Below are 56,438 nucleotides of genomic sequence, written 5' to 3' on the forward strand. Positions count from 1 at the left end.
GCGCGTTCGCAACCTCACCCCGGGTGAGGGCCTGAACGCCGCTTCCGGCGAGTACGTCAACATGTTCGAGGCGGGCATCCTCGACCCGGCCAAGGTGACGCGCTCGGCGCTGCAGAACGCCGCTTCCATCGCGGCGCTCTTCCTCACCACCGAGGCCGTCATCGCCGAGAAGCCCGAGAAGAACGCTGCTGCTCCGGCCATGCCGGGTGGCGGCGACATGGACTTCTAGGTCTTTTCTTCGCCGTTCATAACAAGAGCGGCCCGGTTTTCCGGGCCGCTCTTGTTTTCGTTTATCAGCCATTACGTTTCATAATTGATCCGCTACTCCGAGTGAGGAAAGGTGGTGATCACACACCTCAACGAAGGAGTAGAGGATGCTTTCGCGCTGCAAGCGTATTTTCGGCATCGCCATTTTGGGCGTGGCCGCCGCGACCGCCGTCGCCGTCCCTGCCCATGCGTACGTGTCCAACACCCCGACCATCGCCAGTCAGATTCCCTACCAGCTCCTGAGCGTGGTGCGGGCGCCACTCTGCATGACCACGGGGACGCTGGCCGGCGACACCAAGCTGGGAATCCCGCTCGTAGAGCAGCTGCTGCCGCAGCTCGCGGACTCTTGCGCCGCGATGAGCTGACGCCTGGCGCGCTCTCGGTCTCTCGGACGCCCCGCCCTCCGCGGCGGGGCGTCTCCCTTTTCCGGCCCGCCGCGACGGGTGGGTCGTCCTTCTTTCCGGCCCGCCGCAACGGGCTTGGGCTGCCTTTCCGGCCCGCCGCACCGCCCCCTGGAGGGCGGTGCGGCGGCGGGCGCGGTCAGGTGCTGTAGGTCGGGACGATGTGGCCGCGGGCCAGGGTGTTGGCGGTGATGTTGAAGCCCACCACCGCCGGGCTGGCGTCGCTGTCCACGCCCAGCTTGTCGACCCCCAGAGCATGCACCGTGAAGACGTAGCGGTGCGGGGTGCCGGGGGGCGGGGCCGCGCCGCCGTACTCCTTGGTGCCGTAGTCGTTGCGGGCGTGGACCGCCTCCGCGGGCAGGCCCTTGAACTCCGGGCCGGTGCCCGCGCCCGCCGGCAGCTCCGTCACCGAGGCCGGGAGGTCGAACAGCACCCAGTGCCAGAAGCCGCTGCCCGTGGGGGCGTCGGGGTCGTAGCAGGTGACGGCGTAGCTGCGGGTCTCGGCGGGCGCGCCTGACCAGCGGAGGCGAGGCGACTGGTTACCGCCCTTCATGCCCCAGTCGTTGAAGACGTGGAGGTCGTTCAGCCGCTCGCCGTCCTGGATGTCGTCGCTCTCGACCACGAGTGCGGGAACCGACGGCAGGTGTTCATGTGGAAGCGGTGCTGGCACGGCATCCTCCTAGGTTGAGAGCTCCTTGCTCAGCCATCCTAGAAGCGGCCGCGCCCGCCGACGATCAGCCGCCGGGTCCCGCCGTTCAGGTCGTGAGCTCGGCCGGCAGCGGCTTGTCGTGCAGGACCGTCAGGGACGTCACCGCGCGGGTCAGCACCACGTACAGCCTGGCCAGGCCCCTGGGTTCGGCCGCGACGATGTCCGCGGGCTCCACGACGATGACGTGGTCGTACTCCAGACCCTTGGCCAGGGTCGCGGGCACGATCAGGAGGCGGTGCTCCTCGTCCGAGTCGGGGCCGAGCACGGCGTGGGGGAAGTCGGCCAGTGCGCGGGAGACGTCGGCGACCAGGGCGTCCGGGGCAATGACGCCGATGGAGCCCTCCCTGGTGAGGACCTCCGCGGCGGCCTGGGCGATCGAGCCGCCGGGGCGTACCGCGAGTGAGCCGAGGCCGGCGCGCAGCGACCGCGGCGCGGCCAGCTCGGGGGCGATGGAGGGGAGCAGCCGGGCGGCGTAGTCGAGGACCTCCCGCGGCACGCGGAAGCCGAGCGTCAGCTCCGTCACCTCGCCCTCGCGCTGGCCCAGGTGCTGGAGCACCGACTCCCACGAGCTGGTCGACCACGGTGTCGTGCCCTGGGCCAGGTCGCCCAGGACGGTGGCCGAGCCGTTGCGGCAGCGGCGGCCGAGCGCTCGCAGCTGCATCTCGGAGAGGTCCTGGGCCTCGTCCACCACGAGGTGGCCCAGGGAAGGGGTGCGCTCCATGAGGTCGCGGAGCTCGTCCAGGAGCGCGGCGTCCGCGGCGGACCATTTCGCGGACTTCCAGCTCCGGTACGGCTTCCGCCAGATGAGCATTTCTTGCTCATCAGGCGACAAATCGGATTTAGCGGCCTTTGCAAGGAATTCCGGGTCGGAGAGGAGGCGATAAAGGACTTGCTCCGGCGTTAGTTTGGGCCAGACCGTATCGACGAGCTGTTTCACCGGTTTCGACCTGGCCACGGCGTCCTGCACCCGGTCGTCGGGCGATTCGCCGCGCTGCTCCATTCGCACCAGCACCATGTGGGCCAGCCGCTGCGCGAGCGCCGCCCGGCCCGGGTTGTATCGCGTGGTACCGCGCAAGGAGGCCACGATCTCGCGTACCTCGTAGTCCGCCACCCGGTAGCGGTAGGCGCCCTTGGAGAACACCACGCCGTCCTCGGGCTTGACGATGTGCAGCCAGAGCGCGCGTTCGAGCACCGCCGCCATCCTGGCATCGCCCTTCACCGCCGACACCATCGGGTCCTCGTCGGCGGCGTGCTCGCCGAGCAGCCCGGCCACCGTGGTCTGGTCGACCTTGACCTCGCCGAGCGCGGGGAGCACCGAGGAGATGTACGACAGGAAGGCCCGGTTCGGGCCGACGATCATCACGCCCGCCCTGGCGAGCCGCTCGCGGTGGGTGTACAGGAGGTAGGCGGCCCGGTGCAGGCCCACGGCGGTCTTCCCGGTGCCGGGGGCACCCTGGACGCACACCGTCTGGGCCAGGGTGGAGCGGACGATCTCGTCCTGGTCCGGCTGGATGGTGGCGACGATGTCACGCATGGGGCCGGTGCGCGGGCGCTCGATCTCCTCGGTGAGGATCTTCGACGGGCCGATCTCGCCGCCCTCGCCCAGCGGCTCGTCCTCGAACGCGGTCAGCGCGCCGCCGTGGTATCCGAAGCGGCGCCTCCGTACGACTCCCATGGGGTTGGCGGGGCTGGCCTGGTAGAACGCCTGGGACACCGGCGCGCGCCAGTCGATGACCAGCGGCTTGCTGCCGCCGTCGTGCACGTGGCGGCGGCCGACGTAGATGGTGCCGGGGAGGTCGTCGCCCGCCATCCGGTCGAGGCGGCCGAAGAACAGCGGGGTGTCGGGGTGGTCGGCCAGCGCGGCCACGCGCTGGTCGAGGAGGGACTGGAGGATCTGCTGCGACACCCAGTCGCCCGCCGCGTCCGCGGACAGCGACTGGGCGTGGGCGCGCATCGCCTTGAGCGCGGCCCTGGACCCGGCCAGGTGCGCCTGCTCGGAGGACAGCACGTCAGAGGGTATGTCGGGGGCCAACTGGTGTCCGGGCATGCGAAAGCGCCTCCCTGGGTCGGGAACGATGGTGGTAAAGGCAGCGAATCGGCCAGTCTAGCGGCGACGTCGGGCGGCCTCCAAAGCATTTACCCACCGACCACCCACGCGCCGCGGCGCCCTCCCGCCGTCGTCGGCGCGGCTCCCCGGGGGTCGGCACCGCGGCGAGTCGGGCGAGCGTTCCGCAGGGGAGAGGGGTGGGGTGTTGATCGGCGCGGCTGCTCGCCCGGCTCCTCAGCGACTCCCCGGGCCGGTAGCGCGGCGAGCCGGGCGAGCGATGCTCGATCGGACGGGGCGGCGTTGCCGGGCGGGTGAGCGCTTCGGTGGGTGACGGGTGGGGCCGGTGATCGCCGAGCCGTGCCGGTGGGTCCGAGCGCGGTGTGGGGTTGCTGATCGGTGCGCGAGGGTGGCGGTGAGTAGCGGTCTTCGGGGAGGGGTAAGGACAGGTGATGGCGCGGATTCAGCTGCGTTTTTCGCCGATCATTCCCACGATCGCAAGCTTCCTGCTCGCCGCCCTCTGGGCGTTGTCCGTCTTCGCGGACTGGGGCCTGGAGGCGTTCTGCCAAGGCGGCGAGTCCGCTTCGACCTGCTCGCAGCATCTTGGTACGGTCTCCACCGTGTCGGGGCTGTTCGCCGCGCTCGCCGCCTGCTGCACGGCGGCCGCCTGGCTCATCCCGTGGTCCAGGCATGACCCGCGCACGTTCGGGCGGGTCATGGGCGCGGGAGTGGCCGCCTGGATCGTCGCGGAGGGGGTGCTGTTCCTCGGCGGTCTGATGGCGCGTTAGGGCGCCCCCGCCGGCTCGAAGCTTCCCTTCGGTAACAACCTGGAAATACCGAAAAATTCGGGCATATCAGGTGCGTTTGTCGGATCATGGGGGTATGTCGCAGGCGGCGTGATAGTACGCAGGTGAGGGGGGTGGTTCGATTGTCTTCGGCCCGCGGAGTCTCGTGGACGTGACACCACGCTGAACATGCCTGGCCGCTCACGACGAGCGGCCGGGCATCACACTCCGCCGAGCACGTCGTCGGCGTCGATGATCTGGTACGCGTACCCCTGCTCGGCCAGGAACCGCTGCCGGTGCGCGGCGAACTCCTGGTCCACCGTGTCCCTGCTGACCACCGTGTAGAACCGGGCGCCCCCGCCGTCGGCCTTGGGCCGCAGCACCCGGCCGAGCCGCTGGGCCTCCTCCTGGCGTGAGCCGAACGTGCCCGACACCTGGATCGCGATCGCGGCCTCCGGCAGGTCGATGGAGAAGTTGGCCACCTTCGACACCACCAGCACCTGGATCTCCTTGTCGCGGAAGGCCTGGTAGAGCCGCTCCCGCTCCTTGATCCTGGTCTCGCCCTTGATGACCGGCGCGTTGAGGTGCTCGCCGAGCTCGTCGAGCTGGTCGATGTACTGGCCGATGACCAGCACCTGCTCGCCCAGGTGGCGGCGGACCAGCGCCTCGGTGACGTGGGTCTTGGACGGCGTGGTGGCGCAGAAGCGGTAGCGCTCCTCGGACTCGGCCATCGCGTACGCCAGCCGCTCCTCGTCCGTCAGCGTGACCCGCACCTCCACGCAGTCGGCGGGCGCGATCCAGCCCTGGTTCTCCATCTCCTTCCAGGGCGCGTCGTAGCGCTTGGGGCCGATCAGCGAGAACACGTCGCCCTCGCGCCCGTCCTCGCGCACCAGCGTCGCGGTCAGCCCCACGCGCCTGCGGGCCTGCAGGTCGGCGGTCATCCGGAAGATCGGCGCGGGCAGCAGGTGCACCTCGTCGTAGACGATCAGGCCCCAGTCGCGGGCGTCGAACAGCTCCAGGTGCGAGTAGACGCCCTTCCGCCTGGTGGTCATCACCTGGTACGTGGCGATGGTGACCGGGCGGATCTCCTTCTTCGAGCCGGAGTATTCGCCGATCTCGTCCTCGGTCAGCGAGGTGCGCTTGATCAGCTCGGTCTTCCACTGGTGGGCCGAGACCGTGTTCGTCACCAGGATGAGCGTGGTCGCCTGCGCGTGCGCCATGGCGGCCGCGCCGACGATGGTCTTGCCCGCGCCACAGGGCAGCACGACCACTCCGGAGCCGCCGTGCCAGAACGAGTCCGCCGCCTCCTGCTGGTACGGCCGCAGCGACCAGCCCTCCTGCTGCAGCTCGATCGGGTGGTGCTCGCCGTCCACGTAGCCGGCCAGGTCCTCAGCCGGCCAGCCGAGCTTGAGCAGGGCCTGCTTGACGTTGCCGCGGTCGCTCGGGTGGACGATGACGGAGTCGGCGCCGAGCCGCTCGCCCAGCATCGGCTGGATCTTCTTGGAGCGCAGCACCTCCTCCAGCACCGCCCGGTCGGTGGAGGTCAGGACCAGGCCGTTGACCGGGTCCTTCTCCAGCCGCAGCCGGCCGTACCTGGCCATGGTCTCGGCGATGTCCACGAGCAGGGCGTGCGGCACGGGGTAGCGGCTGAAACTGATCAGCGCGTCGATGACCTGCTCGGCGTCGTGTCCGGCGGCGCGGGCGTTCCACAGGGCCAGGGGGGTGACGCGGTAGGTGTGCACGTGTTCGGGAGCTCGCTCGAGCTCGGCGAACGGCGCGATCGCCTTACGGCAGTCGTCGGCTCGTTCGTGGTCGACCTCGAGCAGCAGTGTCTTGTCCGACTGGACGATCAGCGGTCCATCGCTCACTGGCTTTTCTCCGTGGGGTTCCGTACGGGGCCTCGCGCAACAGGACCATCGTCTCCCGATCCTGGCTCTCCCGCTCCGAGACTCCAACAACCCGCGGGCCCGGATTAGTCCTCAGGCGGGCCAAGAGCCGCGGCCGTCAGTCCTCGAGATAGCCGGCGAGGCCCAGGAAGAGGAAGAGGCCGAGGCCGAGCACGAAGCCGAGCCCGAACATGATCCAGCTCCAGATCAGCATCGTACGGGCGGTCCGCGGCTCCGTGCGGGCCTTGCTGAGCGCCAGGCCGGCCAGGATCGCGCCGGGCAGGCCCAGGACGTTGCAGCACGACAGGAGCGCGAGGAGGTTGAGCACCAGGGAGACGATCGCGTTGGCGCTGGGCCCGTCGTCGCGCCGCGGCGGGGGATAGCCGTAACCGTAGCCGTACTGCGGCGGCGGCTGCTGCTCGCCGTAGGGGGCGCCGTAGGGCTGGTACGGGTAGCCCGACGGATCTTCCTGGTTCATGTTCACCTCCAGACACGTCAACACTTATCACGGAAAGGAAGCGCGCCTGACCGCGCTGTGAGATCTCACCACGGATCGCCGGCTCAGGGCGGTCAGTCGAGCCGGGCCCGCAGCGCCTTGCGGTCGAGTTTGAGCACGCTCGTCACCGGCACCGAGTCCACGAACCTCACCTCGCGCGGATACTTCACCCGCCCCACCCGCTCGCGAGCCCACTCGATCAGCTCCTCGGCCGTCACCGTCGCGTCCTGCCTGAGCTGGACGAACGCCACGACCTCCTCGCCGATCCGCGGCTCCGGGCGGCCCACGACGCCCGAGACCACCACGTCGGGGTGGCGGTTGAGGGCGTCCTCGACGTCGCGGGGGAACACGTTGAAGCCGCCCCGGATGATCAGGTCCTTCTTCCGGTCCACCACATAGAGGTAACCGTCGTCGTCCACGCAGCCGATGTCGCCGGTGCGCAGCTCGCCTCCGATCAGCGCGGTGCCCTCGGGGTCGGGGTCGTGCTCGCCCCAGTAGCCGAGCATCAGCGCGTCGCCCGAGACGCAGATCTCGCCGACGTCCCCGGTCTCCAGCTCCTCGCCCTCGCCGTCGCGGATGGTGATCGTGTAGCCGGGCAGCGGGAGCCCGACGCTGCCGGCCTTGCGCCTGCCCGGCGGGTTGAACGTGGTGACCGCGCTGGTCTCGGTCAGGCCGTACCCCTCGAGGACCTGCACGCCCGGCACCCTGCGCTCGAACTCCTCCAGCACGTCCCTGCCGAGCGGTGCCGCGCCGCAGGTGAGGAAGGACAGGTCGGGCAGCGGGTGGGATTCGAGGGGCTCGGCGAGGAGCAGCCGGATCATGGAGGGTACGACGGTGCCGTACTGGACGTGCTGCTCGGCGGCCAGCGCGAGGAACGCCTTCGGCTCGAACCGGCGCATCAGCACCGTCTGCTGCGGCTCCGTGGCGTGCATCCAGGCGACCGAGATGATCAGCCCGTACGCGTGCGAGAGCGGCACGGGCACCAAAGCACGATTTTTCCCTTCTTGGTGGGACGTGTCCCAGACGTCCTTCGCCACCTGCCATAGGCCACCGTGGCTCAGCATGACGCCCTTGGCCCGGCCCGTGGTGCCGCCGGTGTACATGAGCGCCGCCAGGTCGCCGGGGTCCCTGGTCACCGGGCCGCGTTCGGGTGCCCGTTCCAGGTCGGCCGTGTCAACATAAATCGGGATATCGACGGCGGTGGCCCGTACCGTCTCCACCAGCTCGGGCGAGGTGACGACCGCGGACGCGCCGCTGTCGAGCAGGATGTGCCGCAGCTCATCGGCGCCCACCAGGAACACCACCGGAGTGACCACCGCACCCGCCGCCCACAGTGCCTGGTAGATCAGCGGCACCTCGGGCGAGTTCGCCATCATCACGACGACACGGTCGCCGGGCCCGATCCCGCCCTCGGCGAACCCGCCGCACATCCGGCGCGCCCGCTCGGCGAGCGCGTGGCTGCGGTGCCAGACGCCCTCGTAGAACGTCGCGTCGTGATCGTCGAAGCGGCCCCAGGACTCCTCGGCCAACAGGCCCAGCGTTTGCTCCGTCACATGCCCAACCTGATGCGATCGTGGTCACGCCGTCAACCCTTGACTAGTCCTGATGGATGGGGCCCGGTTGACTGGTAAATGACAACATATCTCCCTATATGGTCGTTCGTGTTTTCTTGTTGGCCTAGATCGTGTAATGGTGGAAGATCTAGGGGCCATGGGGCCTGCCGAGGCAAGGGAAGTCATGATCGACATGTCCGCGTCAAGCGGCCCCGAACGCGAACGTCACGCGAAAGACCAGGTCAGGGTGGCTTTGGTGACGCTCCGCAAGCTCTTCGTAGTAAAAGAAGAAACTTGTTAGGCGTGGTTATTTTCTGTAGAAAACTTTCCAGTCAACCCTGAGGTGAATTCGTGACCGAAACGCCTGAATCGGGCGAGATCGACCTCGATGACATAACGCTCGGCCAGAGCTTCTTAACGGTGTACGAGTACCTGCGGCCGTTCGCCGCGCCGGTCACCAGGGACCTGAAGAGACGGGACGCCGACGCGCTCCTGCGCTCCTACCTGGAGCCCGGCTGCTTCCCCGAGGCCGTGCGCCGGCTCAGCGTCCGCCATCTGCTCGTCCTCGTGGGCGAGGAGGAGACCGGCAAACGACTGGGCGCCATCGCCCTGCTCTCCCGGATGTCCCTGGCCGAGAGCACGATCACCGTGCTGTCGCCCGCCGGCAGCGCCGCCGACCTGCTGTCCAGGACCGAGTACGAGCCGGGGCGGGCGTACCTGCTGCACGACTGGATCGCCGAGAGCACCGACCGGATCGAGCTGGTCAACCTGGCGCGCAAGCTGGCCGAGCTGGGCTCGTACCTGGTCATCACCAGGAACGGCACCCCCTCCCAGGCGGTCGAGGTGGAGCAGCCGTGGAGCGCGCCGGAGCCGGGGGAGCTGTTCGACCTGTGCCTCAGGGCGTACGGCCTGCGCCCGGGTCACAGTCCCGAGGAGCTCACCCGGGCCAGGGACCTGGCGCTGACCCTGCCGACGCCGGCCGAGGTCGTGCGCCTGGCCGGACGGCTGGTGGGCGACGACGAGCCCTCGGGGGAGGAGGTGGCGGCCTGGTTCGACACCAAGCCGCTGCTGCACGAGGTGCGGGAGGTGGCCGCGCTCGCGTTCCTGGACGGGGTGGACGGGCCGGTGTTCGAGCGGCAGTTCGCCAGGCTTGAGCGGATCTGCCAGGCGCAGGAGCGGCGGGTGCCGCGCGTGTCCCATCCGCTGGTCGCCCATGAGGAGGGCCGCGTCGCGTTCCGGGTGCCGCGGCATCGCGGGCAAGTGCTGGCGGAGCTGGCCGGGCGGTACGGGTTCTGGCTGTGGCAGCCGCTGCGCGAATGGGTCCGGTCGCTGGCCTTCGAGGGGGCCGACGTCCGGACGCGAGCCGCGGAGGGGGTGGCGTTGCTGGCGGCGTACTCGCTGAAGGACGCCCAGCTGGAGTTCCTGGACGTGTGGGCGCGGGGCGGTAACGCGGAGCGGCTGGCGGCGGGGGACGCGCTGTCGTACATGTGCGCCGACGACACGCTCGCCCCCGAAGCGCTCAGGGTCGCGCTGGCCTGGGCGGCCGATCCTCTGGACCCGCGCGCCGCGGCGGCGGCCGTGGCGCTGGGCTGCGGGCTGTCCGTCCGGTATCCGGCCGACGCGGTGTGGCACTTGCGGCGGCTGGGATCCGGCGACGGGCCCTCGGCGGGTGTGGCGGGGCGGGTGTTGGCGCTGCTGGCCGAGCACACGCGCCGGTGCCACGACGGCCGGGCGCGCACGGTCGCCGCGCCGGCCGCGACCCTCGCCTCGGACGCCTGACCCGGCCCCGATGACGCTCGCCGGGGCCGCGGGACCCCGGCGAGCCCCCAACACAGCGGGACCCCGCGCACCGAGCCCCGCGCGCCGAGGCCCCGCGCGCCGAGGCCCCGCGCGCCGAGGCCCCGCGCGCCGAGGCCCGCAACGGGGACTCAGTGCGGCGGTGCCGGGGGTTCAGAGGCCGGCGACGCCCGTGATGCGGTGGAGGGCGAAGCGGTGGACGGCGGCCCGGGTCTCGTCGTAGGCGGTCAGGTAGCCGCCCTCCATCCGAGCCGGCTCAAGGATGCGCGAGGTCGCGTTGCCCTGCGAGTCGAGGTACCCGATCCACACGCGTACCCCCTGCTTGATCGCCTCCTGCAGGGCCGAGATCGTGGCCGTCGCGGGCCCGCGCGGCACCTGCCCGCCCGGGGCGTCGACGGGCTCGCGCCGCGCCAGGTGCGCCGCGTCACCGGCCCGCAGCGCGCGCACGGCCGCCACCGCCACCTCCGGGTCCAGGCCGTTGGGCGACGCCACGGCGCGGACCGGGGCCAGCCCTTCGGTACGGCGGCTGTCGAGCTGCGAGATGATCACATCGCCGTCGAGCGACTCGGCGACGGGCGCGTACCCCATGGCACGCAGCGAGTCGACCAGCGCCGCCCTGGACGAGCGGGAGGCGATCACGGTGGGGGCCAGCCTGCGCAGCCGCAGCGCGGCGGAGCGCCGGTCGGCGGTGATCTGATCGAGCAGCGCCGGATCGTCGCAGCGGATGTACGCGCTGGCGGTGCCCACCCGGATGCGGCCGTGGCGCCTGGCCACGTCGGTCACCAGGTACGACAGCGCCTGCGGCACCGGCGTGGCCGAGTGGCGGGACAGCATCGACACCAGCTCCTCGCCCCCGTGCCCCGCGTCGAGCGCCCGCCGGATCGAGCTCTCGCTGAACCGGTAGACGGTGGCCCCGCCCTTCGACTCCACGTCGGCGGTGAGCGTCATCCAGCGGTTGAGCTCGCTCGTCAGCGGCCCCGGCGCGACGGCGGTGAGATCGGCCTGGAGCAGTACGTGGTCGACGGGCTCCGGCAGCAGCGGCGCGAGCACCTCCGCGGGATTGCCGCCTTCCAGCAGCGCCCGCCCGTGCGCCGACAGCGCGCCCAGCCCCGTCACGCCGACCTGCTCGGCCTCCCGCAACGCGAACTCGGTGAGCTGCTCGCGCAGCGGCCCGCGGCGGCGCGGCTGCTCCCACGCCAGCCGTTCGAGCACCGAGTCGCGCGCCGGCGCGAGGCCGGGCGCGGCGGCGAGCACGCCCATCGTGGCCGCCCTGACCCCGGGAGCGGAGGAGCGGCGCAGGTCGGTGTGCAGGGCGTTGAGCGGCCTGTCACGATCGTCACTGCGTTTGATGGTCGCGCCCGCTTCGCCACTCGTTGGCATCGCTCCGCCCGCTCTCTCCTGGCGAGCTCCTGCGCTCCGGTCACCCACCAGGCCCGGCACTCGGTCCATGTGCAGCCACGTGAGCGCGAGGGTGACCCACCGGTCGGCGGTCGCCCTGACCCGCCAGAGGTCATAGCCGGAGGTCGGCAGCCACTCGCCGTCCACGCCGCCGCCCGCCGCGATCAGCCCGGCCGCGTGCGCCACCTCGATGACCAGGGCCGCCGCCCACTCGGGCAGGTCCAGCTCGCCCGCCGTGCGCTTCAGGTCGCGCACGCCCAGGCCGCCGGTACGCAGCACGCCGGGCGGCTCGACGCTCCACCGCTCGCACAGCTCCTCCACCGACCTGACGAACGTGAACGCCTGCCCGGCCGCCGTACGGTCGGCCAGCTTCCGGTCGCGCGCCGTCCCCTCGAGCGGCGGCGGGAGGGCCAGCAGGCCGCGGTGCACCCGGCCGCCACGCAGGTAGAGGCCGACCTCGCGCGGCAGAGTCACGCTCTCCTCGCCGATGGCCGCCAGCAGCCCTCTGGCCAGCAGCTCCTCGATGGGCGAACGGGCGGAGGCCAGGCTCACCTCGCGCCTGGCGTTGGGCACGCGCCCGGTCGGCGGCCCCCAGGCGAGCTGGTCGAGCGCGCCCCTGGCCTCGGGCGAGACGGACTCGACCAGGGCGGCGGGCTGCGCCAGCGCGGCCGCCAGCCGCTCCTTGCCCGAGCCCTCGGTGCCCGGCGCGACCTCGTCAGCCATCTCGTCGAGCTGCTCGGGTGCGTGATGTCGGAACGCGTCGACCGCCCTCGGCCCGAGCCCCGCCGGGTCCTCCAGCACCTTGCGCACGCCGGGCCCCAGATCGAGCCCGTCGTCGGGCCCGTAGACCAGCGCCAGCTCGAACAGCCTGTCCAGCGCGGCCGACAGCGCGGGCTCGGCGTCGCGCGGCCCGCTCTCCGCGTCGTCGCCGGCCAAGGCCGCGCCCACGAGCTCGCGCAGCCGCTCCTTGGGCATCGGCCCGTCCTGCACGGCCAGCGTCTCGACGACGGCCAGCGTGAAGCGGTCGAGCCGGTCGAGCACCCTGGCGATCGCCGACGGGCTGCCCGCCCGCGACGCCAGGCCTTCCAGATGCGCGGGCACCGGAGTGATCAGCTCGGGCCGCGCGGAGACGAGCGCCCGCAGCTGTTCGTCGGTGCGCCCCCTGATCCACTCCGTGAACTCCATCGTTGCCATGGTATGTCCCACCTGATTGGGGCAGCATTGCTTGACGTGATAGAGCGCGCGGACCAGCTCGTCCTGAACTACGTCTCGAAGGCGGCCGACGCCGCCCACGGCGTGCTCAGGGCCGACCAGCGGCTCGACTTCGCCAAGCGGCTGCGCGCCAGGATCGAGGCGGAGCGGCGCGGCAGCCAGAACGCGCGTGAGGTGTCGAAGGTGCTGGCCAGGTTCGGCGACCCGGTGGCGCTGGTGGAGCGCGAGGCGCGCCGGCTCGCCGAGGCGGGCGTCCCCACCATGCGAGCCGAGGCCGGCGTCCCCACCACGCGCGCCGCCGAGGAGGGTCCGCCGGCGCAGCCGTCCGGGGCCCCAAGCGCGACGCAGCCGTCCGGGGCCCGAAGCATGACCCAGCCGTCCGGGGGCCCAAGCACGGCGCAGCCGTCCGGGGACGAGCGCTCCACGCGGCGCTTCCCCACGATCGTGGACGACGCCGACGCGCCCCCGGGCGTCCAGACGTACCGGAGGATCGCCCAGGAGAGCCTCGGCAGGGGCCGTGGCCTGCCGTTCGCCGGGCTGCGCAGGGTGGCCATGTCCAGCGCGAACCCCATGGCGACCGGCGGCAGGGACGCCAGGACCCTGGTCAAGGAGCATCCGCGCGACGCCGCCGCGATGGTCATCCTCGTGGTGGCCGCGCTGCTGCTGCCGTTCGACCTGCCGCCGGTGGCGATCTTCGAGATCCCCGTGCTGGTGTGGGCGGCCGGGGCGGTGCTCGTGCTGTTCAGCGACACCTGGAGCCTGCGCGACAAGCTGCTCGGGATCGGGGCGCCGCTGCTCGGCTACTCGGTGGGCGGGGTGCTCGTCGGGGGTCTGCGGGTGGGGAGCGAGCCGGGGTTACAGGCGTTCTTCGCGCAGTTCTACAGCGTCAGCGGCACCATGTTCATGATCGGGACGGGGCTGGGCGTGGTGTGGCTGGCCTACCGGCTGCTCGACCTCAACTGACCGGCGCGGGGCTGGGCAGCAAGCCGACCGCCAGGCGTACCCACGCGGCGACGAACTGGTCCTTGTCCGCGTAGCCCGGCAGCTCGCCCACCGTCTCCTGGAAGAGCCGGTAGTGCACCACGGAGCCGCCCAGCACCACGGAGATGCCGGCCCAGTCGACCTCGATGTCCTGGTACTCGGGCTGCGCCCGGAACCAGGTGACGATCGCGTCGAACATGGGCTGCAGCAGCCCTTCCCGGACCACGGCGACCAGCTCGGGGAACTGGCTCAGGTCGCGGAAGAACACCCGCGTCAGCTCGGACTCCTCGCGGACCTTGGCCAGCCCGGCGCGGCACAGGTGGGACAGGCGCTCTTCCAGTGCCGCCGACGCCTCCATGCTGCTCAGCTCGGCCAGGCTCTCCGCCACCTGGCTCCTGGTGCGGGTGGCGTGCTCGTTGATCGCCGCGGCGAGCACCTCGTACTTGGACTTGAAGTGCCGGTAGAGCCCGCCGGCGCCGGGCGAGAGCCCTGAGGCGGCCTCGATCTCCGCCACGGAGGTGGCGGAGTAACCCCGCTCCGCGAACAGCCGCAGGGCCTCGTCGATGATCCGCGCACGGGTCGATCTGGTCATATCTATCCTGTTACCTCCGCCTTGAGGGTAGTCGCAGTATGTAGCGGGGACCGCACTTACTGAGCGGCGCGCCGGATCAGGCCCGCCAGCGCCGAGCCGATGATCAGCCAGACGATCGCGGCCAGGCCGTAGTTGACCAGCGCGGTCCAGCGCGGGTCGGCGAGCTGGAACAGGTTGGCCAGGCCCAGCGACAGCCGGCCGGCGAGCGACTCGACGAACTGGTACCAGACGTTGGCGGGGTTGGCCTTGAACACCGTGAAGACCGCGTACAGGATCACGACCAGCGCGGCCGTCCGCGAGGCGACCTTGACCAGATAGGCCAGGGCCGACACGGTCCGGCTCCAGACCGTCACGGGCGGGCCGCCGGGCCGGGCGGGTCTGTGCGGGCGCGGCGGGGCGGAGGAGGCGACGAGACGGTCTCCGGCGTGCGGCGGTTGGGGGGCGTTGGTCACGGCCGCTCCTCTCCGATAAGTAATTCCTTTCTTCCCATTCCCACGGTCCCACAACAAGAGGCCGTTACGCGGCGTAGAGCGGCGTTTGGCATCCTGCACATGTGACGACTTCCGTGGGATTCGACCTTGACATGACATTGGCGGACACGCGAGAGGGCATCGCGGCGGTTTACGACGAGCTGTCCATGCGTTTGGGAGTGCCCATTGACTCGGCGGCGGTGGTGAGCCGGCTGGGGCCGCCGCTGGAGGTGGAGCTGGCCAACTGGCTGCCCGCTGAGGAGGTCGCCGCGGCCGCCGACCTTTATAGGGAGATATATCCGCAAATAGGGGTGCCGGTGCACACGGCCATGGCGGGCGCGTACGACGCGATCGAGGCCGTACGCGCCGGTGGCGGCCGGGTGATCGTGGTGACCGGCAAGAACCTGCGTGACGCCATCGGCACGGTCAAGCTGCTCGGCCTCGCCGTGGACGAAGTGGTCGGTTCCGTTTTCGGTGCCGCGAAGGGATCGGCACTCGCGCGGTTCGGCGCGGCGGCTTATGTTGGTGACCATGTCGCGGACATCGAGGCGGCGCGCGCGGGCGGCGCCGTGAGCGTGGCGGTCGCGACCGGTCCTTACACGGCAGGAGAGCTGCGTGAACACGGAGCGGATGTGGCGCTGGCCAGCCTGACCGAATTCGCCACCTGGTTCGCAGGTTGGCGCAAGCATGATGAACTCCGGTAATTGCCCGGGATTTACCCGGTCGCCCTGGCGCGCTCCGGGGCATAACCTACATCCATCCATCTTTTCGACTGTTTGAACGAGGTCCTCCTGTGCCGAGTGGCAAGGTCAAGTGGTACGACGCCGACAAGGGTTTCGGCTTCCTCACCCGCGACGACGGCGGTGAGGTCTTCGTGCATTCCTCCGCGCTTCCCACAGGTGCGGCCCCGCTCAAGCCCGGCCAGAAGGTCGAGTTCGGCGTGGCAGAGGGGCGCCGGGGCCAGCAGGCGCTCTCGGTGCGGATCCTCGAGCAGCCGCCGACGCTGGCCAAGCCCAAGCCCAAGGCCAAGCGGAAGAAGCCGGACGAGATGGTCGTCATCGTCGAGGACCTGATCAAGCTGCTCGATGACGTCTCGACCTCCTACCAGCGGGGCAAGCACCCGGAGGCGGCCCACGCGAAGAAGATCGCGCAGGTGCTGAGGGCCGTCGCCGACGACCTCGACGCCTGAGACCTCCGGCGTCAGCTGTTCGGGTTGGTGAGCGGCTTGGTCGGGTCGAGCGTGTCGGTCAGCTGGAGGTCATGACCGCCCGCCTCGGCCCGCTCCCTGCGCAGCTTGTCGTCGGTCGCGCGTACGCGCCGCCGCCTAGCGACCAGCAGCCGGCCGAGCGTGGCCGTCAGCGCGACGGCCAGCGTGACCAGCCCGGCCACGCTGCTCTCCGACAGCGACAGCACCAGCCCGATCAGGCCGCCGAACACCCAGGCGAGCTGGAGCATCGCCTCGACCACGCCGAACGTGGACGAGCGCACCTCCTCGCCGATCTCCCGCTGCACGATCGCGTCGAGCGCCAGCTTGCCCAGCTCCTGCGCGAAGGCCGTGACCAGCGAGATGGCCAGCGCGGTCCACAGGCCGAAGAAGATCGCGGTCGCGATGCTGGTCACGACGGTCACGGCCAGCGTGACCAGCACGATGAGCTGCGGCGAGTGATTACGCGTCCAGTTGGCCACGGCGGCGCCGGCCAGGCCCCCCAGCCCGGCCGCGGCCGCCAGCAGCGCGATCGTCTTGGGGATGTCGAAGAACGGGTCCTGCAACTGCCCGGCGGCCAGCCAGGGCACCGCCTTGTCCTGGACCAGGAACAGCAGGAAGAACAGCAGGAACCCGGAGAAGACGCGCAGCGCCACGTTGGCCCAGACGGCCTCGGCCACCGCGGGGCCCACCTTGAGCAGGGTGCGCCAGCGCGGCGCGGCTCCCTCCTCCTCCAGGTCGGGCGAGTCGACGTGGCGCGGCAGCCGTACCGCGGCGACTCCCAGCAGCAGGAAGGCCACCATCGCGACGCGCAGCACTAGCGCGCTGCCCAGCCAGGCGGTCAGCCCGGCGCCGACCGGCACCGCGACCCCCGCGGACACCAACGTGAACAGTGCCACCCGCGCGTTCGCCGACACCAGCGTGATGTCCGCGGGCAGCACGCTCGGCATGATCGCGGCCCGCGACACGTTGTAGGCCTTCGACAGCACCAGCACGCCCAGCGCCCCGATGAACAGCGTGGGCAGGTCGCCGGGGCCCACCGCGGCCGCCATCGCGAAGCAGAGCAGCCCCCGCCCGAACAGCGTGCCCGCCATCACGTAGCGGCGCCCCGACCTGAACCGGTCGAGGATCGGCCCCACGAACGGCGCCAGCAGCCCGAACGGCAGCATCGTGATGACCAGGTAGAGGGCCACCGAGCCGCGGGCCTCGCCCACGGGCACGCCGAAGAACACCGTGCTCGCCAGCGCCACCGTGACCAGCGCGTCGCTCGCGCTGTTGCCCGCCGACAGCTCGATCAGGCGGCCGAGCCCGGTGCGGCCGGCGCCGTTGGCGTAGGTGAGGCGCCGGGTGGCTTTGCCGACCCTTCGCGCACCTTTTGCCGTGGCCTTGCTCGCCCTGGCCGTGCCGCCGGCCGTGGCCCTGCCCGCGCGCACGGTGGCGCGTCCCGCGTCGGCGGCCCCGCGTGCCACCCGCCGCGAGAAGTCGCGTGCCCGGCCCCAGCCTCCCTCCACGCCTACCAGTCTTACCTGATTCGTCCGCGATCTCGGTGCGGGATCCCCCGTTGTGGGACTCTCAGGTCCGCCCATGGGTGAGAATGAAGTGTGAGCGAACAGCACCTTTCGGCGGAGGGCGCCCGATGAGCCGCACCAGGGCCCGCGTCTCCGCTCCCGACCAGGCCTGTGTCGCCGCGGTCGATCTGGCGCGCAGCGCGGCCGAGGAGCTCGCGTGGCCGGGCGAGCCCGGCGAGCACCTCGGGTTCGAGAGCGAGGGCGACCGGATCGTCACCCACTACTTCGCCTGCCTCGACCGGGCATACCGCGGCTGGCGCTGGGCCGTCACCGTCACGCGTGCCTCGCGGGCCAAGAAGGTCACGGTCAGCGAGGCCGTCCTGCTGCCCGGCGCCGGGGCGCTGCTGGCGCCCGAGTGGCTGCCGTGGAGCGAGCGCCTGCGCCCCGGCGACCTCGGCGTGGGCGACCTGCTGCCGACCCCGGAAGACGACGACAGGCTCGTGCCGGGCTTCACCGAGACCGACGACGACAGCGACCATCAGGCGGTTTTCGAGTACGGCCTGGGCCGGGCCCGTGTGCTCTCGGCCATCGGCAAGGACCGGGCGGCCAGGCGCTGGCACTCGGGCGAGCACGGGCCGCACACGCCGATCGCACACGCCGCTCCCGCGCAGTGCTCCACCTGCGGCTTCTACTGGCCGCTGGCGGGTGGCTTGCGGCTGACGTTCGGGGTCTGCGCCAATGAGTACGCGCCCGACGACGGCAAGGTCGTCGCCGCCGACCACGGCTGCGGCGCCCACTCCGAGGCCGCCGTCCTGCCGCCCACCGTCGAGCAGGCCATGCCGATCCTCGACGACCTGGGCTACGACCTGATGGAGGAGACGGGCTCGGTCGACGAGTCGGCCTCCGAAGAACTCGGCCATTCCTGACAGAGCAGGCCGCTAACCTACGCGTGGCCGTTACCCCTCTACCAGGATCGTGATCGATGACCGACACCTATGGCACTGACCGGATGCGAGCCGCCGTCCTCTCCGCGTGGACGGCCTCGCCCGCGAGGTTCCGCGAAGACGCCAACGCCGAAGAGGACTTCGCGCTCGGCGGCTACCGGGACCGGCTGATCGTCGAGCTCGCCCAGAACGCCGCCGACGCGGCCTTGCGCGCGGGTGTGCCGGGGGTGCTGCGGCTGACGCTCAAGGGCGACGTGCTGACGGCCGCCAACACCGGCGCCCCGCTCGACGCGACCGGCGTGGAGGGCCTGTCGACGCTGCGCGTCTCCGGCAAACGCGACGAGGTGGGCGCGGCGGGGCGGTTCGGCGTCGGGTTCGCCGCGGTGGTCTCGGTCTGCGACGAGCCCGCCATCTGCTCGCGCGGCAGCGGCGCGGTCCGCTGGTCGCGCTCGAAGACCGCGGCCGCGGTGGCGGAGGTCCCCGCGCTCGCGGGCGAGCTGGCCGACCGTTCGGGGCACGTTCCGCTGCTCAGGCTGCCGTTCGACGCGCCGCCGCTCGACGTGCCCGAGGGTTTCGACACGGTCGTACGCCTGCCGCTGCGCGACGCGGCCTGCGTCGACGCGGTCCGGCGCATGCTCGCCGAGACCAGCCCGGCGCTGCTGCTCGGCATGCCCGCGCTGGAGGCCATCGAGGTCGACCTCGACGGGTCGGTCCGCACCGTGGCCGCCGACGGCTGGCACGTGGTCTCGGAGTCGGGGGAGTTCACGGCCGAGGAGGTGAGCCGGCTCTTCGCCGACCGGCCCACCGAGGAGCGTGCGCGCCCGTACTGGTCGCTGCGCTGGGCGGTGCCGCTCACCGGCACCGGCGAGCCCGGGCCGCTGCCGGCCGCCGTGCCACCGGTGGTGCACGCGCCGACGCCCAGCGACGAGCCGCTCGACCTGCCCGCGCTGCTGATCGCGTCGTTCCCGATGGCCACCGACCGGCGCCACTTCGCCAAGGGGCCGCTGGCCGACTTCCTGGTCGAGCGGGTGGCCGACGCCTACGTCCGCCTGCTCCAGGAGCTGCCGCGCACGCCCAAGCTCCTTGACCTGGTGCCGTCGCTGATGGGCAAGGGCGAGCTGGACGCCAGGATCCGCCGGGCCGTGCTGGCCAGGCTGCCCTCGACGCCGCTGCTGCCGGCGCTGTCCGCGCCCGCGCCCGCCGTGCAGACCCCGTCCTTCGCCGACGCGGAGGTCTACGAGCCCGACGCGCAGTGGCAGGTCGAGCACCCCGCCCGTGAGCCCGAGGGCGACGGGTGGGTGGTCGCGGGCCAGGAGGCGGCCGTGGTGGCCGCCGGCTCCGCCGAGCTGCTCGCGACGGTCGCCGACTTCGTGCCGGGGCTGCTGCCCGCCGGGTGGCCCGCCAGGCATGCGGCCATGGCCGCGCTGGGCGTGCGCAGAGTCGAGCTGGCCGACGTGATCGATCTGCTGTCCGGCGAGGCCGTGGAGGCGCGCGAGCCGTCGTGGTGGCGCTCGCTCTACGAGGTGCTGCCCGCCGACGATCCCGAGTCGCTGGGCGCCCTGCCGGTGCCGCTGTCCGACGGCCGGCTGGTGCGCGGGCCGCGCGGCACGCTGATCCTCACCGACGGCGGGGCCGAGCTGGACCTCAGCCCGCTGGGGCTGCGCATCGTGCACCCCGAGGCGGCCCACGCCGCGCTGCTCAGGCTGGGCGCGGCCGAGGCCACGCCCCGCACGATCCTCGAAGACCCGCTGACCAAGGCCGCCGTCTCGCAGTCGCTCGACAGCCCCGACCCGGAGCCGGTGGCGCGGGCCGTGCTGTCGCTGGTGGAGGCCTCGGCGCTGGCGCCCGGCGAGGCGCCGTGGCTGGCCGAGCTGGCCCTGCGCGGCACCGACGGCGAGCTCTACCCCGCAGGTGAGCTCATGCTGGCCGACGGGGCGCTGGCGGGGCTCCTGGAGCCCGGCACGCACCTCGGGGTGGCCGCCTCCGAGCTGGAGGAGCAATACGGCGCGCGGGTGCTGGCCGCGGCCGGGGTGCTCGACGGGTTCGCGACGGTCCACGAGGCGGACGTGCTGCTCGACCAGGACGACTGCGACCACGACCTCGACGGCGAGGACGACTGGCTCGACCACGTGCTCGACCTGCTGCCCGAGCTGGGCGTGCCGCCGATGGTGCCGGAGTTCCTGGCGGTGCGCGACCTGGAGCTGGTGGCCGACTGGCCGGCCGCCCTCGCGCTGCTGAGCCGCCCGCCGCTGCGGGCCGCCCTCCACCCGCTGCGGGTGGCCGGCGTGGAGGTGCCGTCCTACACGGCGTGGTGGCTGGCCAATCACCCGGTGCTCGACGGGCGCAAGCCGCTGGAGCTGCGGCTGCCCGGGGCCGACCCGCTGCTCCAGGGCCTCTACGCGGACGCGCCCGCGGGGCTCGACGAGGCGGCGCTGTCGATGCTCGGGGTGCGCACGACGCTGCCCGAGCTGCTCGCCTCCCACGGCGGCCCGGAGGAACTCCTGGACCTGATGGCCGACCCGGCGGTCGAGGTGGACCGCGCGCAGCTGCGCGCCCTGTGGATCGCGCTGGCGGGCGTGGACCCGTCCCGGGTGGCGCCGCCGTCCCGGCTCCGCGCCGTCCTGGCGGGCTCCATCGTGGTGGCCGCCGCGGACGACGCGGTGGTGGTGGAGGCGCCCGACCTGCTGCAGCTGGTGGCGGACCGGCCGCTGGTGCTGGCGCCGTACGACCTGGCGGAGTCGCTGTCCGAGCTGTTGGATCTGCCGCTGGCTGGGGAGCTGACCTCCGGGGAGGTCACCTCGCAGGGCCAGGTGCGCCCGGTGCCTTCGGAGGTGCAGGCGCTGCTGCCCACGGCGCCCACCAGCTACGTGGAGCACGAGAAGCTGCTGGTGGACGGGGTGGAGTGCACGTGGCGCTACTTCGAGGGCATGGTCCACTGCACGGGTCTCGACGGGCTCGCCCGCGGCCTGGCCTGGGCGACGGGCCAGTGGAACGACCGGCTGGCGGTGGCCGCGCTGCTGCGTGACCCGGAGTCGGTGCCCCTCCTGCTCGCCGAGTCCGACCTGTCCTGACCGCCGGTGGGGAGGCGCCCCCGTGGTGCCTCCCCCGGAGCGTCAGGCCGCGCAGGTGGTGGACCTGGCGGGCACCTTGCCCTCCAGCACGTACGCGTCCACCGCCCGCATGACGCACGCGTTGCCCGTCAGGTAGGCCCCGTGCCCCTCGCCCTCGTACGTGACCAGGACGCCCGTCTTGAGCTGGTCCGTGAGCCGCGTGGCCCACTGGTAGGGCGTGGCCGGGTCGCCCTTGCCGCCGACGACCACGATGGGCCCGGAGCCGGTCGCGTCGATGCGCTTGGCCGCGTCGTCGCCCGGCACCGGCCAGTGGGCGCAGGGAGCGCCCGAGCCCTCGGCCGACAGGACCGGGAAGATCTTCTCCACCCGGTCGTTGACCTTGGCGGTGTCGGCGGCGGTGGGCCGCTCGGCGGTGTCGGCGCAGCTGATCGCCTGCAGGCTCGTCATCATCGTCGTGTACGTTCCGTCCGCCCTGCGCCCCGTGTACGCGTCCGCCAGCATGAGCAGCGCCGTGCCGTTGCCCTTGATCGCCGCCGCGGCGGCCTGCTCCAGCACCTGCCAGGTCGCCTTGGCGTAGAGCGGGGTGATGATGCCGAGCTGGCCCAGCCCGTACGTCAGCTCCCGGTCTCCCACCTTCAGAGGCTTGTCCTTGAGCCCGTCGAGCAGGCCCACGACCGCCTTCTCGACGGCGGCTGGGTCGGCGCCCAGTTCGCAGCTCTGCGCCACGCAGTCCTCGGCGAACGCCTGGAAGGCGTGCTCGAAGCCCTCCGCCTGCGTCACCACCCGCTGCTCCCACGTGACCGTGGGGTCGAAGGCGCTGTCCAGGACGAAGCGGCCGACGTTCTTGGGGAACTGGGTGGCGTACACGGCGCCGAGATGCGTGCCGTACGAGAGGCCGAAGTAGTTGAGCTGCTTGTCGCCGAGCGCGGTCCTGAGCAGGTCGAGGTCCTTGGCGGCGTTCACGGTGCCGACGTACGGCAGGAGCTTGCCCGAGTCCTGCTGGCACGCCGCCGCGAACTCCCCGGCCAGCCGGTCGCCGTCGGCCTCGGTCGTCGCCGCGAGCAGCTTGGCGATCTGGCCGCCGCACTTGACGCCGGAGCTGCGATCGACGCCGCGCGGGTCGAAGCTGACCAGGTCGTAGCGGGTGCCCAGGCTCCCGAACGCCCTGGCGGCCTGCGCCATCGTGTCCACGCCGGACGCGCCGGGGCCGCCGAAGTTGAAGACCAGCGAGCCGAGGCGGTCGCCGGTGGCCTTGACGCGGATGAGCGCAAGCTCGATCTTCTCGCCGTCAGGTCTGGCGTGGTCGAGGGGGACTTGGAGCTTGCCGCACTCGACGCCGGGGGCGGGGGGCGCCGGGTTGCCGTCCGGGCCCCTGAGGTCCGTGCACGTGCTCCACGCGACCGCACCCGGCTCCTGGGCGGGCCGGTCGGCCGTGCCGCATCCGGCGAGCGCTACCGCGGTCAGGAGGACTGTCCCTATGGCCTTCTTCATGCTGACAAGCATGCTGAAGCCGGGATAAGCCGAGGTAGTGGGTGGAAACACCACATCCAGATGACTTCGGCGAAGCGCTGGAGATGACGAATGTCAGTTTCGCTGCCGGCGGCGGACGAACCACATGCCGAAGAGCCCGAAGCCGATCCCGGTCACGCAGGTCCAGATCCACCAGGTGTTCTCGGGGGCGGGACGGAAGATCAACAGGGCGACCAGCGCGACGGCCCACACCGCGGTGCCGATGGCGACGGCGGCCGTGTCGTTGGTCTTGATCGGCTCCGGATCGGGGTGCCACTGCTTCACGTTGTCCAGCCTAGCTTCCAATAGGGTCTCGATCTCATTACCGACTCTTTTCCCAGCTCATCGCGCCTGTCACTCTTCGCGTCGTGAGCGACACTCGTAACGCTATCGACCGTTTCTTCCAAATCTCCCAACGAGGCTCGACCGTCTCCCGCGAGGTGCGGGGCGGCCTGGCCACGTTCTTCACCATGGCCTACATCGTGGTGCTGAACCCCATCATCATTGCCAACGGCACAGACGTGCAGAAGCAGGTCATCGGCGACGGCACGACGCCCAACGTGGCGCTCGTCGCCGCCGGGACGGCTTTCGTGGCGGGCGTGCTGACGATCCTCATGGGCGTCGTCGGCCGGGTGCCCTTCGCGATGGCGGCGGGCCTGGGCCTGAACGCCTTCGTCACCTTCAACATCGCCAAGGTGATGACCTGGGAAGAGGCCATGGGCCTGGTCTTCCTCGAAGGCGTCATCATCGCCGTCCTGGTGCTGACGGGGCTCAGGACGGCGGTCTTCCACGCCATCCCGGCCCAGCTCAAGACCGCCATCAGCGTGGGCATCGGCCTGTTCATCGCGTTGATCGGCTTCGTCGACGCCGGCTTCGTGCGGCGCGTGCCGGCCGGGCCGCCGCTGGAGATGGGCATCGGGGGCAACCTGACCTCGTGGCCGATCTTCGTGTTCGTGCTCGGCCTGCTCGTCACGGCCGTGATGGTGGCGCGCAAGGTCAAGGGCGCCATCCTGATCGGCATCGTCGGCACCACCGTGCTGGCGATCGTCGTGGAGCTGATCACCAAGTCCGGCCAGTTCTCGGCCAAGAACCCCGGCGGCTGGCAGCTGAACGTCCCGAAGGTCCCCGAGCAGATCTTCGGCTTCCACAACCCGCTCACGCTGTTCACGGAGTTCGACCCGTTCGGCGCGTTCAGCAGGATCTCGGTGCTCCTGGCCGTGCTGTTCGTCTTCACCCTGCTCATCACCGACTTCTTCGACACCATGGGCACCATCGTGGGCGTCGGCCGCCAGGCGGGCCTGGTGCAGGAGGACGGGACGCTGCCGCGTACCAGGGAGATCCTGCTCGTCGACTCGATCGGCGCGGCGGCCGGCGGCGCCGGGTCCGTCTCCTCCAACACCACCTACATCGAGTCGGCCGCCGGTGTCGGCGAGGGCGCCCGCACCGGTCTGGCCAGCGTGGTCACCGGGTTGCTGTTCCTCGTGGCGATCTTCTTCGCGCCGCTCGTCCAGGTCGTCCCGTACGAGGCCGCCGCGCCCGCGCTGGTCGTGGTCGGCTTCCTGATGATGACCTCCATCCGCGACATCGACTGGAACGACTACGAGGTCGCGATCCCGGCGTTCCTCACCGTCGTGATCATGCCGTTCACGTACTCGATCTCCAACGGCATCGGCGCCGGCTTCATCAGCTACGTGCTGATCAAGGCCGTGCGGGGCAAGGCGCGCGAGATCCACCCGCTGCTGTGGGGGGTCACGATCCTGTTCGTCCTGTACTTCGCGATCGGGCCGATCCGGGTGCCCTTCGGCGTCTGAGCAGGCCCTCGAAGCCACCCCGCGCGCGCGGGGCGGCTTCGAGGTACCAAGGAGGTACCAGATATTTGCTTTCGGAAATTTCTCGACATGCCGTATAGTTAGCAAAGGTAATGACACATGCTAACCAACACCCAGCCCAAGACGGACCTGCGCAGCGACGCAGGCCTGGCTTCAGCCCTGCGCGTCTCAATGGCAAGGCTGACCAGGCGCCTACGACGACAGGCGGCAGCCCACTCGCTGACTCCCACACAGTTCGCGACGCTCGCCGCGGTGGAACGGCATTCCGGGATAACCCCCGGCGAATTGGCCGAGCTCGAGAAGGTTCAGCCGCCCTCGATGACCCGCGTGATCGCCGCGCTAGAGGAGCGCGGCCTGCTCTCGCGCAGCCCGCATCCGACCGACCGGCGCCAGGTGACCGTGACGGTAACCGAGGCCGCCGAGAAGCTGCTGAAGGAGGAGCGACGCCGCAAGGAGGCGTGGCTGACGCAGCGGCTGAAGGAGCTCTCACCAGAGGAACGGTCAGTGCTCCGCCAGGCGGCGCCGATTCTGGAGAAGCTCAGCAGGATATAGAGCCTGAAGAACCCAAGACCGGGATGTTCCGGTCGCTCAGGATTCCTAACTACCGCATGTTCGCGGCAGGTGGCATCGTCTCCAACGTCGGCACCTGGCTGCAGCGCACCGCCCAGGACTGGCTGGTGCTCGACCTCACCCACGGCAGCGCGGCGGCGCTCGGAACGGCGACCGCGCTGCAGTTCCTGCCGATGCTGATCTTCGGGATGTTCGGCGGCGTGCTCGCCGACCGCTACCCCAAGCGGCCCATCCTCATCGCCGCCCAGTCGCTCATGGCGACCCTGGCGCTCACCATCGGCGTGCTCACCATGACGGGCTCCGCCCAGGTCTGGCACGTGTACGTGATGGCGTTCCTGCTCGGCCTGATCTCCTGCGTCGAGGTGCCCACGCGGCAGGCGTTCGTGGTCGAGATGGTCGGCCGGCGGGACCTGTCCAACGCCATCGCGCTGAACAGCTCCATCTTCAACCTCGCCCGCGTGGTCGGCCCGGCGCTCGCCGGTGTGCTGATCTACGTGCTCGGCGGCACGGGACCCATCTTCCTGATCAACGCGGCGACCTTCGGCGCGGTGATCTCCAGCCTGGTCTTCATGCGCAGGTCCGAGCTGAACCCCGCCGCGCCCATCCCCAGGGCCAAGGGCCAGCTCCGCGAGGGGCTCCGGTACGTGGTCGAGCGCGAAGAACTGCTCATGCCGGTGCTGCTGATCGGGTTCGTGTCGATGTTCTCGCAGTCGTTCTCGATGTCGATCGCGCTCATGGCCCGCGAGGTGTTCAAGGCCGGGGCGTCCTCGTTCGGGCTGGCCTCCAGCATGTTCGCGGTGGGGGCGCTCGGCGGGGCGCTGCTCGCGGCGCGCCGGGCGCGCCTGTCACGCAAGGTCCTGATGGCCGGGGCGCTCGGGTTCGGGCTCTTCCAGATCGCCACGGGGCTGGCCCCGTTCTACCCCGTCTACCTGCTGCTGCTGATCCCGACCGGGATCGCGCTGATCACCATCAACACGGCCGCCAACGCCAGCGTCCAGATCGCCACGTCCCCGGACATGCGGGGCCGGGTCATGGGGATCTACATGCTGGTGTTCACCGGCGGGGCTCCCGTGGGCGCGCCGCTGATCGGCTGGCTGTCGGAGCTGGGCGGCCCGCGGACGGGCGTGATCCTGTCCGGCGTGCTGGTGCTGGTCGGCACCGGGCTGGCGGTGCTGGTGACGCGCCTGATCAGCGCCCGCGTCGCGAGGCCGGCGCTCGCGGTCGCCTGAGGCCCCACCCCTGGGGCCCAGGCGGCAGGTGGGCAAGAGACAATCAGGTGGTATGAGGCTGTTCGCGGCGCTGGTGCCGCCGGACGAGATCCTGGACGAGATCTCGCGCGCCATCGCGCCGCACGTCGGGCAGGTGCCGGGGCTGCGCTGGCCCGACCGTGCCACCTGGCACATCACGCTGGGCTTCTTCGGGGAGGTGCCCGAGCAGGTGCTGCCCGAGCTGGAGGAGCGCCTCGCCCGCGCCGTACGCCGCTACAGCGTCCTCGACCTGGCCTTCAGCGGCTTCGGCGCCTTCTCCTCCGCCCGCCGGGCCAGGGTCTTCTGGGTGGGCGTCACGGGCGATTCCATGACGAGGCTGGCGGACTCCGTCAAGGCGGGGGCCCGGCGGGCCGGGGCCGTACAGACCGATGAGAAGCGGTTCCACCCGCACCTCACGCTGGCCCGAGCCAAGACGGAGACGGACCTGCGCCCGCTGGTCGAGTCGCTGTCCGGGTTCAGCGGCTCGCCGTGGCGGGCGGAGCAGGTCCGTCTCGTCCGCAGTCACACGGGAGCCCAGGTGAGGTACGAGTCACTCGCCGAATGGGCGCTCGCACCCTCCGGGCAGAGCTAGGCTCCAGACCGTGGATCGTCCTCGCATGTGGCTGCTGCCCATTGTGCTCGGCCTGCTCCTGCTCATCGTCGTCATCGGCGCCCTGGTGAGCTGAGCTACCAGGCGTAGTCCTCCGGAGCCGTGCGGTGACCGGGGAAGATCTCGTCGAGACGGGCCAGCGTGGCCTCGTCGAGGTCGATCTCCAGGGTCCGCAGGCTGCCCTCGAGCTGCTCCAGGGTGCGCGGGCCGATGATCGGCGCGACGACCGCCCGCTGCTTGAGCAGCCAGGCCAGGGCCACGTACGCCGGGTCCTCGCCCAGCTCGTCGCAGAGCTTCTCGTACTGCTCGATCTTGTCGCGGTGCTTCTCGAGCTCCTTGACCATGTGGTCGGAGGCCGAGCGGCCCTTGTCGATCTTGCGCAGCACGCCGCCGAGCAGGCCGCCGGCCAGCGGGCTCCACGGGATCACACCGAGCCCGTAGTCCTCGCACGCGGGCAGCACCTCCAGCTCGACCGCGCGGGTGAGCAGGTTGTAGTGGGACTGCTCGCTGATGAGGCCGTTGACGTTACGCCGGACGGCCGCCTCCTGGGCCTTGGCGATGTGCCAGCCGGCGAAGTTGGACGACCCCACGTAGATGATCTTGCCCTGCTGGCGCAGGACGTCCATCGCCTCCCAGAACTCCTCGTACGGGGTGTCCCGGTCGACGTGGTGCGCCTGGTAGATGTCGATGTAGTCGGTCTGCAGCCGCTTCAGCGAGGCGTCACAGGCCCTGCGGATGTTGAGTGCGGACAGCTTCTGGTCGTTGGGCCAGTCGCTCATCTTGCCGTTGAGCTTGGTCGCGATGACGGTCTTCTCCCGGCGCCCGCCGCCCTGGGCGAACCACCGGCCGATGATCTGCTCGGTGATGCCCTCGCCCAGCTTCCATCCGTACACGTTGGCCGTGTCGAAGAAGTTGATCCCCAGCTCCAGCGCGCGGTCCATGATCGCGAAGGAGTCTTCCTCCGAGGTCTGGGGGCCGAAGTTCATGGTGCCGAGGCAGAGCGGACTAACCTGCAGGCCACTGCGTCCGAGGTTGACGTAATCCATGACTTCAACCCTAAAGACCTGGAGTGCACTCCAGGCCATACACTAGGTCCATGATCTCGAATGGAGCGCTGACGGACATCCGCGCTTCATGATCGCTTTACTTCGCGCCGCCGTGCCGTTGTTCCTGGCGATGGTAGCGGGCATGGTCGGCTCGCTGGTGGTCGCCTCGGTGCTCGGCAAGCATGACACAGTGACCTTGGCCGCGTTCGCGGTCGTGACCGCCGTGCTCACCCCCGCCAGCGCCGCGGTGCAGGGGGCGCTGCCTCACCGCGCTCAAGCGGTCCGCCGCCAGCCTGTCCTACTTCGAGATCGGGTACGGGCTGCTGGTCGTGGCCGCCGTACCCGTGGCCAGGACCTGGGGGATCACCGGCCTCTGGGTGGCCATGGCGGTGGCCAACGGGCTCGTGGTGGTGCTCCAGGGCCCGGTTTCCACCGCCACAGCGCCAAGGTCGGGCGGGTTCTCGTCGGCTAGAAGCCCGGGAGGATGAGGTCGCCCGCCCAGGCCTTGTACGTGTACTCGGCGAGCTTGCGGATCCGGCCGGTGTTGACGTCGATCGCGTACGTGGCGTTGCCCAGCGTGGGCATGCCGTCCCTCTTGCCCCCCCAGGACGTGTCGCGCAGCACGTCGCTGAGCACCACCTCCGTGGGGCTGTGCCAGCCGCCGATCCGCGGGAACCGGAAGCCCTCCGGGATGTCGGTGAACTTGGCCCTGGACAGGACCTTGCCGGTGGTGACGTCGAGGGTGACGATCGTGTCGAAGTCGTGGGTCACGGTGTGGTCCTTGACCTCCTCGCCGTCGAGGTAGACCAGCGTCCGCCCGTCCGCGGACAGCTCGCCGACCTGCGCCGAGATCTGGTTCAACGGCGTCACCTTCCCGTCGTCGAACAGCCCCAGCCGGTCCTTGCCGTCAGTGACCACGACCGGGCTCCCGCCGTTGCCGATCCGGCGCACGCGCCACCCCTCGGGGATCTCGGTCACCTGGCCCGTCTCCATGTCCACCACCGAGCTCTTCCGGGCCAGCGGGCCGAGGAAACGCCCGTCGGGGGAGAGCACCAGCACCACCCCGCTCTTGACCATCGTCTCCCGCGTGACGGTTTGCGGGGTGAGCCAGATCCGGCCGTCGGCCAGGTCCCGGACCGCGAACTTCTGGTCCTTCTCGCTGTAGTACGCCACCCGCTTCCCGTCCGAGGAGATCGTCAGGGGGCCGCCGGTGTTCATGTAGTTCTGGGGGACCTGCTCGGTGTACACGCTGAGCGCCTCGGGCATCCGGAAGCTCCCGCCGGTGCTGGTCACCAGCCGCCACTGGGCGCATTCCCCGCCGAAGGTCTTGGTGTTCTTCCGGGGATCCCACTCCAGGCCGCAGAAGTCGTAGTACGCGTACGCGGCCGGGTCCACGCCGGAGGCGGGCAGCGCGTCCGCGATCTCGCCGGTCATCGTGGCGCCGCCCGGGGTGGTGATCAGGACGGTGGCCGTGAGCGCGGCCGCGACCAGCGACGCCACCGCCGAGCCGAACGTCGCCGCCTTCCACCTGCGTGCCCCCCGCACCGCCCGCTCGGCCAGGTCGACCTCGGGCGCCTGGGCGGCGATCAGCTGGAGCTCGTCACGGAACCGGGTCATCGGTAGACCTCCTCGGGATCGACGTCGTGGAGCAGTTCGGCCAGCTCAGGGGCGAGGGCGCGTAAGCGGCCGAGCGCGTGGCTGGTCTGGCTCTTGACCGTGCCGGGCGAGCAGCCGAGCAGGTCGGCGGTCTCGTCGACGCTGCGGTCCTCGTAGTACCGCAGCACCAGCACGGCCCGCTGCCGTGGCGTCAGGCGCAGGAGGGCCCGCTGCAGCGCCATGCGGTGCAGGCTCGCGTCCTCGGGGCCGGCCCCGGGAGCGATCTCCGGCGGGTGCGCGGTGAGCGTCTCCGTGGCACGCCTGCGCCGCCGCCAGGAGATGTGCTCGTTGACGAGCGCCCTGCGTACGTATGCCTCCGGATTGCCGTCTTTCGTCAGCTTCCTCCAGTGCCTGGCCGTCCGCATCAGAACGGTCTGCAGCAGGTCCTCGGCCTGCGGGGCGTCGCCGGTGAGCAGGTACGCGGTGCGCATCAGCGCGTGCTGGCGGCCGCGGACGAACTCCCGGAAGCCCTCGTATGGGTCCATGCCTCTCCTTCCACCCGCTATCAACGCGGACATGAGCGGCGGCGTTGGAGGTCAGTCTTGGGCGGCGACTCGTGGGGCATGATGTCGGAGTGGGGGATGGAGTGATTCGGGCGCTGGCCGCCGTGGGGGCTGTGGCGATGGCCACCTGTGTGCTGTTCACCGTTCCCGCCCGTGCGGCGGTGGCGGACGAGGGGATGGAGAAGCTTTTCACCTTCAAGGATCCCAAGATCACGGAGTCCAGCGGACTGGCCGTCTCGCCGACGCACGAGGGCATCTACTACACGCACAACGACAGCTCCGCCAGCCCGGCCTTCTACGCCGTGGACGGCAAGGGGCGGACACAGGCCACCTTCCAGGTGCGGGGCGCCCAGGCGAGAGACTGGGAGGCCATGGCGGCGACCAAGGATCCGGCCACGGGGCAGGCCACGCTGTGGTTCGCGGACATCGGCGACAACCTCAACGGGGCCTGGCCGGACATCTCCATCTACCGCGTGGTGGAGCCCCAGACCATCAAGGACGCCACCCTGCCCGCGACCCGCTACCGTTTCCGCTACGCCGACGGCGGCCGCAACGCGGAAGGCATCATGATCAACCCCCGGACGGGACGCCTCTACGTGGTGTCCAAGGAGTTCTCGGGGTCCGTCTACGCCGCGCCGAAGAAGCTCCGTACCGACAGGACGAACGTCCTGCGCAAGGTGGCCACCGCGCCCCTCATGGCCACGGACGCCGCCTACGCCCCCGACGGCTCCTCGTACGTCATCCGCACGTACTTCTCCGCCACCCTCTACCGCCCGTCGGGCGACATGATCTCCAAGGTGTCGATGCCGGAGCTGAAGCAGGCGGAGTCGATCGCGTACACGGCGGACGGCAAGTCCCTCCTCACGGGCACGGAGGGGCCCCGCAGCCCGGTCTACCGCGTCACCCTCCCCGCCGCCGCCCACCCCACCACCACCCCGAGCCCGACGTCGGCGGCGCGGCAGACGCCCGCCAAGGACGCGGGCACGGCCTCGCAGGCGGCCGCCGGGACGGGCGCGACCGGCTTGACGACCAAGGACATCCTGATCTGGATCGCCGCCGCCGCCACGGCCCTCGGCACCATCACCTTCATCGCCCGCCGCACCCGCTGACCCGCACTTCCAGGCGCGGGCCGGCGAGCGGTTGCAGGGGCGACCTCGGGCGCGGTGCTCGGCTGTCGGCGTGCTGCGGCGGTCCGGCACGGCGAGCGCGCTTTCTGGGCGCCGGGTCGGCGGGCAGGTGTGCGGTAGTGCTCGGCGCAACGCGTGCGGCGCTCAGGGGGTGAACGGGCGCGGTGCGGGGGCGCATCGGGCGCGAGCTCCGGCGCAGGCGTGGGTCGGGCGCGGTGCTCGAGTGCGAGCTCGGGCCGATGGCGGGATGCGGTGGCCGGAGGGGCGAAGAAGGCGGTCAACGGGGCGCCGTTGCGGCGGGGGCGGTGAGGCTGGTGAGCGTCTCCCTGGAAGGCCGGTCACCGGCGACGGCGGGTGGTGCTCACCGTGCCGGCCGTAAAAAGATCGAAAGGGCTACGGGGAACGCATGGTGGCGGTGAAGAGGTCGCCGCGCAGGGCGCGTTCGACCACCTCGATCGAGCGGGACAGCCGCACCAGCCGCGGCCCCTCCTCCCGGTACGTGTCCAGCACCGCCTCGATGGCGTGCGGCGGCAGGTGCCCCTTGAGGTCGACCGCCGCCCCCCGGTAGCCGGCGCGGGCGGCCTCCACGGCGGAGGCGACGTGGTGGCGGGCCATGCTGGCGAGCGCCACCGGGTGCCGCCTGAGCACCTCGTAGGCGCGATAGTCGGGCGGCACGGCGTCGAGCAGCCAGGCCACGGCCGAGGTCTCCCAGTCGGGAACGCTGGGCGGGCGGACCTCGGGCGGCCACTCCGGTGGCAGGTACATGCCGCCATCGTACTCATGTTCGACTCGATGCCCAGGAGGGGCTCAGGAGAGGCCGAGGAGGGGCGGAGGGGGCGTGGCTCGGTGGGTGAGCCACGCCCGGGTGGAGGAGCGGCAGTGGTGGGCGGCGTCCAGAAAGATCGCAGCCGAACGAATGCAAAGAGTGCGCACGATGCGATGGCCATGCCCATTGGTTCAAGCGCTGGATCGCCCGGATATAGCGGGGAGGCCCGGTTAGCCGGAAAATCGTCGTGTGACGGAGAAGATCGGAGTCGTGGGAGCGGGCATAGTCGGCCTGGCCGTGGCGCGGGAGCTCGCGCAGGCCAGGGGTGCCGAGGTGACCGTGCTGGAGAAGGAGCCGCACGTCGGCGGCCACCAGACCGGCCACAACAGCGGAGTCGTCCACGCGGGCATCTACTACCCGCCGGGCTCGCTCAAGGCCAGGCTGTGCCGCGAGGGCGTGGCGCTGCTCAAGGAGTACTGCGCCGCCAACGCCCTGCCGTACGACGAGGTCGGCAAGCTGGTCGTCGCGAGCAGCCGTGCCGAGCGGCCGCTGCTGAGCGCGCTGGCCGAGCGGGCGCGCGCCAACGGCGTGCCGGGCATCGCCGAGCTCGACGGGCTGGCGCTGCGCGAGATCGAGCCGCACGCGGTCGGCGTCGGCGCGATCCACTCGCCGCACACCGCGATCTGCGACTTCCCCGCCGTCGCCCGCCGGCTCGCGCTCGACGTGGAGGAGATGGGCGGGTCCGTACGGCTCTCGCATCCGGTCCGGGCGATCAGGGAGCGGTCGGGGGGCGTGGACGTGCTCGCGGCCAGGCGGAAGTTCACCTTCGACCGGCTGGTGGTCTGCGGCGGCCTGGGCACCGACACGGTGGCCGGGATGGCGGGGCACCCGGGGGATGTGCGGATCGTCCCGTTCCGAGGGGAGTTCTACGCGCTCCAGGGCGCGGCCAAGGATCTCGTCCGCGGGCTGATCTATCCGGTGCCGGATCCGCGCTATCCGTTCCTGGGGGTGCATCTGACGCGCCAGATCGACGGCGGCGTGCTGGTGGGGCCGAACGCGGTGCTCGCCCTGGCCTACGAAGGCTATACCTGGCGAAATATCCGAAATTTCGGTCAAATCCTTGGCTGGCCGGGGACGCTGCGCATGGCCAGGACCCACTGGCGTACGGGGATCAAGGAGGTCTACGGGTCCCTCGTCAAGGGCGCGTTCGTCAGGGGCGCCCGCCGCTACGTCCCCGAGCTCACCGCCGCCGACCTCGTACGGGCTCCCGGCGGCGTCCGCGCCCAGGCAGTCGCCAGGGACGGCCGCCTGGTCGACGACTTCGTGGTGGACGTGCACGGCAACATCGTCCTGGTGCGCAACGCGCCCTCGCCCGCCGCCACCTCCAGCCTGGCGATTGCCCGGCACATTGCCGGAATTGTCCCAGCACTCGTCCGATGAGGGCATCCTTGGATGTGATGGAATCACGCCTGCTGATCGTCGAGGACGATCCCAACATCCTCGAGCTCCTGGCCGCGAGCCTGAGGTTCGCGGGTTTCGACGTGACCACCGCGAAGAGCGGCCACGACGCCGTCGCCGCCGTGCAACGGCACCGGCCCGACCTCGTCGTGCTCGACGTCATGCTGCCCGACCTGGACGGATTCGAGATCGTCCGGCGGCTGCGCGGCGGCGGGCTGCACACGCCCGTGGTGTTCCTGACCGCCCGTGACGAGACCGAGGACAAGATCCGCGGGCTCACGATCGGCGGCGACGACTACGTGACCAAGCCGTTCAGCCTGGAGGAGGTGGTCGCCAGGATCCACGCGGTCCTGCGCCGTACGAACGGCGACCTCCCGGCCGCCCCGCCACGGCTGACGTTCGCCGACATCGAGCTGGACGAGGAGAGCCACGAGGTGTGGCGCGGGGGCAACGCGGTGGCGCTGTCGCCGACCGAGTTCAAGCTGCTGCGCTACTTCATGACGAACGCCGGCCGCGTCCTGTCCAAGCCGCAGATCCTCGACCACGTGTGGGACTACGACTTCAGGGGCGAGGTGGGCATCGTCGAGTCGTACGTGTCCGTGCTCCGCCGGAAGATCGACAACCGCAGCCCCCGGCTCATCCACACCCTGCGCGGTGTCGGATACGTCCTTCGCCTGCCACCGAGTCCCTGATGCGCGGCCTGCCGCTCCGGATCAAACTCATCGCGTCGATGCTGGCCCTGCTGGGGTTCGGCATGACCTTCATCGGCCTGGTGAGCGTCTCGGTGCTGCACGGCTACCTCATCGACCGGGTGGACAGCCAGCTCGGCCTGCTCAACGCCCGCATGCACAAGAAGGTCGTGAGCGACTGGCGCAAGGACAGGGAGACCTCGGAACGGCCGATCATCATCGAGTCCGACGCGATCGTCCTGGTCAAGGAGCCGGGCGGCGATTTCGTGCCGATGCTGACCGACCGCGACGTGGACCTGAAGCCCAAGCCGGTGCTGTCGTCCTCGCCGGGTCCGGAGGCGTACACGGCGCCGGCGATCAGGGGGGACGGCGAGTGGCGGGTGCTGGAGCGCGTGGTCCAGCGGCGGACGCTCGTGGTCGCGGTGGACCTGGAGGAGGTCGACGCGATCACCAGGCGGCTCGTGCTCATCGAGCTGCTGGGCGGCGGCGGCATCCTGCTCCTCCTGACCGTCGCGGGCATCACGATCGTGCGGCGGAGCATGCGCCCGCTCGGCCAGATCGAGCGCACGGCCGAGGCCATCGCCGGCGGTGAGCTGGGCCGCCGGGTGCCGGACGCCGACCCGCGTACCGAGGTCGGGAGCCTGGCCAACTCGCTGAACGGGATGCTCGCCCAGATCGAGGCCGCCTTCGCGGCGCGCTCGGCGTCGGAGGCGGCGGCCCGCCGCTCCGAGGACCGCATGCGCCAGTTCATCGGCGACGCCTCCCACGAGCTGCGCACCCCGCTGACCTCCATCCGCGGCTTCGCCGAGTACGCCAGGCAGAACACCGGCGCCGACCCCGCCGAGCTGATGCAGCGCGTGGAGAAGGCCGCGGGCCGGATGAGCCTGCTGGTGGACGACCTGCTGTTACTGGCCAGGGTGGACCAGCAGCGGCCGCTGAGGATGCGCCCGGTGGACATGCTGGCGCTGGCCGCGGACGCCGTGCAGGACGCCAGGATCCTCGCGCCCGACCGGATCATCAAGCTGGACGTGGTCGGCGGCGCCGCCCTGATCGTCTCGGGCGACGAGGTACGCCTGCGCCAGGTCATCAGCAACCTCGTCACCAACGCGATCATCCACACCGAGCCCGGCTCGCCGATCATCGTGCGCATCGGGGCGGGCTCGGAGACGCTGTTCCTGGAGGTGGTCGACAACGGTCCCGGGCTCACGCCCGAGCAGGTCGAGCACGTCTTCGAGCGCTTCTACCGCGCCGACTCCGCCAGGTCGCGCCGCCGTTCCGGCGAGGACCGGGGCAGCGGGCTCGGCCTGGCCATCGTGCGGGCGCTCGTCCAGGCCCACGGCGGCACGGTCACGCTGGACAGCTCGCCGGAGGCCGGCTCAACCTTCCGGGTCGAACTCCCACTCGCCTTGGAGTGAGCCTTCAGCTAACCCTCAGGTGGCTGGGTCACTCTAAGTAGGTGACGAAACCCGAGGCGCTGATCATGGTGGTGGACGACGAGCCCAGCATCAGGGACCTCCTGTCCGCCAGCCTGCGCTTCTCCGGGTTCGAGGTGCTGACCGCCGCCGACGGCCAGGAGGCCGTGGAGGTGGCGGACCGGGCCTCGCCCGACCTCGTGGTGCTCGACGTGATGCTGCCGGACCTGGACGGGTTCGAGGTGGCCAAGCGGATCGACGCCCCCGTGCTGTTCCTGACCGCCCGCGGCGACACCGAGGACAAGATCGCGGGCCTGCGGGTGGGCGACGACTACGTGACCAAGCCGTTCAGCCTGGAAGAGGTGCAGGCCAGGATCCGGGCGGTGCTGCGGCGCACGCGCGGGGAGGGCGCGCCGGCGAGCAAGCTCAAGGTCGCCGACCTGGAGCTGGACGAGGACGCCCGCGAGGTGTGGCGGGGCGGCCGGCAGGTGCGGCTGTCGCCGACGGAGTTCAAGCTGCTGCACTACTTCATGGTCAACGCGGGACGGGTCCTGTCGAAGGCCCAGATCCTCGACCACGTCTGGAACTACGACTTCGGCGGCGACGCGGGCGTCGTCGAGTCGTACGTGTCCTACCTCAGGCGCAAGGTGGACGACGTCGAGCCGAGGCTCATCCACACCCTGCGCAGCGTCGGCTACGTGCTGCGGGAGCCGCCGCCGGGCTAGGCGCGACACCTTGGCGCCCGCGGTGGACCGCCGAACGCGGCTCACCGTAGCGTGGGTCGTATGGAGCCGCTGGCCGCGCCGGAGACTAGCGTGGGCCGTATGGACCTGCTGGCCGCGTTGGAGGCGCTGCGCCGGCCGCTGGATCGCGAGCTGTTCCCGCTGGCGGTCGGCGAGGTGGCGCAGGACCGGCGTGCGCTGCGCGAGCTGGCCGGGCAGCTCGACGACTACCTGCTGCCCCGGCTGCGCGCGCTCGACGCGCCGCTGCTGGCCGTCGTCGGCGGGTCCACGGGGGCGGGCAAGTCCACGCTGGTCAACTCGCTGGTCGGGGCCGACGTGACCGAGCCGGGCGTGCTGCGGCCCACCACGCTCGTTCCCACGCTCGTGGTCAGCCCCGCCGACCAGGCCTGGTTCATGGGCCAGAACGTGCTGCCCGGCCTGTCCCGCGCCACCGGCACCGGTCCGGGGGCGCTGCGGGTGGTCACCTCCGACGCGCTGGGCGCCGGCCTCGCGCTGCTCGACGCGCCCGACATCGACTCGGTGGTGGTCGCGAACCGGGAGCTCGCCGCCCAACTGCTGGCCGCCGCCGACCTGTGGCTGTTCGTCACGACCGCCGCCCGCTACGCCGACGAGGTGCCGTGGAGCTTCCTGCGCTCCGCCCGCGAGCGCAGCACCGCCCTGGCCCTCGTACTCGACCGGGTGCCCTCGGACGCGGCCGAGCCCGTCTCGCGCGACCTGACCCGGCTTCTTGCGGAGAACGGCCTCGACAGCACGCTGCTGTTCACCGTCCCCGAGGCGGCGCTTGCCTCGGAGAAGGCCAGGCTGCCGGAGGAGACCGTGCGGCCCATCTCCTCCTGGCTCACGGGGCTGGCCACCGACGCGGCGGAGCGGTCCCGCGTCGTACGCCAGACGCTGTCGGGAGCGCTCGACAGCCTGGCCACCCGGGTGCCCGCGCTGGCCGTGGCCGTCGAACGCCAGCAGGCCGCCTTCGACACCCTGCGCTCCGTCGTGGCGGGCGCCTACGCGGGCGGCCTCGCCGACTTCGACGCGGGCATGCGGGACGGGTCGCTGCTGCGCGGCGAGGTGCTGGCCCGCTGGCAGGACTTCATCGGCACCGGCGACCTCATGCGCTCGCTGGAGAGCCGGGTCGGGTGGCTGCGCGACAGGATCGTCGGCTTCTTCACCGGACAGGTGCCGGAGGTCCAGCTCAGGGACGCCCTGGAGAGCGGGGTGGAGGCCCTCATCAAGGGAGCCGCCGACGGGTCCGCCGAACGCGCCCTGGAAGGCTGGTCGGCCGCGCCCGGCGGTCACGGCCTGCTGGAGCGGCTCGGCCCCATGGAGTCCGCCCGCCTCGCCCGCGCCGCTCCCGACGTGAGCAGGCGCGCGGAGGCGACGGTCCGGGGGTGGCAGGAGTTCGTCCTGGACCTCGTACGCGAGGAAGGTCGCGAACGGCGGACGGCCGCCCGCGTGGCCTCGTTCGGGGTGAACGGGGCGGGGCTGCTGCTCATGCTGGGCGTGTTCGCCTCCACGGGCGGGCTTACCGGGATCGAGGTGGGGATCGCGGGCGGCACGAGCCTGCTGTCGCAGAAGCTGCTGGAGGCCGTCTTCGGCGACCAGGCCGTGCGGACGCTGACCGTGCGGGCGCGCGAGGACCTGCGGGATCGGGTGCGGCTGCTGCTGGAGGAGGACTCGAACCGCTTCACGGCCCAGCTGGAGGCGATGGAGCCGCCCCGGGGGACGGCCAACGCGCTGCGCGCCGCGGCCGAGCGCATCCAGGCCCACCGCGCCGAGCTCCCGGCGACGCCCGCGGGCGGGAAAGACGCGTCCGCGGGCGGGAAAGACGCGTCCGCGGGCGGAGAAGGCGCGTCCGCGGGCGGGAAAGACGCGTCCGCGGGCGGAGAAGGCGCGTCCGCGGGCGGGAAAGACGCGTCTGCAGGCGGAGAGGACGCGACCGCGGGCCGAGAAGGCGCGTCCGCGGGCGGAGAGGACGCGGGGGAGACGCCGTGAAGCTGCTGCGCCGCAAGGAGGGCCCGTCTCTCGACTCCCGCCTGGCCGCCCTGCTGGAGGCCGCCGAGCTGGCCGAGGGGCGGCTGCCGGAGGAAGCGGTGTCCGGTGCGCGGACGGTCGCCGAACGGGCCGGCGTACGCCGTACCCTCTCGATCGACCACACCGTGGCCGCGCTGGCGGGCGCGACCGGCAGTGGCAAGTCGTCGCTCTACAACGCCCTCGCCGGCGCGGACCTGGCGGCGGTCGGCGTCGTACGGCCCACCACGTCGGCCGCCCAGGCGGCGCTGTGGGACGGGGAGGGCTCGGGCCCGCTGCTGGACTGGCTGGACATCCCGCAGCGCCACCCGGCCACCTCCGCCTCCGACCTGTCCGGACTCGTCCTCCTCGACCTGCCCGACCACGACTCCATCCAGGTGTCGCACCGCCTGGAGGTGGACCGGCTGGTGCAGCTGGTGGACCTCCTGGTCTGGGTGGTGGACCCGCAGAAGTACGCCGACGCCGCCCTCCACGACCGCTACCTGCGCCCGCTGGCCGCCCACCGGGGCGTCATGCTGGTGGTGCTCAACCAGGTCGACCGCCTGCCGGAGAGCGCCGTCGGCCGCTGCGTCCAGGACCTCCGCCGCCTCCTGGACGAGGACGGCCTGGCGGGCGTGCCGGTCCTGGCCGTCTCCGCCCGCACCGGCGCCGGGCTGGCGCAGCTCCGCGCGCTCCTGAACGACCGCGTCGCGGAACGCAGGTCCTGGTCCACCCGGCTGGCGGCGGACATCACCACCGCCGCCGCCCGCCTCGGCGCGCCGGAGGAGGCCCCGGCGGGTCAGGCGATGGACCGGACGCTCACGGCCGCGCTCTGCGAGGCGGCCGGGGTGCCGCTGATCGTGGAGGCGGTGGCCAAGGGGCACCGGCACCGCGCCGTCGTCGCCACCGGCTGGCCCGTCACCCGCTGGATCCGCAAGCTCAGGCCCGACCCGCTCCGCCGGCTCCGCATCGGCGCCATGGCCCCGGTGGGCAGGCCGGTCGGCCAGCTTCCCGCGGGTGGGGCGTCTGCCGGGTCTCCGGGGGCGCCTGCCGGGTCTTCGGGGGAGGCGCCCGGACCTTCCGGGCAGGGGCCTGGGGCCGAGGTCGTCGGCCGTACGTCCGTCCCGGCGGCCTCGGCCGTACAGAGGGTCAGGGTCGAGACGGCGATCAGGGACGTCGGCGAGGCGGCCGCGGCGGACCTGCCCGGCCCGTGGGCGGCGGCGGTGCGGCAGGCGGCGCGGTCCCGCTCCCAGGAGCTGGCGGACGCGGTGGACCGGGTGGTCGCCACGACGTCCGCCGGCGCGACGAGGCGGCCCAAGTGGTGGCGGGCCGTGAATTTCCTGCAGTGGCTGGTGTTCGCGGCCATGCTGGCCGGCGCCCTGTGGCTGGGCGGGCTGTTCGGGATGGACTACCTGCGCCTGCCCCAGCCGCCGCTCCCGACCGTGGGCGTGGTGCCGTGGCCGACGGTGCTGCTGGTGGGCGGGGCGCTGGCGGGTGTGCTGATCGCGTGGCTGTCGCGGCTGGCCGCCTGGGCGGGCGGCAGGCGGCGGGCCCGGCGTACGGCCAGAGCCCTGCGTACGGCCGTGGGCCGGGTCGGCGACGACCTCGTGCTGGCACCCGTGCGGGCGGAGCTCGACCGGTACGCCCGCTTCACCGAGGCCCTCACCCGAGCCCGCGCGTGACTGCCCGGCCCACCGGGACGGCGCGGTGCCGTCGCGCCGGAGCGGTGCGGCTCAGGCCGTGCCGTCACGCCGGAGGAGTACGGCCGCCAGTGCCGCGCCCGCCAGCGCGAGGCCGGAGGCCGCCAGGAAGGGTGCCGAGGCGCCTAATCGTTCCCCGGTCACCCCGGCCACCCCCGACCCCAGCGCGCTCCCGACGCCGATGACCGTGGAGACCCACCCGAAAGCCTCCGCCTGCGCCCCCGGCGCGAACTCGTCCACCAGCAGCGACGACGTCGTCAGCGCCGGATTGAGCGCCAGCCCCCCGCCGAACAGCACCAGCCAGAACACCGGCCACGACTCCACCAGCGCCAGCGGCGCCAGCACCGCCCCGAGCGCCAGCATCAGCGCCACCAGCCGCACCCCGGGCCGGGACTTCCAGGATCGGACGCCGTAAGCGGCGGCCCCCGCGATGCCGCCCACCGACAGCGCCGCCACCAGCACTCCGGCGGCCGCGGGCGCGTGGCGGTCGGTGGCCAGCGCGGGCACGCCCACCTGCAGCGCCCCCAGCGTCCCGCCGAGCAGCAGCACCACGACCAGCAGCACCGGCATCCGCCGGTCCGTGAACACCCGCCCACGCTCCCGCGCGGGCACGTGGGCCCCCACCCGCAGCGCCCGCGCGAAGCCCAGCGTCCCGGCTCCCGCGGCGACGGTCACCAGGCCCAGCCCCAGCGAGGCCGTGGTCAGCGCGATCACGGCCCCGAACGCCAGCGGCCCCACCAGCATGGCCAGTTCCTGCACCAGGTAGACCAGGCTGTAGGCGGCGGTGCGCCCCTCGTCCGGCACACGGCGCCCCCATTCGAGCCGCATGCTCACGGAGACCGGCGGCAGCCCGGCCCCGGCCACCCAGGCCAGCGCCACCACGACCCACCAGAGCCGGTTCTCGGCGGCCACGACCAGCGCGACGAGCGCGGCCACGTGCACCAGTGCGGTGACGAGGAGCACCGGCCTGGACCCACGCAGGTCCATGAGCCGCCCCTGCACCGGCCGCCCCATGCCGACCCCCATGGCGAACGCCGCCGCGGTCACCCCCGCCAGCGTCAGCGAGCCGCTCGAGCCCTGCACCACCAGCACCGTCCCGATGGGCGCCACCTGCTGCGTGAGCTGCGCCAGGAACCCCAGCACGGCCTGAGCGGGCACGCCGGGCAGGCCGAGCAGGGTTCGATGGCGGGGATCTATCATGGGCCGCACGCTATCCCGAAGATCAGGACACCGCGCAGCCTAGTCCGGATAAATCGGGAGTGTTTCACCCCTCGTCGAGAGAGCGGCCGATCGTGCGCAGCGCCGACAGGAGCGGGCGCAGGAGGGGATGGGCGTCGGAGCCGCGGCGTACGGCGGCGAAGACGCGCCGCTCGGGCCCCGGCGTCCGCCGGACCGCCACCCCGTTCAGCGCCATGTCGCGCAGGGCCAGCCGCGGCACCAGGGCCACCCCCGCCCCCGCCCCGACCAGGGCGACCACGGCGCGGAAGTCGTCGGAGCAGTGGGCGAGGTCCGGCGTGAAACCGGCCTGCCGGCAGGCGAACGTGATCACGTCGTGCACCGGGTTGCCCGGATAGGGCCCGATCCAGGTCTCCGAGGCGAGGGAGGTCAAGGTCGCCTCCGGGGCCAGGGGGTGGTCGTGGGGGAGCACCAGGTCGAACGGCTCGGCGTAGAGGGGCAGCCGGGACAGGCGCCGGTCGGCCGCGTCGGGGGCGCCCCGGTACTCGACCGTGACGGCCAGGTCGGCCTCGCCGTCCAGCAGCATGGCCAGGCTGTGGTCGCCCTCGGCGTCCAGCACGCGTACGTGCAGCCCGGGGGACGTGGCGCGCAGGGCGGCGATGGCGGGGGAGAGCACGGCGCCGATCGCGGTGGCGAAGCAGGCCACGGTGACCTCGCCGGCCTCGCCGGTGGCGTATGCCGCGACCTCGGCCTTGGCGCGTTCGAGCTGGGCGAGCACCTCGTTCGCGTGGCCCAGCATGATCTTGCCGACGGCGGTGAGGCGGACGCCGCGGCCGTCGCGGGTGAACAGCCGGTGGCCCACCTCGTGCTCCAGCGCGACGAGTTGCTGGGACACCGCGGAGGGGGTGAGGTGCAGCGCGGCCGCCGCGGCGGTGACCGTGCCGTGGTCGGCCACCGCCCGCAGCGTGCGCAACCGCCGCGTGTCTATCACGCAGCGAGAATACTCACGCGCCGGTCATGACCACGCACCCGCTGGGCGAGGCCGGCCAGGCAGGACGGCGGGGCAGGACGGCCGGGGCTCTGCGTGGTCACGAGCCCCGGCGATCGGCTGCCATCTCGGGTGGGCGTCAGCCGCGGGCCTGGATGAACGCCTGGACGGCGCGGTCGACGTCCTCCGGGGAGTGGGCGGCGGAGAGCTGGACGCGGATCCTGGCCTTGCCGTGCGGCACGACCGGGTACGAGAAGCCGATGACGTAGATGCCGAGGTCGAGCAGGCGTTCGGCCATCGCCGCGGCCTCGGCGGCATCGCCGATCATCACGGGCACGATCGGATGGTCGCCGGGCAGGATGTCGAACCCGGCCCTGGCCATCTCCCCCCGGAAGCGCGCCGTGTTGGAGCGGAGCTGCTCGCGGGCCTCGTTCGAGGTCTCCAGCAGGTCGAGGATGCGCAGCGACGCCGAGGCGATGACGGGCGCGAGCGAGTTGGAGAACAGGTACGGGCGCGAGCGCTGGCGCAGCAGGTCGCAGATCTCCTTGCGGGCCGAGACGTAACCGCCGCTGGCGCCGCCGAGCGCCTTGCCCAGGGTGCCGGTGATGATGTCGATCCGGTCGGTGACGCCGTGCAGCTCCGGTGTGCCGCGGCCGGTCGGCCCGACGAAGCCGACGGCGTGGGAGTCGTCGACCATCACCATGGCGTCGTACCGCTCGGCCAGGTCGCAGATCTCCCGCAACGGGGCGAGATATCCGTCCATGGAGAACACGCCGTCGGTCACGATCAGCCGCCGCCGCGCGTCCGACGCCTCCTTCAGCCGGGCCTCCAGCTCGGCCATGTCGCGGTTGGCGTAGCGGAAGCGCTGGGCCTTGGAGAGCCTGATGCCGTCGATGATGCTGGCGTGGTTGAGCGCGTCGGAGATCACCGCGTCCTGGGCGTCGAGCAGGGTCTCGAACACGCCGCCGTTCGCGTCGAAGCACGAGCTGTAGAGGACGGTGTCCTCCATGCCGAGGAAGTCCGACAGGCGAGCTTCGAGCTCCTTGTGCACCTCCTGGGTGCCGCAGATGAACCGTACGGACGCCATGCCGAACCCCCACCGGTCCAGCGCCTGCTTGGCCGCCTCGATCACGGTGGGGTTGTCGGCCAGGCCGAGGTAGTTGTTGGCGCAGAAGTTCAGGACCTCGCGCCCGGCGACGCTCACCGACGAGCTCTGCGGGGAGCCGATCACGCGCTCGGGCTTGAGCAGCCCGGCCTCGGTGATCTCATCGAGCGTCGCACGCAGCTGCTGGCGCACGTTCGTGAACATCAGGCGCTCCAATCCAGAATGACCTTGCCCGTCCGGCCGCTCGCGGCCGTGTCGAAGGCGGCGTCGAAGTCTTGGTACGGGAACCGGTCGGTGATGACGGGGGTGAGGTCGAGGCCCTTCTCCAGCAGGACCGACATGTTGTACCAGGTCTCGAACATCTCCCGCCCGTACACGCCCTTGATCGTGATCATGGAGGTCACGACGGTCGCCCAGTCGACGGCGAACTCCTCGGCGGGCAGCCCGAGCATGGCGATCTTGCCGCCGTGGGTCATGTTCGCGATCATGTCGCGCATGGCCTGGGGGTTGCCGGACATCTCCAGCCCCACGTCGAAGCCCTCGCGCATGTGGAGCTGGCGCATGCCGTCGGCGATCGAGGTCCTGGAGACGTTCAGGGCGAGGGAGACGCCGAGCTTGCCGGCCAGGTCGAGCCGCTCGTCGCTGACGTCGGTGATCATCACGTTGCGCGCGCCGACGTGCGTGGCCACGGCCGCGGCCATCAGCCCGATGGGGCCCGCCCCGGTGATCAGCACGTCCTCGCCGACCAGCGGGAAGGACAGGGCGGTGTGCACGGCGTTCCCGAACGGGTCGAAGATGGCGGCCACGTCAGGATGGACGGGGACCCGGTGCACCCAGACGTTGGACGCGGGCAGCGTCACGTATTCGGCGAAGGCGCCGTCCCTGTTGACGCCGAGGCCCACGGTGTTGCGGCACAGGTGCCTGCGGCCCGCCATGCAGTTGCGGCACTTGCCGCACACGAGGTGGCCCTCGCCGCTGACGAGGTCGCCCACGGCGACGTCCTCGACGCCCGGCGCCACCTCGACCACGTGGCCGGAGAACTCGTGCCCGACGATCAACGGGAGCTTCAGGGTATGCCGCGCCCAATCATCAAATTTCCGGATATGCAGGTCGGTGCCGCAGATGCCGGTCCGCAGGACCCGGATCTTCACCTCGCCGGGACCCACTTCGGGCTCGGGCACGTCCACAAGCCAGAGGCCGGCCTCGGCCTTCTCTTTGACCAGCGCTTTCATGGCTCCATTCCCCCCACTCCGAACCTAACGCACTGTGCCCTCTCGCCTCCCGGGATGTCCATCGAGGGATTCTTAAGTGCCCCCACAGCTCCGCTTCACGCCCCAGCAAAGCCGGGTCGTGCGAACTCTCCGGCCCTCCGCATTGCTTAGAGCTGCATGATTCGAGCTATTTATTTGCATAAATGAGTACTAGCCTGACGTCTGCTGTGGCTGGTTCGGGAAGGGACATCAGTGGAAGACCTGCGTATCGGAGTCATCGGCCTCGGCCTGCGGACGAGCCTCTCCCTGCACGCGCACCGGCCGGGCAGGGGCGCGATCGTGACCGCGTTGTGCGACTCCGACCCGGCGGTGCTCAAGAGCCAGGCGGGGCGCTTCGAGGCGGAGTTCCTGACCGGGGACCACCGCGAGCTGCTCGACCGGCCCGACCTCGACGCGATCATCGTCAACACCCCCGACGACACCCACGAGCGCATCGCCATCGACTGCCTCCAGGCCGGCAAGGCCGTCTACCTGGAGAAGCCGATGGCGATCACCGTCGAGGGCTGCGACAACATCCTGCGCGCCGCCCGCGACACCGGCACCCGCCTGTACGTGGGGCACAACATGCGGCACATGGGCGTGGTCCGGCTCATGCGCGACATCATCCGCAAGGGCGTCATCGGCGAGCCGAAGACCGTCTGGGTGCGCCACTTCGTCTCCTACGGCGGCGACTACTACTTCAAGGACTGGCACGCCGACCGCACCCGCACCACGGGCCTGCTGCTGCAGAAGGCGGCCCACGACCTGGACGTCATCCACTGGCTGGCCGGCGGCTACACGACCAGGGTGAACGCGTTCGGCGACCTCATGGTCCACGGCGACCTGCCGCGCCGCGCCCCCGGCACGCCGCGGCCCGACGGGTGGCTCCAGGAGTACGAGTGGCCGCCGACCGCGCGCACCGGCCTGCACCACGTCGTGGACGTCGAGGACGTGTCGGTGATGAACATGCGGCTCGACAACGGCGTCATCGCCGCCTACCAGCAGTGCCACTTCACGCCCGACTACGTGCGCAACTACACGGTCATCGGCACGGAGGGCCGGCTGGAGAACTTCGGCGACGAGCCCGGGGACACGGTCAAGGTCTGGAACCGGGGTCCCACGGCCTACCGGGACGACTGCGACATCGCCTACAAGGTGCCTCCGGCGGAGGGCTCGCACGGGGGAGCGGACGCGCAGATCGTGGGGGAGTTCTGCCGGTTCGTACGGGACGGCGGGGCGACGGACACCTCGCCGGTGGCGGCCAGGATGAGCGTGGCGGCGGGCTACATGGCCACGATGTCGCTGCGTGACGACGGCATGCCGTACGACGTGCCGCCCCTCGACCCGGAGCTGGCCGCGTACTTCGACCACGGCCAGCGCTGATCCCACGGGGACCCGGGTCAGAGGGCCTTGACCGAGGCGTCCTCCGGCGGCAGCTCCCGAGGGGAGGCACGCAGCCAGCGGGAGCCGTACGGGTCCAGCGGGAGCCGTACGGAGCCCTCGGCCGAGACGTCCAGCGTGCCGTCCACCAGCAGGTCCGTGAGCTGGTGGCTCTCGAGCCCCTCCAACGTCAGCTCCACGTCCCTGACGGTGTCGCAGAAGTTGTGCACGACCACCACCGTGGCCCCGTCGGCGTCGGCGCGGTGGGCGAGGACCGCCCGGTCGCCGGTCTCCAGCACGGTGTAGTCGCCCCACGCCAGTTCGGGGCACTCCCGATAGCGCTCGATGAGCAGCTGGAACCAGCGCAGCAGCGAGTTCACGTCCCGCTTCTGGTCGGCCACGTTGACGCGGTCGGGCGCGAAGGAGCCCTCCGGGATCTCGCGTACCGGATCGGCCTGGGTGAAGCCGCCGTCCTCGGACCACTGCATCGGGATGCGGACCGCCATGCGGCCTTCCTCGTCGAGGTTCTCACCCATGCCGATCTCCTCGCCGTAGAAGATCACCGGCGTGCCCGGCAGCGAGAACAGCAGGCTGTAGGCCATCTTCATGCGCCGCAGGTCCCCGCCGAACATCGTCGGCAACCGGCGGCGCAGGCCGCGGCCGAAGATCTGCATGTCCTTGCGCGGGCCGAACGCCTCGAAGATCTCCTGCCGCTCCTCGTCCGTGAGCTTGTCTAAAGTGAGCTCGTCGTGGTTGCGCAGGAACATGGCCCACTGGCAGTCCTTCGGCGGCTCAGGGCGCTCGCGCAGGGCGTCGGCGAGGGGCGTGGCGTCGTGGCGCGCCAGCGACAGCCAGGCGTGCTGCATGCCGATGAAGTCGAAGCACATGGTGATCTGGTCGCCCAGTCCCTCCCCGAAGAACCGGGTCAGGTCCTTGTACGGGACGTTGACCTCGCCCAGCAGGATCGACCCGCCCTTGCGCCGGGTCATGAACGCCCGCAGGTCCGCGAGGAACTCGTGCGGGTTGGCCAGCTTCGGATCGACGTTCTCGATGAGGAACGGCACCGCGTCGACCCTGAACCCGGACAGCCCGAGCTCCATCCAGAAGCCGAGGATGCGCGTGATCTCGTCCCTGACCTCGGGATTGCCGACGTTCAGATCTGGCTGGTGCCGGTAGAAGCTGTGCAGGTAGTACTGTCCGGAGCCCTCGTCGTACTGCCAGACGCTGTTCTCCTTGTCCGGGAAGACGATCTGCGAGGGGTCGTCCGGCTCCGGGGTGTCGGACCAGACGTACCAGTCGCGCATGGGCGAGTCCCGGCTCGACCGGGCCTCCACGAACCAGGGGTGCTGGTCCGAGGTGTGGTTGACGACGAGGTCCGCGATCACCCGCAGCCCCCTGTCGTTGGCGGTGCGCATGAACTCCACGAAGTCGCCCAGCGTGCCCAGCCGTGGGTCGATGCGGTAGAAGTCGGTGATGTCGTATCCGTCGTCCCGGTTGGGGGTGGGGAAGAACGGCATGAGCCAGAGACACGTCACGCCGAGCCCCGCGAGGTAGTCGACCTGCTGCGTCAGCCCGCGGAAGTCGCCCACGCCGTCGTTGTTCCCGTCCTTGAACGTCTCCACGTCGAGGCAGTAGATGACGGCGTTCTTCCACCAGACGTCGGAGGTGTACGTCAGTCGCATGGGTGGCCGCTACCCGCCACGGGCGCGCTCAGGCCGCCGGATCCCCAGGAGGTTCAGGTACGGGCGCTCTCCTGGACGGCCCGCCTGGCCCGCAGCGCGATCTCCAGCTCGAAGCGGATGTCCGGATCGGCGAGCTGGTCGCCGAACAGCTCCTCCAGCTGCCGCAGCCGGTAGCGCACGGTCTGCGGGTGCACGTGCAGCCTGGCGGCCACCTCGCCCGCTCCCCGGCCGTGCCGCAGCCAGGCCAGCAGCGTCTCCGCGAGCCGGTCCTGCTGGGCGGGCCGCAGGTCGGCCAGGGGCGCCAGCCGCGCTTGCGCCAGCGTGCCGACCAGCTCCTCGTCCTTGAACACCACCAGCGTCGCCATGTGGTCCGCGCACCGCAGCGGCCCCCGGGGCAGGATGCCGCGCCGCGACAGCTCCAGGGCCTCCCTGGCCCAGCGCAGCGAGGTCGCGGCGGCCGAGAGGGGCACGGCGGGGCCGATCGCGGCCTGGCGTCCGCGCAGTGCCTGGTCGAGCAGCTGGGCCTGGCCGGGACCGGTGGGGTCGGGCGCGAGCAGGCAGGGCACGGGCCGGTCGAGCCCGGTGAGCACGTCGGGCGGCAGCGCGAGGGCGCGGTAGGCGCCGTGCCGGTCGTCGAACGCCACGCAGGCGACCGTCCTGGGCTGCCGCCACCCGGCGGCCCTGGCCAGCTCGGCGATGGCCTCCGCGCTGGCGGGCGGGCGGCTGAGCAGCAGGTCGAGCAGGCGGCCGCGGCGGCGCTCGGTCTCGCCCGCGGCGTGCGCCCTGGCCTCCTCGAAGCCCTCGGCCGCCGCGTCGGCGAGCTGGTCGAGGTAGACGAAGATGGCCTCGCCCAGGTCGTACAGGCTCTGCGGGGACAGGCGCAGCGGCTCGGCGAGCTCGGTCAGCCGCCGCCAGCAGACCCGGGCGCCGAGCCGCATCGCGGTCTGCAGCGGTTCGAGGTTGCGGCCCTCGGCCGCCTCGCCCTTGCCGATCATGCGGAACGGCTCGGGGTCCCAGGGGGCGCCCGGGTTCTCGACGCGGTCGAGAAAGCCCTCGATGGCCTGCTCGACCGCCATCCTGACGACTTTGATGTAGATCTCGTCCGATGGCCTGGCGTACTCGGGGATCCGGTTCTGGATCTCCTCGATCACCTCTGCCGAGACCCTGCCGATGCCCGCCCTGAGCGCCTGCACGGGGATTTCACTCGTGATGACCATCGCCCCTCCCGTCGCCATTGTGACCCAGGCAACAGGAGAATGTGTAGCAAGAGCTTGTTTTTGTCACTTCTGGAGGAAGGCGGCGAACTCCTCCAGGTCGATCAGGCCGTCGCCGTCCTTGTCGAGCTTCAGCACACCCTCCTGCGCGGCCTCCAGGGACACCGGCTGGCCGAGCACCTCCATCAGCTTCACGAGCTCGACGGCGGAGATGCGGCCGTCCTTGTCGGCGTCGATGAGGTTGAAGGTGATGGCGTAGTCGCTCATGGGGTCGCTCATGGGGTCGCTCATGGGGGGCACCTTTCCACGTGAATGGATGTCGCGTCAGACCTTAGCCGCGACCTGTCGCAGCGCGTCGATGAATGCCATGACTTGTGGGCTGACATCCCCTTCTCGCCACGCGATGGCGAGCTGCCCCGGAGGCAGCCCGCTAACCGGGCGGTAGGCCATCCCGGGCCGGTTGTAGAGGGCGGCGTTCCCCTCGGCCACCAGCACCACTCCGAGCCCGCTGGTCACGGCCTCGAACACCTCCTCCGGAGTGTTCGCGGTGAACCCGACGACCGGCTCGTCGTCGCGGGCGTCCCGCGCGAGCCAGAAGTCCCGCAGCGGCCCGGCCTCCGGCGGCAGCGCGATGAACGGCTCGTCCCGCAGCGCCTCGAACGGGATCTCCGCCAGCTCCGTGAGCGGGTGGCCGTCCGGCATGGCCACCCCTCTGCCCTCGGTGACCAGCACGTACGTCTTCAGCCCCGGCGGCACCGGCAGCCAGATGAACGCCACGTCGGAGGACCCGTCGGCCAGCCCGCCGCTGGGGTCGTCCCAGCCCACCAGCCGGAGCGACACCTCCCATCCCGGCATCGCCGTACGGAAGCGCCGCAGCGCCTCCTGCTGCAGCCCCCTGCCCACGGCCGTCTGCATCCCGATCACCAGCGTCCCGGCGGGTGCCGCGGCCCGCGCGGACTCGACACCGCCCGTCCACCGTTCGAGCAGATCGCGGACGACCGGCAGGAGCGCCTGCCCCTGCCTGGTGAGCACCACGCCGCTGTGCACCCGCTCGAACAACCGGAACCCGAGCTGCCGCTCCAGCACCCTGAGCTGCTTGGACAGCGCAGGCTGGGACACGAACAGCCGCTCCGAGGCCCGCGTCACGTTCAGTTCCTCGGCCACCGCCACGAAGTAGCGCAGCTCACGCAGGTGCACATCCATAGCCAATGGTTATACCAAGAGGTCTTGGACGCGGCGGAGGCGCGCGCAGCAGGATCGAAGCCATGAAGACACGCAATCTTGGCAGCTTGCAGGTCCCCGCCATCGGCTTCGGCGCCATGGTCCTGTCGCCGGGCGTCTACGGGGACGTCGACGACGCCCGCGCCGAGGTGGCGCTCAAGGCCGCGCTCGACGCGGGCGCGACCCACGTGGACACCAGCGACGCGTACGGCGTGGACGGCCACAACGAGCGCCTCGTGGGGCGCGCGATCAAGGGCCGCAGGGACGAGGTGGTGGTCGCGACCAAGTTCGGGCTCGCGATCCCCGAGGGGGAGCCGAGCAGGTCGCATCCGGTCGGGTACGCGTTCAACGAGCTACGGGTGAACGCCGACCCCCGCCTGATCCGGGGCTACGCGGAGCGCAGCCTGCGCAACCTGGACACGGACGTGATCGACCTCTACTACTCGCACTATCCCGACCCCGGCGTGCCGATCGAGGACATGACCGGCGCGCTGGCGGAGCTCGTGCGGGACGGCCTGGTCAAGCACATCGGCCTGTCCAACGTGACGGCCGCCCAGCTCAGGGCCGCGCACGCGGTCCACCCCGTGACGGCCGTCCAGAACGAGTGGTCGATGTGGCGCCCCATCGACCCCGGCCTGCTGGCCGCCGCGCGGGAGCTCGGCGTGGGGATCGTGGCGTGGAGCCCGCTCGGCACCGGCTTCCTGACGGGCACCGTGCAGTCGCTCGCCGAGGGCGACTTCCGGCACAACGCGCCCCGCTTCTCGGCGGAGAACCTGGCGGGCAACAACGACCGCTACGCCCCCATCAGGACCCTGGCCGCGCACCTCGGCATCGCGCCCGCCCAGCTCGCCCTGGCCTGGCTGCTGCACCAGGACGAGCACGTGGTGACCATCCCCGGCAGCCGCACTCCCGCCCACATCGAGGAGAACCTGGCGGCGGCCGACCTCAACCTCCACCCCGACACGCTGGCCAGGATCGACGCGGCCCTCGCGAAGTTCGAGGTGACGGGCGGGACCCTGCTGTGACGCAGCCGGCCAGGGGCGCGGATCGCACCCCTGGCCGGTCTCGTACGTGGGTTTCGGCCTCAGGCCGCGTGCAGGTAGACCTGGCCGAAGACCTCCGACAGGTTCTTCAGGTCGGTGGCCACGTCCACCTCGGGGTTGGCCGGGTCGTAGATGGTCGCCAGGCGGGGGCGGACCGCGTCGAGCTTCTTGAGCTGGTCCCAGGTGGCGTTGGCGGCCCACTTCTCGCCGTACACCCGGTTGACCTGGCCCTGGTCGTTCTGCCAGCGGGACCACAGGGTGACCGTCTCGGCGGCGTCGTCCTGGAGCGGGGAGGCGATGCGCTCGGTGATCGCCTTGGTGGCCTGCTCCTCGGTGAGGTTGGAGGTGCCGGCGGCGGCGAAGGAGGCGTCCTCTCCGGCGATCTGGGCATAGGCGTCCCAGGCGCGGGCGCGGACCTGGATCCACTGGTTGCGCTGGGCCTCGGTGGCGTCGATCTTCCAGGTGGCGTACTCGGTGCCCAGGTGGCCGCCGTCCAGGGCGAGCTGGTCGATCAGGCCCTTGGAGAGCCAGGCGCCGATGCGGTCGGGGTCGAGCAGCGGGTACTTCTTGGTCATCTCGGCCTTGCAGGCGTCGTTCGCGCCGCAGCCGAACAGCGGCACCACCGTGTGCGCGGCCAGCTTCTTGCCCGGCACCGCGGTACGCAGCGCGACCGTGGCCTCATTGACGAACTTGTCCAGCTCGTCCACTGTCGCGAACGTCTTGTTGTAGCCGAGCTGCGAGGTGAACCGGACGCCGACCACGCCGGGCTGCGTGGCGACCAGCGCGGCGATCTTCTTGACGCCCTCGGCCAGCTTGCCGGCCTTGTAGTCGTCGGCCAGTTCGGTCTCGATCCAGAGACGCATCGTCGTCTGGACGGCGGCCTGCGCGGCCTTGCCGGCCGGGCTCTCCTGCGCGGACTCCTTGTCGGCGGCGCTGATGCCGGTGGGGTCGACGTAGCCGCACTGGTCGCCGTTCTGGCACTCAGGCGTGCCGCCGTCCTCGGCGCCCGGGACGTCCGGGGAGTCGACGTCGTGCATCTCGCCGTCGCCCTCGGAGTCGGTCGGGCAGGAGTTGCCCTCTTCGGTGCAGTCCACCATGATCGGGTTCTGGGGACCGGCTTCCTGCATGTGCTCGCCGTCGTTGTCCAGCCAGAACCTCGCAATGTCCGCGGCCTCCTCGGGGGTGGCCAGCCACCGGCAGACGACGTACGCCGGGGTGTCGTCGGACATCAGGTCGTTACAGCTTCGGGGGTCGTCCTCCGACCACGCCGGAATGCCGACGCCCAGGAGCGAGAGGGCTAATCCGATGACGAAGATCTGCCGCAGCCGCTTTCGCATGGCACCTTTACTTCCAGGGGATGATCGTGGGCATACCGCACACTATCCGGACGATCAATAACGTTCAATGAGATCTATGGCTTCTTCACGCACAATTCGACGCGAAGTAGCCGTCCCAGTTGCGAGAACTCAGTCGTCCACCTCGACCCACGTCCAGCCGGCGCCGCCGGGGTCGGCGCGCACCGCCCGGGTGCGCCCCTCCGCCACCTTCACCCATACCGGCTGCGGGGGCTCGGCGGGCACGGGCACCGGATCGGTGTCCGCGCCGAAGACGGCCGGCCGCCCCTTGACGGTGATCGCGGGCCGCCCGGCCGTCAGCGGGCGCCGATCGCCCTGCCCATTGCTCTGGGGAGGGGGCGCGAGCGAGGGCCGCTCGCCGGGTGGCTCGACTTCGCTGACGTTCGGGGACGCGGCCGGGCAGACCCCGCGGGCGCGCAGCGGCCACCAGATCGCCGGGCCCAGCAGGCTCATGGCGGCGGGCATCAGCAGCAGCCGCACCAGCACCGCGTCCACCGCGACCGCCACGCACAGGCCCACCCCGAGCAGTCGCACCACCGCGATCCCGGCCGTCGCGAACGCCCCACCGACCGCCACCACCAGCAGCGCCGCACCGATGATCACCTCCCGTGGCACCGTGGAGTCCCCCGTACGTGCCTCCGAGACCAGGAACACCTGGTGGACGGCCGACAGCCCGGACGCCACGACCGCGATCAGCAGCGCGACGGAGACGTCCAGGGGCCCCGCGAAGCCCAGGAAGCCACTCCGGAACACCCACCCGATCACCCCGAACGACGCACCGGCCGACAGCACGCTGGCGACCATCGCGGGAACGGGCAGCACCAGCGATCCGAAGGCGAGCGACAGCAGCACCGCCATCGCCGAGCAGACGACCACCGCCACCCACGGCAACGTGCCGGAGAGGCCGGCCAGGAGGTCCAGCCGCGCCGCGACGGGCCCGCCGATCACGACCTGCCGGACGTCCGGCCCCGCGGTCGCGGACCTGATCGCGGCGACCAGGTCCGCGGCCAGCGCCGACATGGGATCGAGGTCGTGGCGGACGGCCAGCCGCACGGCGCGGTTCGGCCGCGAGAGCCCGGCCATCTCGACCCCGGTGACGTGCGGCAGCCGCTCCAGCCGCTCCGTGATCGGGCGGACGTCCAGCGCGGTGACGGCGGTGCCGTCCAGCGGCTCGACCACGACGTGCACGTCGATCGGCGACAGGGCGTTCCTGGCGAAGTCGCGGTCGATCCTCTCGGCCACCCGGCGGCCCTCGGAGGCGGCGGGCAGGGCCCGGTGGTCCGCGTTCCCGAACTCGACGCTCAGGAGCGGTCCCGCCAGCGCGACCAGCACGACCGTCACCGCCACCACGTACACGACCGGCCGGCGCGCCACGCCGTCCCACAGCCCGCCGTCCCGCCGTACGGACAGGGGCCTGACCCGCAGCGCGTCCACGCGCCGTCCGAGCACCCCCAGCAGGGCGGGCGCCACGAGGATCGCGACCGCCGAGGTGACCACCGCCACGGCCGCCGCCGCCAGGCCGAGCGAGCCCAGGAACGGCTGCGGGAAAAGCAGCAGTCCCAGCAGCGGCACGGCCACGTTCACCCCGGCGACGGCCACGGTCCGCCCGGCCGTGGCCACCGTGCCCGCCACGGCCTGCTCGTCCGACGCCCCGCCCCCGATCTCCTCCCTGAACGCCCTGAGCAGGAGCAGCGAGTACGCCGCCGCCAGCCCGAGCCCGAGGAGCACGACGGCGTAGAAGGGGTAGACGGACACCTCGGGCAGCAGCGCCAGCGCGCCGAGCACCGCGAGCACCCCCACGACCAGCGGCAACAGGGCTGCCACCAGGCTCCCGAACACCGCCGCGAGCAGCACCAGCAGCACCGGCGCCGCGACGGCCGCCGCGCGGGTCAGGTCGCCGGCGGCCTCGTCGTCGAGCTCGGCCTGCACCGGCACCGGCCCGCCGACCGCGACGTTCAGGTTCCGGACGGTCCTGAGCCGCGCCGCGACGGCCGCGTAGCTCGCCCGCTTGGCGCCCTTGAGCGTGACGATCGCGTACGTCGAATGCCCGTCCCTGGACACCATCGCTTTCGACCCGGTCGTCCAGTACGTGACCATCCCGCGCACGTACTCGGCCGGCAGCCCGCGCAGCGAGTCGTGCACCGCCTTCTTGTAGCGCGGGTCGCGCACCTTGACCGCCGGGTGCCGGTAGAGGACGACCACGTCGGGGCTCTGACCGGCGTACCACTCCGCGCTCCAGCGCGCGGCGGTCGCCGAGTCGGCGCGCGGGTCCTCGAAGCCGCCGCCCACCGCCCGCCCGGACAGCGCCAGCGGCGCGACGAGCAGGGCCGCCACCAGGCTCAGCGCCAGCAGCGTCCATCTACCGCGATAGACCAGCCGCCCCAATGGAGTCCCCTCGCCGACAGCAGGGTCCTAGCAAATTACGGGAGAACGAGGCTGGATTCTTGCCAAACGCGCACATATTCCGCCTCAGCTCTTGTTAGCGGACCAATATTCAGGCGACATGGGCGGACCAACCCGGCAGAATAGCGGGGTTTGACTGTTTTCAGGGGGGCAGGTCGGTGCACAGTTATCTACGCGATCTCGGGCTGCTCCGGGATCGCCGTTTCGCGCTGCTGCTGTCGGCGCGGACTCTCTCGGTCCTGGGCAGCGCGTTCGCACCGGTGGCCCTGGCGTTCGGCGTGCTCGGCCTGCCCGGCGCCACCGCCTCGACCCTGTCCGTCGTGCTCACCGCCGAGGCGGTGCCCATGATCGTGTTCATCCTGTTCGGCGGGGTGCTCGCGGACCGGCTGCCGCGCAAGTGGGTGATGATGGCCGGTGAGTCGCTGATGGCGGCAGGGTTCTTCGCGCTGGCCGCGATGCTGCTCACCGGCTGGACCCCGCTGCCCGCGCTGTCCGCGGCGGCGGCGCTGACCGGGGTGGGCACGGCGATCATGTTCCCGGCGCTGACCGGGATCATCCCCGAGGTCGTGCCGCCCGACCGGCTGCAGGCCGGCAACGCCCTGCTGGGCCTCGGCCAGAACGCCTCGCGGGTCGCGGGCGCGGTGCTGGGCGGCTTCACGGTGGTGCAGGTCGGCGGGGGCTGGGCGCTGGTGGTGAGCGGCGCGATGTTCGCGGTGGCGGGCGCGCTGCTGGCGCTGCTGCGGATGGAGCCGGTCACGAACCGGTCGGAGCGGCACTCGGTGCTGGCCGACCTGCGGGACGGCTGGCGGGAGTTCAGCTCGCGGCAGTGGATCTGGGTGGTGGTCGCGCAGTTCTCGCTGATGGTCATGGCCATCCAGGCCGGTCACGGGGTGCTCGGCCCGCTGATCGCGAAGGAGACCCTGGGCGGTCCCGCGGCCTGGTCGGCGTTCCTGGCGGGCGAGGCGGTCGGCACGATCGTCGGCGTGCTGGTCGCGATGCGGCTGCGGCCGCGCCGGCCGATCCTCGTGGCCGTGCTGCTCTGCCTGCCGCCCGCGCTGCCGTACGTGTTGCTCGGGCTGGACGCGCCGCTCTGGGCGATCGTGGCCGGGGCGTTCGTGCTGGGCGTGTGCTTCGACGTGTTCGGCGTCCTGTGGCAGACCACGATGCAGCGCGAGGTCCCGGCCGAGTCGCTGTCGCGGGTGAGCTCGTACGACGTGCTCGGGTCGATGATGTTCGGGCCGATCGGGCTGCTGCTGGCGGGGCAGGCGGCCGACCTGTTCGGCACGGAGGAGACGCTGCTCGCCTGCGCCGTCATCATCGTGCTGTCCACCCTCGCCGCGCTGCTGGCCCCCGGGGTGCGCAACCTGCGCGCCCCCGAGCGGGAGCCGATCTCAAGCTGACCTGAAGTAGGCGTTGGCCCTGGGCTGGAACATCAGC

General features: G+C 71.5%; 50 protein-coding genes (1 of these 50 running past the window's edge). 23 read left to right on the forward strand and 27 right to left on the reverse strand.

Going from position 1 to position 56,438, the window contains the following annotated elements; translation table 11 throughout:
- Positions 1–229, forward strand: a 229-nt coding sequence (locus tag ACFKCF_RS39715; protein WP_394500474.1) for a TCP-1/cpn60 chaperonin family protein, incomplete at its 5' end; no start/stop codon positions are given.
- A gap of 145 nt (positions 230–374) precedes the next feature.
- Positions 375–632 (forward strand): hypothetical protein, encoded by a 258-nt coding sequence (locus ACFKCF_RS39720; RefSeq protein ID WP_394500475.1) that lies wholly within the window; start codon positions 375–377, stop codon positions 630–632.
- A 175-nt stretch (positions 633–807) separates the two neighbouring features.
- On the opposite strand, the gene ACFKCF_RS39725 is transcribed toward ACFKCF_RS39720, so the two are convergent.
- Positions 808–1,338, reverse strand: a complete 531-nt coding sequence (locus ACFKCF_RS39725; RefSeq protein ID WP_366326714.1) for a YbhB/YbcL family Raf kinase inhibitor-like protein — start codon at positions 1,336–1,338, stop codon at positions 808–810.
- Positions 1,339–1,423: 85 nt separating this feature from the next.
- Positions 1,424–3,424, reverse strand: a complete 2,001-nt coding sequence (locus ACFKCF_RS39730) for a HelD family protein (protein ID WP_394500476.1) — start codon at positions 3,422–3,424, stop codon at positions 1,424–1,426.
- A 449-nt stretch (positions 3,425–3,873) separates the two neighbouring features.
- On the opposite strand from ACFKCF_RS39730, the gene ACFKCF_RS39735 reads away from it, so the two are divergent.
- Positions 3,874–4,209, forward strand: coding sequence for a hypothetical protein (locus ACFKCF_RS39735; RefSeq protein ID WP_394500477.1), 336 nt, complete (start codon positions 3,874–3,876; stop codon positions 4,207–4,209).
- A gap of 218 nt (positions 4,210–4,427) precedes the next feature.
- Here ACFKCF_RS39735 and ACFKCF_RS39740 read toward each other — a convergent pair whose 3' ends face one another.
- The 3 genes from ACFKCF_RS39740 to ACFKCF_RS39750 all read right to left on the reverse strand — a co-directional run bounded on the left by ACFKCF_RS39740 (position 4,428) and on the right by ACFKCF_RS39750 (position 8,141).
- The gene (locus tag ACFKCF_RS39740) at positions 4,428–6,074 is read right to left on the reverse strand and encodes a DNA repair helicase XPB (RefSeq protein ID WP_394500478.1); all 1,647 of its coding nucleotides are present in this window, start codon (positions 6,072–6,074) and stop codon (positions 4,428–4,430) included.
- A gap of 136 nt (positions 6,075–6,210) precedes the next feature.
- Entirely contained in the window at positions 6,211–6,570 is a 360-nt protein-coding gene (locus tag ACFKCF_RS39745; RefSeq protein WP_394500479.1) for a hypothetical protein, read from the reverse strand.
- A 92-nt stretch (positions 6,571–6,662) separates the two neighbouring features.
- Positions 6,663–8,141: an AMP-binding protein gene (locus ACFKCF_RS39750; RefSeq protein WP_394500480.1), complete on the reverse strand. Its 1,479-nt coding sequence runs from the start codon at positions 8,139–8,141 to the stop codon at positions 6,663–6,665.
- Positions 8,142–8,492: 351 nt separating this feature from the next.
- Here ACFKCF_RS39750 and ACFKCF_RS39755 point away from each other — a divergent pair, with 351 nt between their 5' ends.
- Positions 8,493–9,920, forward strand: coding sequence for a hypothetical protein (locus ACFKCF_RS39755; RefSeq protein ID WP_394500481.1), 1,428 nt, complete (start codon positions 8,493–8,495; stop codon positions 9,918–9,920).
- A 171-nt stretch (positions 9,921–10,091) separates the two neighbouring features.
- Here ACFKCF_RS39755 and ACFKCF_RS39760 read toward each other — a convergent pair whose 3' ends face one another.
- On the reverse strand, positions 10,092–12,521 hold the full coding sequence (locus ACFKCF_RS39760) for a helicase-associated domain-containing protein (RefSeq protein ID WP_394500482.1): 2,430 nt from the start codon (positions 12,519–12,521) through the stop codon (positions 10,092–10,094).
- Between the two features lie 45 nt (positions 12,522–12,566).
- Between ACFKCF_RS39760 and ACFKCF_RS39765 the strand changes: the two genes are divergently transcribed.
- Positions 12,567–13,511 carry a PT domain-containing protein gene (locus ACFKCF_RS39765; protein WP_394500483.1) on the forward strand — a complete coding sequence of 315 codons (945 nt, stop codon included), beginning with the start codon at positions 12,567–12,569 and terminating at the stop codon, positions 13,509–13,511.
- Here ACFKCF_RS39765 and ACFKCF_RS39770 read toward each other — a convergent pair.
- Together ACFKCF_RS39770 and ACFKCF_RS39775 are read right to left on the reverse strand one after the other, a co-directional pair.
- Positions 13,504–14,121 carry a TetR/AcrR family transcriptional regulator gene (locus ACFKCF_RS39770; RefSeq protein WP_394500484.1) on the reverse strand — a complete coding sequence of 206 codons (618 nt, stop codon included), beginning with the start codon at positions 14,119–14,121 and terminating at the stop codon, positions 13,504–13,506. The two genes, ACFKCF_RS39765 and ACFKCF_RS39770, sit on opposite strands and share 8 nt — an antisense overlap.
- Positions 14,122–14,177: 56 nt before the next feature.
- Positions 14,178–14,573: a hypothetical protein gene (locus ACFKCF_RS39775; protein ID WP_394500485.1), complete on the reverse strand. Its 396-nt coding sequence runs from the start codon at positions 14,571–14,573 to the stop codon at positions 14,178–14,180.
- A gap of 101 nt (positions 14,574–14,674) precedes the next feature.
- On the opposite strand from ACFKCF_RS39775, the gene ACFKCF_RS39780 reads away from it, so the two are divergent.
- Together ACFKCF_RS39780 and ACFKCF_RS39785 are read left to right on the forward strand one after the other, a co-directional pair.
- Positions 14,675–15,295 carry an HAD family hydrolase gene (locus tag ACFKCF_RS39780; protein WP_394500486.1) on the forward strand — a complete coding sequence of 207 codons (621 nt, stop codon included), beginning with the start codon at positions 14,675–14,677 and terminating at the stop codon, positions 15,293–15,295.
- A gap of 89 nt (positions 15,296–15,384) precedes the next feature.
- Positions 15,385–15,780, forward strand: a complete 396-nt coding sequence (locus tag ACFKCF_RS39785) for a cold-shock protein (RefSeq protein ID WP_185068960.1) — start codon at positions 15,385–15,387, stop codon at positions 15,778–15,780.
- 11 nt (positions 15,781–15,791) lie between these two features.
- Here ACFKCF_RS39785 and ACFKCF_RS39790 read toward each other — a convergent pair whose 3' ends face one another.
- Complete coding sequence (locus ACFKCF_RS39790) at positions 15,792–17,306, reverse strand: MFS transporter (protein ID WP_394500487.1); 1,515 nt, start codon at positions 17,304–17,306, stop codon at positions 15,792–15,794.
- 125 nt (positions 17,307–17,431) lie between these two features.
- Here ACFKCF_RS39790 and ACFKCF_RS39795 point away from each other — a divergent pair, with 125 nt between their 5' ends.
- Together ACFKCF_RS39795 and ACFKCF_RS39800 are read left to right on the forward strand one after the other, a co-directional pair.
- Complete coding sequence (locus ACFKCF_RS39795) at positions 17,432–18,229, forward strand: DUF3027 domain-containing protein (protein WP_394500488.1); 798 nt, start codon at positions 17,432–17,434, stop codon at positions 18,227–18,229.
- Positions 18,230–18,285: 56 nt separating this feature from the next.
- On the forward strand, positions 18,286–21,318 hold the full coding sequence (locus ACFKCF_RS39800) for a sacsin N-terminal ATP-binding-like domain-containing protein (protein WP_394500489.1): 3,033 nt from the start codon (positions 18,286–18,288) through the stop codon (positions 21,316–21,318).
- Positions 21,319–21,360: 42 nt separating this feature from the next.
- On the opposite strand, the gene ACFKCF_RS39805 is transcribed toward ACFKCF_RS39800, so the two are convergent.
- A complete protein-coding gene (locus tag ACFKCF_RS39805; protein ID WP_394500490.1) occupies positions 21,361–22,809 on the reverse strand; it encodes an alpha/beta hydrolase in 1,449 nt (482 codons plus the stop codon).
- Positions 22,810–22,902: 93 nt separating this feature from the next.
- Positions 22,903–23,112: a DUF2530 domain-containing protein gene (locus ACFKCF_RS39810; protein WP_192788337.1), complete on the reverse strand. Its 210-nt coding sequence runs from the start codon at positions 23,110–23,112 to the stop codon at positions 22,903–22,905.
- An 83-nt stretch (positions 23,113–23,195) separates the two neighbouring features.
- On the opposite strand from ACFKCF_RS39810, the gene ACFKCF_RS39815 reads away from it, so the two are divergent.
- The 4 genes from ACFKCF_RS39815 (at position 23,196) to thpR (ending at position 27,065) form a co-directional block, all read left to right on the forward strand.
- Positions 23,196–24,638 carry an NCS2 family permease gene (locus tag ACFKCF_RS39815; RefSeq protein WP_394500491.1) on the forward strand — a complete coding sequence of 481 codons (1,443 nt, stop codon included), beginning with the start codon at positions 23,196–23,198 and terminating at the stop codon, positions 24,636–24,638.
- A gap of 117 nt (positions 24,639–24,755) precedes the next feature.
- Positions 24,756–25,208 (forward strand): MarR family transcriptional regulator, encoded by a 453-nt coding sequence (locus tag ACFKCF_RS39820; protein WP_366322016.1) that lies wholly within the window; start codon positions 24,756–24,758, stop codon positions 25,206–25,208.
- Between the two features lie 23 nt (positions 25,209–25,231).
- Positions 25,232–26,455, forward strand: a complete 1,224-nt coding sequence (locus ACFKCF_RS39825; protein WP_394500492.1) for an MFS transporter — start codon at positions 25,232–25,234, stop codon at positions 26,453–26,455.
- A 52-nt stretch (positions 26,456–26,507) separates the two neighbouring features.
- Positions 26,508–27,065, forward strand: a complete 558-nt coding sequence (gene thpR / locus ACFKCF_RS39830) for an RNA 2',3'-cyclic phosphodiesterase (protein WP_394500493.1) — start codon at positions 26,508–26,510, stop codon at positions 27,063–27,065.
- A 95-nt stretch (positions 27,066–27,160) separates the two neighbouring features.
- Here thpR and ACFKCF_RS39835 read toward each other — a convergent pair whose 3' ends face one another.
- The 4 genes from ACFKCF_RS39835 to ACFKCF_RS39850 form a co-directional block, all read right to left on the reverse strand.
- The gene (locus tag ACFKCF_RS39835; protein ID WP_394500495.1) at positions 27,161–28,129 is read right to left on the reverse strand and encodes an aldo/keto reductase; all 969 of its coding nucleotides are present in this window, start codon (positions 28,127–28,129) and stop codon (positions 27,161–27,163) included.
- 298 nt (positions 28,130–28,427) lie between these two features.
- Positions 28,428–28,568, reverse strand: a complete 141-nt coding sequence (locus ACFKCF_RS39840) for a hypothetical protein (protein WP_394500496.1) — start codon at positions 28,566–28,568, stop codon at positions 28,428–28,430.
- Positions 28,569–28,597: 29 nt separating this feature from the next.
- Positions 28,598–29,746, reverse strand: coding sequence for a hypothetical protein (locus ACFKCF_RS39845; protein WP_394500497.1), 1,149 nt, complete (start codon positions 29,744–29,746; stop codon positions 28,598–28,600).
- Complete coding sequence (locus ACFKCF_RS39850) at positions 29,743–30,270, reverse strand: SigE family RNA polymerase sigma factor (protein ID WP_394500499.1); 528 nt, start codon at positions 30,268–30,270, stop codon at positions 29,743–29,745. Before ACFKCF_RS39850 ends, ACFKCF_RS39845 begins: the two co-directional genes overlap by 4 nt.
- Positions 30,271–30,359: 89 nt before the next feature.
- On the opposite strand from ACFKCF_RS39850, the gene ACFKCF_RS39855 reads away from it, so the two are divergent.
- Positions 30,360–31,397: a hypothetical protein gene (locus tag ACFKCF_RS39855; protein ID WP_394500500.1), complete on the forward strand. Its 1,038-nt coding sequence runs from the start codon at positions 30,360–30,362 to the stop codon at positions 31,395–31,397.
- Positions 31,398–31,808: 411 nt separating this feature from the next.
- Here ACFKCF_RS39855 and ACFKCF_RS39860 read toward each other — a convergent pair whose 3' ends face one another.
- Positions 31,809–32,180 (reverse strand): hypothetical protein, encoded by a 372-nt coding sequence (locus ACFKCF_RS39860; protein ID WP_394500501.1) that lies wholly within the window; start codon positions 32,178–32,180, stop codon positions 31,809–31,811.
- A gap of 250 nt (positions 32,181–32,430) precedes the next feature.
- On the opposite strand from ACFKCF_RS39860, the gene lhgO reads away from it, so the two are divergent.
- From lhgO to ACFKCF_RS39890, 6 genes are all read left to right on the forward strand, one after another.
- Positions 32,431–33,621, forward strand: coding sequence for an L-2-hydroxyglutarate oxidase (lhgO, locus tag ACFKCF_RS39865; protein WP_394500502.1), 1,191 nt, complete (start codon positions 32,431–32,433; stop codon positions 33,619–33,621).
- 17 nt (positions 33,622–33,638) lie between these two features.
- The gene (locus ACFKCF_RS39870) at positions 33,639–34,331 is read left to right on the forward strand and encodes a response regulator transcription factor (RefSeq protein ID WP_225963761.1); all 693 of its coding nucleotides are present in this window, start codon (positions 33,639–33,641) and stop codon (positions 34,329–34,331) included.
- Entirely contained in the window at positions 34,331–35,743 is a 1,413-nt protein-coding gene (locus ACFKCF_RS39875) for a sensor histidine kinase (protein WP_394500503.1), read from the forward strand. The genes ACFKCF_RS39870 and ACFKCF_RS39875 overlap by 1 nt, the downstream gene beginning before the upstream one ends.
- 65 nt (positions 35,744–35,808) lie before the next feature.
- The gene (locus ACFKCF_RS39880) at positions 35,809–36,465 is read left to right on the forward strand and encodes a response regulator transcription factor (protein WP_319710310.1); all 657 of its coding nucleotides are present in this window, start codon (positions 35,809–35,811) and stop codon (positions 36,463–36,465) included.
- A gap of 99 nt (positions 36,466–36,564) precedes the next feature.
- A complete protein-coding gene (locus tag ACFKCF_RS39885) occupies positions 36,565–38,469 on the forward strand; it encodes an ABC transporter (RefSeq protein WP_394500504.1) in 1,905 nt (634 codons plus the stop codon).
- Positions 38,466–40,166: a GTPase gene (locus ACFKCF_RS39890; protein WP_394500506.1), complete on the forward strand. Its 1,701-nt coding sequence runs from the start codon at positions 38,466–38,468 to the stop codon at positions 40,164–40,166. The genes ACFKCF_RS39885 and ACFKCF_RS39890 overlap by 4 nt, the downstream gene beginning before the upstream one ends.
- 51 nt (positions 40,167–40,217) lie before the next feature.
- Here ACFKCF_RS39890 and ACFKCF_RS39895 read toward each other — a convergent pair whose 3' ends face one another.
- From ACFKCF_RS39895 to tdh, 4 genes are all read right to left on the reverse strand, one after another.
- Entirely contained in the window at positions 40,218–41,384 is a 1,167-nt protein-coding gene (locus ACFKCF_RS39895) for an MFS transporter (protein WP_394500507.1), read from the reverse strand.
- Between the two features lie 64 nt (positions 41,385–41,448).
- Positions 41,449–42,351, reverse strand: a complete 903-nt coding sequence (locus ACFKCF_RS39900) for a LysR family transcriptional regulator (RefSeq protein WP_394500508.1) — start codon at positions 42,349–42,351, stop codon at positions 41,449–41,451.
- 136 nt (positions 42,352–42,487) lie between these two features.
- The gene (locus ACFKCF_RS39905; RefSeq protein ID WP_394500509.1) at positions 42,488–43,657 is read right to left on the reverse strand and encodes a glycine C-acetyltransferase; all 1,170 of its coding nucleotides are present in this window, start codon (positions 43,655–43,657) and stop codon (positions 42,488–42,490) included.
- The gene (gene tdh, locus ACFKCF_RS39910) at positions 43,657–44,685 is read right to left on the reverse strand and encodes an L-threonine 3-dehydrogenase (RefSeq protein ID WP_394500510.1); all 1,029 of its coding nucleotides are present in this window, start codon (positions 44,683–44,685) and stop codon (positions 43,657–43,659) included. The genes ACFKCF_RS39905 and tdh overlap by 1 nt, the downstream gene beginning before the upstream one ends.
- Before the next feature lie 231 nt (positions 44,686–44,916).
- Between tdh and ACFKCF_RS39915 the strand changes: the two genes are divergently transcribed.
- Entirely contained in the window at positions 44,917–46,086 is a 1,170-nt protein-coding gene (locus ACFKCF_RS39915; RefSeq protein WP_394500511.1) for a Gfo/Idh/MocA family protein, read from the forward strand.
- A 17-nt stretch (positions 46,087–46,103) separates the two neighbouring features.
- Here ACFKCF_RS39915 and ACFKCF_RS39920 read toward each other — a convergent pair whose 3' ends face one another.
- From ACFKCF_RS39920 to ACFKCF_RS39935, 4 genes are all read right to left on the reverse strand, one after another.
- On the reverse strand, positions 46,104–47,765 hold the full coding sequence (locus ACFKCF_RS39920; RefSeq protein ID WP_394500512.1) for an alpha-amylase family protein: 1,662 nt from the start codon (positions 47,763–47,765) through the stop codon (positions 46,104–46,106).
- A 53-nt stretch (positions 47,766–47,818) separates the two neighbouring features.
- On the reverse strand, positions 47,819–48,982 hold the full coding sequence (locus ACFKCF_RS39925; protein WP_394500513.1) for a PucR family transcriptional regulator: 1,164 nt from the start codon (positions 48,980–48,982) through the stop codon (positions 47,819–47,821).
- A gap of 63 nt (positions 48,983–49,045) precedes the next feature.
- Positions 49,046–49,270, reverse strand: a complete 225-nt coding sequence (locus ACFKCF_RS39930; RefSeq protein ID WP_394500514.1) for an EF-hand domain-containing protein — start codon at positions 49,268–49,270, stop codon at positions 49,046–49,048.
- Positions 49,271–49,303: 33 nt separating this feature from the next.
- Positions 49,304–50,182: a LysR family transcriptional regulator gene (locus ACFKCF_RS39935; protein ID WP_394500515.1), complete on the reverse strand. Its 879-nt coding sequence runs from the start codon at positions 50,180–50,182 to the stop codon at positions 49,304–49,306.
- Between the two features lie 62 nt (positions 50,183–50,244).
- Between ACFKCF_RS39935 and ACFKCF_RS39940 the strand changes: the two genes are divergently transcribed.
- On the forward strand, positions 50,245–51,225 hold the full coding sequence (locus ACFKCF_RS39940) for an aldo/keto reductase (RefSeq protein WP_394500517.1): 981 nt from the start codon (positions 50,245–50,247) through the stop codon (positions 51,223–51,225).
- Positions 51,226–51,284: 59 nt separating this feature from the next.
- Here the strand turns inward: ACFKCF_RS39940 and ACFKCF_RS39945 are convergent, their stop codons facing one another.
- Positions 51,285–52,580, reverse strand: a complete 1,296-nt coding sequence (locus ACFKCF_RS39945; protein WP_394500518.1) for a hypothetical protein — start codon at positions 52,578–52,580, stop codon at positions 51,285–51,287.
- A gap of 129 nt (positions 52,581–52,709) precedes the next feature.
- Positions 52,710–54,983 carry an MMPL family transporter gene (locus ACFKCF_RS39950; RefSeq protein WP_394500519.1) on the reverse strand — a complete coding sequence of 758 codons (2,274 nt, stop codon included), beginning with the start codon at positions 54,981–54,983 and terminating at the stop codon, positions 52,710–52,712.
- Positions 54,984–55,159: 176 nt separating this feature from the next.
- On the opposite strand from ACFKCF_RS39950, the gene ACFKCF_RS39955 reads away from it, so the two are divergent.
- On the forward strand, positions 55,160–56,401 hold the full coding sequence (locus ACFKCF_RS39955) for an MFS transporter (protein ID WP_394500520.1): 1,242 nt from the start codon (positions 55,160–55,162) through the stop codon (positions 56,399–56,401).
- On the opposite strand, the gene ACFKCF_RS39960 is transcribed toward ACFKCF_RS39955, so the two are convergent.
- A protein-coding gene (locus tag ACFKCF_RS39960) for a hypothetical protein (RefSeq protein ID WP_394500521.1) crosses the window boundary here: on the reverse strand, positions 56,393–56,438 show its 3' end. Its footprint extends 422 nt past the window's final position; 46 of the gene's 468 nt are visible here — the last part of the coding sequence; its start codon lies beyond the right edge, outside the window; the stop codon is at positions 56,393–56,395. The genes ACFKCF_RS39955 and ACFKCF_RS39960 overlap by 9 nt on opposite strands.

It is taken from the genome of Nonomuraea sp. JJY05 (genome assembly GCF_043496855.1).
Taxonomy (GTDB): domain Bacteria; phylum Actinomycetota; class Actinomycetes; order Streptosporangiales; family Streptosporangiaceae; genus Nonomuraea.

Bases quoted from the DNA above. Each gene is read 5' to 3' on its own strand.
- ACFKCF_RS39720 (WP_394500475.1), top strand. From the start codon at position 375: ATGCTTTCGCGCTGCAAGCGTATTTTCGGCATCGCCATTTTGGGCGTG.
- ACFKCF_RS39730 (WP_394500476.1), bottom strand. From the start codon at position 3,424: ATGCCCGGACACCAGTTGGCCCCCGACATACCCTCTGACGTGCTGTCC.
- ACFKCF_RS39735 (WP_394500477.1), top strand. From the start codon at position 3,874: ATGGCGCGGATTCAGCTGCGTTTTTCGCCGATCATTCCCACGATCGCA.
- ACFKCF_RS39745 (WP_394500479.1), bottom strand. From the start codon at position 6,570: ATGAACCAGGAAGATCCGTCGGGCTACCCGTACCAGCCCTACGGCGCC.
- ACFKCF_RS39760 (WP_394500482.1), bottom strand. From the start codon at position 12,521: ATGGAGTTCACGGAGTGGATCAGGGGGCGCACCGACGAACAGCTGCGG.
- ACFKCF_RS39770 (WP_394500484.1), bottom strand. From the start codon at position 14,121: ATGACCAGATCGACCCGTGCGCGGATCATCGACGAGGCCCTGCGGCTG.
- ACFKCF_RS39795 (WP_394500488.1), top strand. From the start codon at position 17,432: ATGAGCCGCACCAGGGCCCGCGTCTCCGCTCCCGACCAGGCCTGTGTC.
- ACFKCF_RS39800 (WP_394500489.1), top strand. From the start codon at position 18,286: ATGACCGACACCTATGGCACTGACCGGATGCGAGCCGCCGTCCTCTCC.
- ACFKCF_RS39805 (WP_394500490.1), bottom strand. From the start codon at position 22,809: ATGAAGAAGGCCATAGGGACAGTCCTCCTGACCGCGGTAGCGCTCGCC.
- ACFKCF_RS39820 (WP_366322016.1), top strand. From the start codon at position 24,756: ATGCTAACCAACACCCAGCCCAAGACGGACCTGCGCAGCGACGCAGGC.
- ACFKCF_RS39825 (WP_394500492.1), top strand. From the start codon at position 25,232: ATGTTCCGGTCGCTCAGGATTCCTAACTACCGCATGTTCGCGGCAGGT.
- thpR (WP_394500493.1), top strand. From the start codon at position 26,508: ATGAGGCTGTTCGCGGCGCTGGTGCCGCCGGACGAGATCCTGGACGAG.
- ACFKCF_RS39835 (WP_394500495.1), bottom strand. From the start codon at position 28,129: ATGGATTACGTCAACCTCGGACGCAGTGGCCTGCAGGTTAGTCCGCTC.
- ACFKCF_RS39845 (WP_394500497.1), bottom strand. From the start codon at position 29,746: ATGACCCGGTTCCGTGACGAGCTCCAGCTGATCGCCGCCCAGGCGCCC.
- ACFKCF_RS39850 (WP_394500499.1), bottom strand. From the start codon at position 30,270: ATGGACCCATACGAGGGCTTCCGGGAGTTCGTCCGCGGCCGCCAGCAC.
- ACFKCF_RS39860 (WP_394500501.1), bottom strand. From the start codon at position 32,180: ATGTACCTGCCACCGGAGTGGCCGCCCGAGGTCCGCCCGCCCAGCGTT.
- ACFKCF_RS39870 (WP_225963761.1), top strand. From the start codon at position 33,639: ATGGAATCACGCCTGCTGATCGTCGAGGACGATCCCAACATCCTCGAG.
- ACFKCF_RS39875 (WP_394500503.1), top strand. From the start codon at position 34,331: ATGCGCGGCCTGCCGCTCCGGATCAAACTCATCGCGTCGATGCTGGCC.
- ACFKCF_RS39880 (WP_319710310.1), top strand. From the start codon at position 35,809: ATGGTGGTGGACGACGAGCCCAGCATCAGGGACCTCCTGTCCGCCAGC.
- ACFKCF_RS39885 (WP_394500504.1), top strand. From the start codon at position 36,565: ATGGACCTGCTGGCCGCGTTGGAGGCGCTGCGCCGGCCGCTGGATCGC.
- ACFKCF_RS39895 (WP_394500507.1), bottom strand. From the start codon at position 41,384: ATGATAGATCCCCGCCATCGAACCCTGCTCGGCCTGCCCGGCGTGCCC.
- ACFKCF_RS39905 (WP_394500509.1), bottom strand. From the start codon at position 43,657: ATGTTCACGAACGTGCGCCAGCAGCTGCGTGCGACGCTCGATGAGATC.
- tdh (WP_394500510.1), bottom strand. From the start codon at position 44,685: ATGAAAGCGCTGGTCAAAGAGAAGGCCGAGGCCGGCCTCTGGCTTGTG.
- ACFKCF_RS39920 (WP_394500512.1), bottom strand. From the start codon at position 47,765: ATGCGACTGACGTACACCTCCGACGTCTGGTGGAAGAACGCCGTCATC.
- ACFKCF_RS39925 (WP_394500513.1), bottom strand. From the start codon at position 48,982: ATGGTCATCACGAGTGAAATCCCCGTGCAGGCGCTCAGGGCGGGCATC.
- ACFKCF_RS39930 (WP_394500514.1), bottom strand. From the start codon at position 49,270: ATGAGCGACCCCATGAGCGACCCCATGAGCGACTACGCCATCACCTTC.
- ACFKCF_RS39935 (WP_394500515.1), bottom strand. From the start codon at position 50,182: ATGGATGTGCACCTGCGTGAGCTGCGCTACTTCGTGGCGGTGGCCGAG.
- ACFKCF_RS39940 (WP_394500517.1), top strand. From the start codon at position 50,245: ATGAAGACACGCAATCTTGGCAGCTTGCAGGTCCCCGCCATCGGCTTC.
- ACFKCF_RS39945 (WP_394500518.1), bottom strand. From the start codon at position 52,580: ATGCGAAAGCGGCTGCGGCAGATCTTCGTCATCGGATTAGCCCTCTCG.